This window comes from Bacillus sp. FSL K6-0042, assembly GCF_038006685.1.
In the GTDB taxonomy this organism is placed as follows: domain Bacteria; phylum Bacillota; class Bacilli; order Bacillales; family Bacillaceae_G; genus Bacillus_A; species Bacillus_A pseudomycoides.
Genome location: NZ_JBBOVS010000001.1, coordinates 4636721 through 4694391 on the forward strand (window position 1 = coordinate 4636721; position 57671 = coordinate 4694391).

Consider the following 57671-nt stretch of genomic DNA (forward strand, 5'->3'; position numbering starts at 1 on the left):
TAGAAGTATATCGATCATGACTAGATTTTAGCTCAAGTGTAGTATCAGACGTATCAAGTATTTCGTATGGAAATGCCACGCTAGTATATGCATAGCTAACTTGCACACCGGTTTGGGAAGTAATTTCTTTATAATAACGAAAAAGTTGTTTTACATCTTCTAATGAGATAGCTTGTTGTTTAGATTTAGGTACAAGTTTAATAAATGCATGTTGCATAAAGATTTTCCTCCTGACGTAATATATATATTTATTTTAACACTGTTGTAAATTTTTTGACAATTAAAAAGGGATCATTCCTCGTTTTGTTTAATATATACAAGTAGAAAGTGTTGTAAAGAAAGGAGGGAGTAAATGTTTGAAAAATTGTATGATGAGCATGAAAGTGTGAAGGTACGATTTCTAGGATTTATGACACATGAGAACCGTTATGACTTTGGGGTCATTTATACAAATATGTTTTTTGGGAAACCTCTTGTCGTGTGCATGCAAACTGGGAGAGCGACTCTACTAGGACAAGATGATGTGGATAATGTTCAACATTTACAACAGGTCTTTAAATTACAATCGGAGGAGGAGGCGGATGATTTAGCACAGTTCTTTAAGTTTCTTGTACCACCTACTTCTTTACATGCTGAATATGAAGAATAAACAAAAGGGAACAGTCGTACTTATTAAGATATGACTGTTTTTTTGTTATTGTCTCATACTAATGTAAAATAAAATTTTTAATGTGTTATACTAAAAACCTATTGACGTAAAAAGTATAACATATTAAAATAAAGACAGAAAGTTAAGCGGTTACAAAAGTTTTTGGGATTATAAACTTAGGGGGAAATAAAAAATGGGAACAATCGTATGTCAAGATTGTGAAAGTACAATTGCACACTTCGAGGATGAGAAAGTAACGGTACTTTACGGGAAATGTGAATTTTGCGGATGTGATCACAAGGAGCATACAAAAGCCCAATAATATATAGGAATCTTGCAGCTGAAAAAGTTTTTAGGACCATAAACTTAGGGGGAAATGAAAAATGGGAACAATCGTATGTCAAGTTTGTGAAGGAACAATTGCACACTTTGAAGATGAAAAAACAACAGTACTTTATGGGAAATGTGGATCTCATTGTGAATGTGATCATAAAGAACATTCAAAAGCCCAGTAATATATAGGAAGTTTATGAATATAAAGATTTGAAACTATAAATGAAACTCAGGGGGAAATAAAAAATGGGAACAATTGTATGTCAAGCTTGTGAAGGAACAATCGCACACTTTGAAGATGAAAAAACAACAGTACTTTATGGGAAATGTGGATCTTGCGGATGTGATCACAAGGAGCATACAAAAGCCCAATAATTAAAAAGGCGCCTGCATCTGCAGGCGCCTTTTTTAATAGATTGTAGTTGTATGACCAACCGTTGCAACAATTGCATCGTCCCTGATGGGAATAAATTTGAGTGTTGTTTGTAGATTATTAACAGAAGTATGTTGACTCATAAGACGGCTATCTATTCGCGTAATAAAATCTGTTAAATATGCTGAGATAAAAGCATATGGAATTCTTCGTTCATTCAATAGGTAAATAATTTGTTCTTTTGTCTTTACTCCTACACCATGACCATAAAAAAAGAAATTGCCTAAATAAATGGCATTCTCTCCTTGCCACTCAACCGAAGCTGGATTTACTTGTGGGTTTTTAAAGTAAACAAGATCGCCAGGAACGATATCCCCACCGGTTTTTGTCACCAGTTTTAAATCTTGATCATAATCCCATGTATATAGTAGAAGGTTTGCGAATAAGTGATTAAAGATTTGGTCATCATATAGAGCTAAAAGTGCTTTGTAAAAAATAATAATCATTGCTGTTGCACATTCTGTTCCGTATTTTTTCCCGTTTTTAAAAATATCTCGTATCGCGACGGAGGGTGGTACATTTGGGAGTAGTTGAAACCCTCCCAGTGGTGTCCTTTGCCAAAATTCAGGGTTACAATAGGACTCTTGGAATGTACGGAATTGAAGTCCGCTTTGAAAGAGTTCTAAGGCAGATGTAATAATATAAATTCGTAAATTTAGATCGAAAATGAGTTCATCAGCCGTTCGGAATGCATATACTTCTTGATTTCCAGCCATAATGGCTAATATTTGTTGTTTCTCAGTAGCGAACGGTTCGTTTTCACTCGTGATATAAGGATGTACAATAGAACGACCAATCACAATCATAACTGTATCCCCACCTATACGTTACATTCTTTAGTATGGTATGAGTAAAAGAAAAAATGGTGAAAAAAAAGCCTATCAAATGATAGGCTTATATTCTTTAATAACGCGTAATGTTTGTAATGTCATGTCTTCGGGACCTTGTACTGGCAGACCCGCTTCTAAATTTTTATGAATGTAATCTAAGTTTTCTTGTGTAATAATTTCACCTGGAGTAAAGATTGGAATCCCTGGTGGATAAACCATTACAAAATCAGCTATAATGCGGCCAGCAGCATTTTCAAATGGGATGACCTCTGTCTCTGAATAAAAAGCATCTCGAGGAGAGAGGGCAAGTACAGGGATTTCTGGAATTTCAACTTGTACTTGAACACCTTTGTCCGCTCTATCTTTAAATGTAGTTGCTAGTTTTTGTAAGGCCTGGATGAGAATGTTGGTTTCATCCTCTGTATCCCCTAATGTAACGAGGCATAGAATGTTATATAAGTCCGAAAGCTCGACCTCAATGTTGTAATGTTCTCTTAACCATAATTCTGCCTCATGACCTGTAATCCCTAAATTTTTGACAGATACAATCAGTTTTGTTGGATCATAACTAAATGTTGCATCCGTACCTAACATTTCTTTACCAGGGCAGTATAGGTTTTCAATCTTATTTACAGTATTGCGGACATGTTCAGCTAACTGAATTGTTTTTGTGATTAATTCTTGTCCTTCAGTCGCAAGGCGTTTTCTGGCAACATCTAAAGAAGCCAATAGAATATAAGAAGTTGATGTTGTTGTAAGCATGCTAATAATAGATTGGACATGTTTTACATTCACAAGACCTTCTTTTACATTTAAAATAGAACTTTGTGTTAAGGATCCTCCTAATTTATGGACACTTGTTGCTGCCATATCTGCACCAGCTTGCATGGCTGACATCGGTAGTTCCTCATGAAAATGAATATGAACACCGTGAGCTTCATCTACTAGTACAGGTATATCGTAGGAATGAGCTAATTTTACAATTTGTTGTAAGTCTGCAGCAAATCCGAAATACGTTGGGTTAATAACAAGTAATCCTTTTGCATCTGAATGCTCCTCAAGTGCTTTTTTTACAGATTGAATCGTAATCCCGTGTGAAATACCGAGCTTCGGATCAATTTCAGGATGAATGAAAATTGGTTTTGCACCTGAGAAAATAATGGCTGACATTACAGATTTATGAACGTTTCGTGGTACAAGAATTTTATCACCTGGGCCACAAACGCTCATCACCATTGTCATAATTGCACCGCTTGTTCCCTGGACGGAAAAGAAAGTATGATCTGCACCGAACGCAGTCGCTGCTAAGTCTTGAGCCTCTTTAATCATACCTTTTGGATGATGTAAATCATCGAGCGGCGCGATATTAATTAAATCAATTGCTAATGCATTATGCCCAATAAATTCGCGAAACATAGGATCCATTCCTTGTCCTTTTTTATGACCTGGGATATGGAATTGAATTGGATTTCGCTTACTGTGCTCTACTAAAGCGGTAAACAATGGTGTTTTGTATTGGGACAATCTATACACCCCTTCTTCTTCGTAATATTTATTATGAATTGTTTTATGTTTATCTTGTTCAATAAGAAAGTTATTTCCCCTGTATAGTTATATAACCGTCTATAAGAACTTGAATTGTTCTACTTACCATTCAAAAATTTTGTCATGGAAGCTTCACTTTATTTTCAATAAAACAAAAGCATTATATCACCAATGATTATATATGTATAGGGAAAATTATTATTTTTATTATATGCATAATTAGTAGTAAGTTTATCCCATTATGTGTGAGTAATAAACGCTCGTCCTAGGCTTTAAAGAAAGCGAGAAGATATGTGGAATTTCAATAATAGAAGTTGCACTTTATCCTGCTGGTAGTCAGTCATATCTTTACGGCGAGATTTAGCGGAAGTAAAGAAGTTAGGTGAAGGGAAATAATACGTAAGGTTACATTTTTCAGGCGAATGAAGAGCTGTTTTTTAATTACCCTGTTATTTTTAATCTGGCAGGAGACAATTCCATAATAAAAGAGAAATAGTGTATAATGCAAAGTGGTTATAGCAAAGAAGGTTGGAAGTTTTATTTTTAAGGTAGCATAATGGTAGAAAATAAAAATGGATGAGGTGTACATATGGAATATCAATATCCACTTGATTATGATTGGTCAAATGATGAGATGATTGCAATCGTGACATTCTATGAGGCAATTGAAAAGGCGTATGAAAAAGGTATCGTTAGAGAAGAATTGATGAGATTATATCGTCGTTTTAAAGAAATTGTACCGTCGAAAGCAGAAGAGAAGAAAATTGATAAAGAGTTTCAAGAGATAAGTGGTTACTCTATATATCGGGCAATTCAAAAAGCGAAAGAAGTAGAAGAACAAAAGATTGTAAAAGTGTAAAAATATTTTGAAAATTAAAATTCAAAGTGCTATAATGGGATAACAACTAAAAACGGACAATGTACATTGTCCGTTTTCTACTATCGATTACAAATTTTATATAAAGGAAGGAGTGATTGCATCGTAGCTTCAACCTTTGTAAGAAATTGTTCATCAGTAAGTGTTGGAAATTCTTCTGGTGAGATGTGAATACCTACTAGTAACTCTGCTTTTTTTATAGTGGCTAAGCGTTCAATCATTTTTTGTAATTCATTTGCTTCAAGCATGTTATGCGGTTTTACACCTGGTTTAGTATGGTCAATGGACCAAACGAAGTCATTTGGTATATTTGTTTTTAAATCATTTAAATGTCCTAAGAAGGCATGAGCCGCTTCCACTTTCTGTGGACACTCATAGATTAAACCAAAGTATATGAAAGCGTGGGTTCCCCATAAACCGATTTGAAAATGTGGTAACATTTTATAACCGCGTTTATTTGTTGAAAAAGCAACCCAAGTATCGTTTGGTGGATTGACTTTACGACGTGCGTGTTTCGCTACATGATAGAAGAAAGTTTCACCAGTTTGTTCTGATAAATAATGAGAAAATTGTTCGCCTAGAGCTTCTAATTTAGGATGAATGTTTGTTTTAATAGCATCCATTCGCTCTTCAAGGCCATCAACAGAAAAGACTGCAAAGTCCTTTTCTTTAAATGTTTGTAATGTCATGACTGTTCCTCCAACTCCTAGTTTGTTTTTAATTTTAGCATAGCTTGTACTATTCATAAAAAAAATCAGCATAAAAAATTTACGTAAAAAAATATAATTTTGTTGCATAGATGATTTATCCAACATAATATAGTATAAAACAAAAAATCAGAAAATTAAATTAATTTCAGTCCAAGGGCAGACGAATATTGGGAGGAGGCAATAAAAATGAGACAGGTGATTAATGCGTTAAAGAGAACAGATGCTGAAAAAAGAATTCCGGTGCTAAGATTGGAGTTAGATTATGAATTAGCAACGCTATACGATGCAATGATGGAAAATGATAATCAGAAAAAAGAAGAGTGCGTGCAAAAATTAGAAGTACTAAGACTTGAAATGATTCGTTTAGAAGCATAATAATAGTATATGTATAAAAATTAAGTTGGTGCGAACCTTATAAAGGGTTCGTTTTTTCTGTGAACAGTATAGATCGGAGTGTTTAAACATGCAAGAGGTATGGAAAGAAATCGATACAAATGCAAAGCAGTGGATTCGAGAAGCTGGCGAGCGTTTAATGGCATCATTGCAAAAGACACTTATTGTAGAGACAAAATCAAATGCAGCAGATTTAGTAACAAATATGGATCGAGAAACAGAACAGTTTTTGATTAGGAAAATTAAACAAACATTTCCAGATCATTATATTTTAGGAGAAGAAGGGTATGGAGATGAGGTTGCTTCTTCGGATGGAGTTGTTTGGTTAATTGATCCAATTGATGGTACGATGAATTTTGTTCATCAAAAAAGAAACTTTGCGATTTCAATTGGCATTTATGAGAACGGTATCGGAAAAATCGGTCTCGTCTATGATCCGGTTCATGAAGAACTGTATCATGCTGTAAAAGGAGAAGGAGCTTTTTGTAATGATACATCCATTCCTACTCTTGAGAAAAGTACAGTGGAGCATGGAATAATTGCGTTAAATGCAACTTGGCTCACTGATAATCCATTACTTAATATGGAGAAAATGATGCAGCTTGTGAAATTGGCAAGAGGGACACGATCATATGGATGTGCAGCGCTAGAAATGGTCTATGTTGCAACCGGAAGATTGGATGCTTACGTGACGCCACGATTATCTCCTTGGGATTTTGGCGGTGGAATGATTATTGTAGAAGAAGTCGGTGGTAAGGTGACGACATTTGCTGGCACTACTCTTTCTATCGTGGAAAAAAGCAGTGTATTAGTTGCGAAGCCGGGAGTATATGAAGAGTTACTACCATTTGTATCACAGTAACAAAAAAAGTAAGAGGCCAAGAAGTAGCTTCTTACTTTTTACTGTTACTGTGATTTACGCATTTTGCGTTTTGTTATAAATCCATATCCAACTGTAACAAATGTGCCAATGATGCAAATAATAATACCGATGGGACTATTTTCAGCAATCATAATTCCAATGCCAATTAAGAAAATAACACCGATAATAGCCGTTAATAAAAAGCGATATTGAATGTGTTCCATATCTTCACCCTCCAATTTCATTTTACTTTCACAAAAGTAAGAATACAACTATATTTTCATTCTTGATTTTATTTTGATTGCCATTGTATCACCTTCGCTCTTATAATAGAGAAGGATTAAAAAGACACTAGGAGTTGGACATGTTGAAAAAACGACAAGATTTACGCAATATAGCAATTATCGCCCACGTTGACCATGGTAAAACAACACTTGTTGACCAATTATTACGTCAAGCGGGGACGTTTCGTGCAAATGAGCACGTAGAAGAGCGTGCAATGGATTCAAATGATTTAGAAAGAGAACGCGGTATTACCATTTTAGCGAAAAATACAGCGATTCATTATGAAGATAAACGAATTAACATTTTAGATACACCTGGACACGCTGACTTCGGTGGTGAAGTAGAGCGTATTATGAAAATGGTTGATGGTGTTTTACTTGTTGTTGATGCATACGAAGGTTGTATGCCTCAAACACGATTTGTTTTAAAGAAAGCATTAGAACAAAACTTAACTCCGATCGTGGTTGTAAACAAAATTGACCGTGACTTTGCTCGTCCTGATGAAGTGGTTGACGAAGTAATTGACTTATTCATTGAGCTTGGTGCAAACGAAGATCAATTAGAGTTCCCTGTTGTATTCGCATCAGCAATGAATGGAACAGCAAGCTTAGATTCAAACCCAGCAAATCAAGAAGAGAATATGAAATCATTATTTGACACAATCATTGAACATATTCCAGCACCAATTGATAATAGCGAAGAGCCACTTCAATTCCAAGTAGCACTTCTTGATTACAATGACTATGTTGGCCGTATTGGGGTTGGCCGTGTATTCCGCGGTACAATGAAAGTAGGACAACAAGTAGCATTAATGAAGGTTGACGGAAGTGTAAAACAATTCCGTGTAACTAAATTATTTGGTTACATTGGATTAAAACGCCAAGAAATTGAAGAAGCAAAAGCTGGAGACTTAGTAGCTGTTTCAGGTATGGAAGACATCAACGTTGGTGAAACAGTATGTCCAGTTGAGCATCAAGAGGCATTACCATTACTACGTATCGATGAGCCAACATTACAAATGACATTCCTTGTAAATAACAGCCCATTTGCAGGTCGTGAAGGTAAATATATTACATCTCGTAAAATTGAAGAGCGTCTTCGTGCACAGCTAGAAACAGATGTAAGCTTACGTGTAGATAACACAGATTCTCCTGATGCATGGATTGTATCTGGACGTGGAGAGTTGCACTTATCAATCTTAATTGAGAACATGCGTCGTGAAGGATATGAATTACAAGTATCTAAACCAGAAGTAATTATTAGAGATGTTGATGGTGTAAGATGTGAGCCTGTAGAGCGCGTACAAATTGACGTGCCAGAAGAGTATACTGGTTCTATTATGGAGTCAATGGGTGCACGTAAAGGTGAAATGTTAGATATGGTGAATAACGGAAACGGTCAAGTTCGTCTGACGTTTATGGTTCCAGCACGTGGCCTAATTGGTTATACAACAGAGTTCTTAACTTTAACACGTGGTTACGGTATTTTAAACCATACATTCGATAGCTATCAGCCAGTACATGCTGGACAAGTTGGTGGACGTCGTCAAGGTGTTCTAGTTTCACTTGAAACAGGAAAAGCATCACAATACGGTATTATGCAAGTTGAAGACCGTGGTGTAATCTTCGTTGAACCAGGTACAGAAGTATATACAGGTATGATTGTTGGGGAGCATACACGTGAGAATGATTTAACAGTTAACGTTGTAAAAATGAAACAACAAACTAACATTCGTTCTGCAACAAAAGACCAAACGTCAACAATGAAAAAACCTCGTATCATGACATTAGAAGAGTCATTAGAATACTTAAATGACGATGAGTACTGTGAAGTAACACCAGAATCAATCCGTCTTCGCAAAAAGATTCTTGATAAGAGCGAGCGCGAAAGAGCTGCTAAGAAAAAGAAATCTGTAGAAGCGTAAAAGATAAAGCTGCCTTTTCATTAAAAAGGCAGCTTTTTTAATTTGCTTATTTTTCGAAAATTTAATCTTTTATCTAGACAGTATTTTTTCTACAAGGTAATCTTATAGTAGACAACATAGAATTTAAAAATTAAGAAGTAAGGTGCTGTTAGTTAGTTGAATGAATTTGGCCGATATGGATTATTTTCTATCTTTATTTTAGATAGGGGGATTTTTATTCATCTTTGCTAGATGAAGGGGAGAAGTATAATGCTAGAGAGAATGTCATTTTTTGCAAAGTTATACAATGTAGATGTGAATCCAGAAGTAGGGATGTGGCAGCTTTACGGTACAATGATTATACTAAGTGCACTCGTATATAATTTAGGATTTGCTAGGAAGTTACCGTTACTAAAAAACATTGTGATTTATGTATCCTTAGCAATTGGATGTACAGTTTTAACTTTTTTGGGAGTGTTTTTACCAGTAGGAGAAGGACTTGTTGTGACAGCGATTGTATTCGGTATTTATAGATTACGCTTACGCCAAGCAAAGCAACAAAGAGTGGGTTAAAGGGGGGGATGTTTCATGCGTTCTGTACAAGATGCGTTATATAATTGGCTAACAATTAAAACTGTCGCGGAAGCACGCCCGCATGATGCAGCTGCGCAAGAAACATATTTACTGTTTCATAACATGTTACATGAAGATCATCAATTAAGAGATGTAACGGTGGAAAAAAAAGAAGATATGTATTTGGTTACATATGAACAAGAAGGAGAAAAACATTCTACAAGATTTCCGATAGAGCTTATAGATTGTTTCTTAGATCAAATGAAACGAGAGCCGGAGAAATATAAATAAGCCCTCATCTGAATGATTAAGGACTTATTTGACAGTTTACCACTCATCTTCTATTGTTTTATCACGATATAAGTGGAAATTTCCAGTTGCATGGCGTTCCATTGTACGTTCTGCAATACGTTCTGTGCATTCCATGCACATATATGTATGAATAGGACGGTTACGAAGCCTTTTGGCCATAGGATTTTCGTCATCTAACTCTTCTTTTTTATCACAAAGCATGCATTTGACTCTCATTTCGTCACCTCAATACAAATTCTATCGATATAAGTATATCATGTAAATTTGATATTTTTGAACTATAGGGGGAAAAAATAATATTTTCGCAATTCGAAAAATAAGTTATCATTAAGATAAATAAAATTTTGGAGGTGGAAATATGGCAAATGTAGTAGAACCTACATTGACAGATTCTTTAGTTCAATCTTTACGTGAAGGACGCATTATAACAATTGCAACAATTGATTTTGAAAAGGCTGTTCCGAATGTAAGTGCTATTTCATGGGTATATGCAATAAATGAGACAAGTATTCGATTTGCGATTGATCAACGCTCTCGTATTGCGGAAAATTTGCGCCATCATGCAGGGCTTGTACTCACTGTAATGGCAAATGAATCTGTATTTTCCATTAGCGGTGAAGCAAAGATTTTAAAGGAGAGATTGGATGGCAGTCCACTCAAATTAACTGCAGTAGAAGTATCTGTTCAAGAAGTACGTGATGTTATGTTTTATGGAGCAAAGCTTGCTTCGGAACCAACATATGAAAAAACATATGATCTTCGTGCTGCTGAAAAACTTGATAATCAAGTTTTAACGGCGATGAAAGAATTGTAGAAAAGTGGATGAGCATTATGGTTGTTCATCCTTTTCTGCTATTTTAACCTGAGTGAATAAGGAATCTTTGCTACATGTTAGAATATAAATTTTGACGAATGAATACGATACCTAGTTATGAATGAGAAAAATGATTAAGAAAAGTTTTAATTTATATGAATTTCGATTCTACCTCGTTAATACATTACATATAATTATAACAATGGTTCGTCCATATGATGATCATGGATGAAACCCTTGTTCTACAAATTTAAAAGTGGAGTCAGGGGGTAACAGGTTGGATAAAATTTATGTGTTAGATACGAATGTACTTTTGCAGGATCCTTTATCTATTTTTTCTTTTGAAACAAATGAGGTAGTGATTCCAGCAGTTGTATTAGAAGAGGTTGATTCGAAAAAACGCTACATGGATGAAGTCGGACGAAATGCTCGTTATGTATCTAAATTGATAGATAAATTTCGCGAATTAGGAAAACTGCATGAGAGTATACCTCTTGAAAATGGAGGGACATTTCGTATTGAATTAAACCATCGCTCATTTGTTCAACTGCAAGATATTTTTGTTGAAAAAACAAACGATAATCGTATTTTAGCTGTTGCGAAAAATTTATTCTTAGAAGAGCAAGAGAAAGAGAATGGAAAGTCTGTCATTTTAGTAAGTAAAGATGTACTTGTGAGAGTAAAAGCAGATGCTCTTGGTTTACAAGCTGAAGATTATTTAAGTGATCGTGTAATTGAAGTGGAAAATATATATTCAGGTTTTTTAGAAGGTTACATATCAAAAGAACAGCTAAATTATTTTTATGAAAAAGGAGAACTTCCTTTATCGGAAATTGCAAATCATCCATTTTATCCAAATCAATTTATCGTGATGAAAGATGCATTAGGGGGTTCTAGCTCTGCACTTGGAATTGTTGATTATTCAGGGAAAAAAGTGAAGAAACTTATTTTTCATAATGAGCAAGTTTGGGGAATACGCCCGCGGAATGTGCAGCAAATTATGGGATTAGAATTGTTGCTTCGTGAAGATATTCCACTCGTAACGTTAACAGGGAAAGCAGGAACTGGTAAAACCTTACTCGCGTTAGCTGCTGGTCTTATGCAAACGGAGGATCTAGGATTGTACAAAAAACTCCTTGTTGCTCGGCCGATTGTTCCAGTTGGTAAGGATATCGGATATTTACCAGGAGAAAAAGAAGAAAAGTTAAGACCGTGGATGCAGCCAATTTTCGATAATCTAGAGTATTTATTTAATACAAAAAAACCAGGCGAATTAGATGCGATTTTAGCGGGTATGGGTTCAATTGAAGTAGAGGCGCTTACTTATATACGAGGACGAAGTATTCCAGATCAATTTATTATTATTGATGAGGCGCAAAATTTAACGAAACATGAAGTGAAAACAATATTAACAAGGGTTGGAGAAAAAAGTAAAATTGTATTAATGGGAGATCCGCAACAAATTGATCATCCTTACTTAGATGAATATAATAATGGTTTAACGTATGTTGTAGAGAAATTTAAAGAACAAAAAATTAGCGGACATGTAAAGTTTGTAAAAGGAGAGCGTTCTAATTTAGCACAACTAGCAGCGGACTTATTATAAAGTGAAACTTTAATCAGTGAGGGATTTCATCAGCCGAAGTCTAACTGTTTTGCTGTTGTTAAATTTTGAGGTGGGAATACTTCTGACCGCAAAGAGTGGAAAAAAAGGAGTGGCTTTTGCCTACTCCTTTTTTAAATAATTGTAAACTTACGGATATTTCGAATTGGATTGTTTATATTAGAGCCGTCACCAAAGTAAAGGTGGACAGGTCCATCTTCTCGTAATGGTTTTCCATCTTTTGAAAATCCAAGAATAACATTGTTTGCTTCTTCTAATGAAAGTGTGATTGAATCATGCAATGCATGGATTTCAACATGTGTTGCTTCAGCTGTAATTTCAGCATTTTTGAAAAATGGATGAAGTGGTATGCCAAACGTTCCTGAAATAAGCTGTTCCTTTTTAAATTTTTTTACGCTTTTTTGAATAGGTGGAAAAGCGGCACCATCACGGATTTCACGATCCCAATGTTCGGAAGTGTGCTTGAGATAGTCTTCTAATTCTGATTTTTCTTCTTTCGTTTCGGTGAAGTAAGTTGTTAAATCTACTTTTCGATCATCAAAAATCCAAACGCTTGGGTCAAGTGTGATCGGAAAGCGTACTTTTCCATTTATAAATAAAATTTCACTCATTGTTGTTCCCCCATTTGTATTATGCTCCCACTTTTCAGTATAATAGCATTAGACACGATTGTCACAAAAAATGTTTCTATTGCAATTTATTAAGACTATCGCTAATATTAATAGATAGGATAGAAGAGTAGGACGGAAACGGAGGGAATCAATTTGGCGTCTGAGACAGTAGCAAATCATCAGGAAAAGGCACTTGCCCTTCTAAAAGCGGATGCGGAAAAGATTTTAAGACTTATTAAGGTGCAAATGGACCACCTTACGATGCCGCAATGTCCATTATATGAAGAAGTGTTGGACACGCAAATGTTTGGACTATCCCGTGAAGTTGACTTTGCGGTTCGTCTTGGTCTTATTACAGAAGAGCAAGGGAAAGAAATGTTAGGAGAGCTCGAACGGGAATTATCAGCACTTCATGAAGCATTTACAAACAAACAACAATAAAGGGTTCAAATAAGGGGGCTCAAACTGACTAGGTTTGAGCTTTTTATTTGTATAATAAAGCAGGAAGAATTCTGATACATATGGAATACAACAATAATTAAATTGAAACAGAAAGAGGAAATGAAATGAAAAGAGTATGGAAATCGATGGATTATTCATTATTACTTCCTCTTATTATTTTATGTGTGTTGGGAGTTATAATGGTATATAGTTCTAGTTCCATTGTTGCGATTTCAAGGCATAACTGGCCAGCAAATTACTTTTTTAAAAGACAATTACTTGCTCTAGCTGTTGGAACCGTAGGGTTAGGAATTATCGTTGCTATTCCGTACCACGTTTGGAGAAAACGAATTGTTTTGTTATTAATGATGACAGGTAGTATTGGATTGCTAGCGTTAGCATTATTGATTGGAAAGAAAGTAAATGGTGCGCAAGCATGGGTATTCGGTATACAGCCCGCTGAATTTGTTAAAATTGCTATCATTATTGTACTCGCGCGTTTCTTTGCGAGAAGGCAAGAAACTGATACTTCAGTTTGGAAGGGATCAGCAGGTACGATTATGTTTATAGGATTAATATTGGTTTTAATTCGTAAACAAAATGATTTAGGAACAGTTTTGTTAATCATAGGTATTGTCGGAATTATGTTTCTTTGTTCAGGGGTTCCGATTAACAAGTGGATAAAGCGTCTTGCATTAAGCACAATTGTATGGATTCCGCTTTTATACTTAGTTGGTAATTATGCATTGAAACCTTATCAAAAAGCACGTTTTGCGGTGTTTTTAAATCCATTTGATGATCCACAGGGTGATGGATTTCAGCTGGTGAATTCCTTTGTTGGAATTGCTTCAGGTGGACTGAATGGTAGAGGACTTAGTAATAGTATACAAAAATTTGGGTATTTACCTGAGCCACACACGGACTTTATTATGGCAATTATATCTGAAGAACTTGGTTTTATTGGTGTAGCGATTATTTTAATTAGTTTGTTACTCATTATCATTCGTGCATTCCGAATTGCTCAAAAGTGTAAAGATCCATTTGGAAGTTTGATTGCTATAGGCATTGCTAGCCTGTTTGGGGTGCAAACGTTTGTTAACATTGGTGGTATGTCTGGGCTAATGCCTCTTACTGGTGTGCCTTTGCCATTTGTCAGTTATGGTGGTAGTTCTTTAATGGCGAATCTATTTGCAATGGGTATATTGTTGAACTTAGGGAGTTATGTGAAACGACAAGAGAAGCAACAAAAAGAAATATATGAGAAAAAACAACAAGGTGAGCCACATCTTGTTGTTGTGAAATAAAAAGGTTTTGTGTTTGATGACACAAAACCTTTTTATTATGTTGTTTTTTAATGAGTTATACTTTGTTTGGTTTAAATAACAATAGTGTGTCATAAATGTTTTAATGTGTTATACAATAAAACTGTCAGAAAAAGAAGAGTTGTGCTATACTATTTTTGTGAAACAAATTGATTAGAAAACTTATCATTTGTTAAAAAATAAGGTATGATGTATAAAAATAAGGTGAAGCTTTCCGAGTATAGTTTAGAAAAGAAAGTGAAGAACTTCACGCTTTTAGAGCGTGTACCTATTTAATCTCTAAAGTGGTAGGAAAGTAGAGGGGGAAAATCATGACAAAGCTGCAACGTATTCAAAAAGTTTTAGTAGCTAACCGTGGAGAAATTGCAATTCGTGTATTCCGAGCTTGTTCAGAACTTGGATTAAATACAGTTGCAATTTATTCAAAAGAGGATAGCGGTTCTTACCATCGCTATAAAGCAGATGAATCTTATTTAGTGGGAGAAGGCAAAAAACCAATCGATGCTTACCTTGATATTGAAGGTATTATTGAGATTGCGAAAAGCAATCACGTGGATGCAATTCACCCTGGATATGGTTTCTTGTCAGAAAATATCCAATTTGCTAGACGTTGTGAAGAAGAAGGGATTATCTTTATCGGACCAAAGAGCAAACATTTAGATATGTTTGGAGATAAAGTGAAAGCAAGAGCACAAGCGCAATTAGCAAATATTCCAGTTATTCCTGGCAGCGATGGACCTATTAATTCACTAGAAGAAGTTGAAGAGTTTGCTAAGAAGTATGATTACCCGATAATTATTAAAGCCTCCCTTGGTGGTGGTGGCCGCGGTATGCGTATTGTACGTAGCGGTGATGAATTAAAAGAATCTTATGATCGTGCAAAATCAGAAGCGAAAGCAGCTTTTGGTAATGATGAAGTGTATGTTGAAAAATTCGTTGAAAAACCTAAACATATAGAAGTTCAAATATTAGCAGATGAAGAAGGAAATGTTGTGCATTTATATGAGCGTGATTGCTCTGTACAACGTCGTCATCAAAAAGTAGTTGAAATTGCGCCAAGCGTGTCACTTTCAGATGATCTTCGTCATCGTATTTGTGAAGCAGCGGTACAGTTAACGAAAAATGTAAATTATTTAAATGCTGGTACGGTTGAGTTCCTTGTAAAAGGCGATGACTTTTATTTCATTGAAGTAAATCCACGTGTTCAAGTAGAACATACAATTACAGAGATGATTACAGGCATTGATATTGTTCAGTCACAAATTTTAATTGCAGATGGACACGCTTTACATAGCCAAATCGTAAGCATACCAAAACAAGAAGACGTTATTGTGCATGGTTATGCGATTCAATCTCGTGTAACAACAGAAGATCCGCTTAATAATTTTATGCCTGATACAGGGAAAATTATGGCGTATCGTTCTGGTGGTGGTTTTGGCGTTCGTCTTGACACAGGTAACAGTTTCCAAGGGGCTGTTATTACACCGTACTATGATTCATTACTTGTAAAAGTAACAACTTGGGCGCTTACATTTGAACAAGCGGCTGCGAAAATGGAGCGCAACTTAAAAGAGTTTCGTATTCGTGGTATTAAAACAAACATTCCATTCTTAGAGAATGTAGTAAAACATAAAAACTTCTTGTCAGGAGAATATGATACGTCATTTATTGATGCATCACCTGAACTGTTCGTGTTTCCAAAACGTAAAGACCGTGGAACAAAGATGTTAAGTTATGTTGGTACGGTAACAGTAAATGGTTTCCCAGGAGTAGGGAAGACAGAGAAGCCAATTTTCCCAGATGCACGTATACCAAATGTAAAACATTATGAATCGATTCAAGATGGAACAAAACAAATTTTAGACGAACGCGGAGCGGATGGATTAGTAAAATGGGTGCAAGATCAAAAACGTGTACTTTTAACAGATACAACATTCCGAGATGCGCACCAATCATTACTTGCAACACGTCTTCGTACAAAAGATTTAAACCAAATTGCTGAACCGACAGCTAGAATGTTACCGAATTTATTCTCAGCGGAAATGTGGGGCGGTGCAACGTTTGATGTTGCGTATCGTTTCTTAAAAGAAGATCCATGGGAACGACTATTAGAACTTCGTGAAAGAATGCCAAATGTTTTATTCCAAATGCTTCTTCGTTCATCAAATGCGGTTGGTTATAAAAACTATCCAGATAATTTAATTCAAAAATTTGTAGAATGTTCAGCACAAGCTGGTATCGATGTATTCCGTATTTTTGATAGCTTAAACTGGGTGGAAGGTATGAGAGTTGCAATTGATGCTGTAAGAGAGAGTGGTAAAATTGCAGAGGCAACTATGTGTTATACAGGGGATATCCATGACCCAATGCGCAGTAAATATGACTTAAATTATTATAAAAACTTAGCGAAAGAATTGGAAGCGTCAGGAGCACATATTCTAGGTATTAAAGATATGGCTGGATTATTAAAACCAAATGCAGCCTATGATTTAGTTTCTGCTTTAAAAGAAACGGTATCGATTCCGATTCACCTTCATACGCATGATACAAGTGGAAATGGTGTTTTAACGTATACGAAAGCAATTGAAGCAGGTGTTGATATTGTCGATGTAGCTGTAAGCTCAATGGCAGGTCTAACATCACAACCAAGTGCAAATACGTTATATTATGCGCTAGGTGGAAATGAAAGACAACCAGATGTTAATGTGGATTCATTAGAAAAACTTTCATATTACTGGGAGGATGTTCGTAAATATTATGCACCATTTGAAAGTGGTATGAATGCACCTCATACAGAGGTATATATGCATGAAATGCCAGGTGGTCAATATAGTAACCTCCAACAACAAGCGAAAGCAGTTGGTTTAGGAGACCGATTTGATGAAGTGAAAGTGATGTATCGCCGTGTAAATGATATGTTTGGTGATATTGTAAAAGTAACACCATCATCAAAAGTTGTTGGCGACATGGCGCTATTTATGGTACAAAATCACCTTACAGAACAAGACATTTTTGAGCGTGGACATTCTTTAGATTTCCCAGGTTCTGTTGTGGAAATGTTCTCTGGAGATCTTGGACAACCATATGGTGGCTTCCCGAAAGAATTACAAAAAATCATTTTAAAAGGGAAAGAGCCATTAACAGTAAGACCAGGGGAATTGTTAGAACCAGTGGACTTCGATGCTTTAAAAGAAGAGTTGTTCCATAAACTTGGACGTGAAGTAACGATTTTTGATGTTGTTGCATATGCATTATATCCAAAAGTATTTATGGATTATGAAAAAGTCGCTGGGCTTTATGGAAACGTGTCTGTACTCGATACGCCAACATTCTTCTATGGTATGAGGCTTGGTGAAGAAATTGGTGTGGAAATTGAACGTGGTAAAACATTAATGGTTAAATTAGTATCAATTGGTGAACCACAACCAGATGGGACACGTGTACTTTACTTTGAATTTAACGGGCAACCGCGTGAAATTGTTGTGAAAGATGAAAGTGTTAAATCAACAGTCGCACAGCGTGTGAAAGGGAATCGTGAGAATCCAAATCATATTAGTGCAACAATGCCGGGAACGGTTATTAAAGTTGTTGTAAATGAAGGTGATGAAGTGAAAAAAGGCGATTCCATGGCAATTACAGAAGCGATGAAGATGGAAACGACGGTTCAGGCGCCATTCAATGGAAAAGTGAAGAAAGTATATGTAAAAGATGGCGATGCGATTCAAACAGGCGATTTACTTATTGAACTAGAACAATAATAATAAAGAAAAGAGTTGCTTGAAGGCAGCTCTTTTCTTTATATAAAAATAATAACTTGCCACAGTGGCAAGTTATTAAAACGATTGTTTATTTTGCGTTGTAGTTGATGGGTGTGCCTCTTTTGCATTTGCTGTGCTTCGTGTACCTAACATGACTAAATAGCATAATACAGCAAAGAGACAAGAAATAAAGAGTGAATGTAACAATGCCATTGATAAACTTGCATTAGTATAAACGACTAAAATACCAACAATTGCTTGAAGTGTAACGAGAATAAATGAGATAATCCATCCCCAATATACAACCCGGTGCTGTTTATAGTGACGAATAGCAACAATCATTGCGTATAGGATCCAAGCAAATATTAATATTGCGGCAACCCTGTGTCCCATTTGAACCCATTCATGCAATTGAGTAGGCCATGGTCTGTTTTTACTACAAAGTGGAAAGTCTGGACAAGCTAAACTTGCACGCTCGTGACGTACTAAAGCTCCTGTATAGACGACAATATAACTGTAAATTGTTACACCGTAAATATGAAATTTCATTTTTTTGTCCATAATGAGAGAACGTGCATCGAATTTTTTGTCGATTTCAAAAATAAGGCACGTTAGTAAAATGACAGAAGCAAACGAAATTAAGGAAATACCAAAATGAATAGCTAATACAGCAGGTACTTGTCCCCAAACAACTGCGGCAGCTCCCATGAGTGCTTGTGCCACTAAAAATACGAAAGATAAAACAGCTAGCGTTTTTGTTTCACGTACATGTTTATAATATTTCCAGGATAGGATACAAAGAAGTGTAACGAGAATTCCTGCCGATCCTGATGTTAAGCGGTGACTTAGTTCAATAATCGTTTCCATTGATAGATTAGAGGGAACGAGTTCACCATTACAAAGTGGCCAAGATTTACCGCATCCTTGACCTGAACCTGTTTTTGTAACTAAAGCCCCTCCTAATAAAACCCCTAGTAAGTCGAGGCTTGTAATGACTGCTAACCATTTAATAAAGCGTTGCAATCTGTTTCACCATCTTTCTGTATGAAGTTATTGCGAAATATTTTCATTCCATCAATTTTATAGAACAAAACGCGCTACAGTCCTATGATATATAAAAAATAATAAAATAGCAAAGAAATGGAGAAGGGGGATAAAGAGTTTGAAATAAGAAAAAAACGGGGTTTAAATTACATATTTTAGGAGAAGTTATTTCTATTATAAAAAGAAATGGGAAGAATATATGCTAAATATGACAAAATAGTTTATTATAGAAGGTAACCTCATGTTATGATTAGGAAGTAATGGGAGAAACTTTTTTGTCATTCGACACAAAAAGTTCACGTTTTCTTCACAAATTGTTAGGGAAATATGATTTAATATACTCGAGTATGAGCGTAGATTAGTAGTAGAGTGAGAAAACAACATTTCTACTGTAATAATATTGCTATATAGAAGCGTAATACTTTTGTAAAGTAAAGACGCGAAAGAAGGATGAAAGTTTTAAGAGGGGGTTGAAATGATGAACCATGCAACAAGTGAGCTGCATGATGAGTCAGCTATAACAAATGTGCCGGAAACAACACGTGTACAAGATTTATTAGCGCTCGTTAAGATGGGGATTGTAAACTCGAATACACTTACGGTATTTACAGGATTTTGGTTGGCTTTACACTTTAATGGATTAAATGCTGTGAACCATTTGGATAAAATGTTCTTTACAATTGTCGGCTCGGCTTTAATTATGGCAGGATCATGTAGCTTGAATAACTATATTGATCGGGATATCGATCACTTAATGGAACGGACAAAAAATCGTCCGACAGTAACAGGAAAATATAAACCTAGTTTTGCGTTAACATTAGGTATGACTTTATTGCTTCTTGGTTTTGTATTCTTGTTATTTACAACACCAATGGCAGCAATTATAGGTTTCATCGGTGCTGTCACATACGTTGTTTTGTATTCATTATGGACAAAACGAGCATATACACTAAATACAGTAGTAGGTAGTGTATCTGGAGCAGTTCCACCTTTAATTGGTTGGGCAGCAGTTGATCCTAGTTTAGATCATCCAATTGCTTGGATGCTATTTTTAATTATGTTTATTTGGCAAATCCCACATTTCCTCGCGTTAGCGATGAAACGTGTTGATGAATATCGAAATGCAGGTATTCCCATGCTTCCTGTTGTACATGGATTTGATATTACAAAACGTCAAATCATGATTTGGACAGTATGTTTATTACCACTACCATTTTATATGAGTGGACTGGGAGTAACATTTATGGTAATTGCAACATTGCTTAACATTGGATGGATCGTATTAGGATTCTATGGATTCCGTAAGAAGGATGACATAAAATGGTCCGTACAAATGTTTGTCTACTCCTTGAATTACTTGACAATCTTATTTGTGTCAATGATTGTAGTTACATTCTTCTAAGACAACGACATGAGGGGATTTCTTTACGTTGAGATTTACTTTACTTACTATAAATAAAGTACAATCTAATTCACAAAGAAAGTGGGGGTTGTTTGTATGAAGAAACAGTGGCGACTGCTTTCATTCGTTTCACTGCTGGCTTTACTGTTAGGGGGATGCGGTAAAGCCTTTCAATCTACTTTAATTCCGCAAGGTGAAGTAGCAAAAATGCAATATGATTTACTCTTGTTAGCAAGTGCAATTATGGTAGGTGTCGTACTTGTAGTTACTATTATTTTCTTGTATGTAATTGTGCGTTTCCGACAAAAGAAGGGTCAAGAAGATTATATCCCAAAGCAAGTTGAAGGAAATCACAAACTAGAAATTATATGGACAGTCATTCCGATTATTCTTTTGCTGATATTGGCTGTTCCAACTGTTACATATACATTCAAACTTGCTGATGTAAGTGCGATGGAGAAAAAGAATATTGATAAAGACACAATCGTTGTTGATGTAACAGCGAATCTTTATTGGTGGGAATTTTCTTACAAATCAGAAAAAATAGTAACTTCACAAGACCTAGTTATCCCCACAGGTAAAAAAGTATATTTGAATTTGAAAGGTGCTGACATTAAACATTCGTTTTGGGTCCCATCTTTAGCTGGGAAAATGGATACGAATACGGATAATGTCAATAAAATGTGGTTAAAGGCAGATAAATCAGGCACTTATAATGGTTTTTGTACAGAATTTTGTGGCCCATCACATTCTTTAATGCAATTTAAAGTAAAGGCTCTTGATGAAAGCGAGTACAAAGATTGGATTGCTGATATGAAGAAACTTGATGGTAAGAAGGAAGTTTCTTCTCCAAAAGAACAAGAAGGTCAAGAAATATTCAACAAAAGCTGTATTGGTTGTCATGCAACTGGATCAAATGATAGTAGACCACCTTCTGCACGTATCGCACCAAACCTAGCAAACTTTGCTGATCGCGATATGGTTGCCGGCATTGCTGAAAATAATGAAGAAAACGTAAAAAAATGGTTAAAGGATCCTGAAAATATGAAGCCAGGAAATAAAATGACTGGTAAATATGGCAACTTAACGGATGATCAAGTAGACGCATTAAATGCATATTTGAAAACGTTAAAAGTTGAGAAGTAAAGAGGGATTATTTGCGAAGGGGAGGTTGAAAACGTGAGTTCTGTAGCAAAAAAACAGGGGATGGGTGCTGTTATATGGGATTATTTGACGACAGTAGACCATAAAAAAATTGCCATTCTCTATTTAATTGCAGGTGGATTGTTTTTTATCATTGGCGGAATAGAGGCATTATTTATCCGTCTTCAATTAGCGATTCCAAACAATGCTTTTCTTGTTGGGGATGCTTATAACCAAGTATTAACGATGCACGGTACAACAATGATTTTCCTCGCAGCTATGCCGCTCGTGTTTGCATTTATGAACGCCGCTGTACCACTTCAAATTGGGGCACGGGATGTGGCGTTTCCATTTTTAAATTCACTTGGATTTTGGTTATTTTTCTTCGGTGGAGTATTTTTAAACTTAAGTTGGTTTTTAGGAGGGGCACCTGATGCAGGGTGGACATCTTATGCATCGTTATCCCTTGCTTCTAAAGGACATGGTGTTGATTTTTATGTACTAGGGTTACAAATATCAGGTATAGGTACACTGATTGGTGGTATTAACTTCCTTGTCACAATTATTAATATGCGTGCACCTGGAATGACATATATGCGTATGCCAATGTTTACATGGACAACATTTGTAACTTCTTCACTTATTTTATTTGCTTTCCCACCATTAACAGTGGGATTAGCACTACTTATGTTAGATCGCTTATTTGGCACAAGTTTCTTTAACCCAGCTTTAGGGGGGAACACGATTATATGGGAACATTTATTCTGGATCTTCGGTCACCCAGAAGTGTATATTCTTATCCTTCCAGCTTTCGGAATATTCTCAGAAATTTTCGCTACATTCTCTAAAAAACGACTATTTGGTTACTCATCTATGGTATTTGCAACGGTGTTAATTGGATTTTTAGGATTTATGGTATGGGCGCATCATATGTTTACAGTTGGTCTTGGACCTGTTGCGAACGCTATTTTCTCAGTTGCAACAATGGCAATTGCAGTTCCGACTGGTATTAAAATATTTAACTGGCTCTTTACAATGTGGGGTGGAAGTATCAGGTTTACAACGCCAATGATGTGGGCTGTTGCTTTTATTCCATCATTTGTAATGGGTGGTGTAACAGGGGTCATGCTTGCCTCGGCTCCAGCTGACTATCAATTCCATGATAACTATTTCGTTGTGGCGCATTTTCACTACGTAATCGTTGGTGGAGTTGTATTTGGACTATTAGCAGGTGCACATTATTATTGGCCACTTATGTTTAACAAAGTATTAAATGAAACCTTGGGGAAAATAACATTTTGGTTGTTCTTTATCGGCTTCCATTTAACATTCTTTATCCAGCATTTCCTTGGTTTAATTGGTATGCCACGTCGCTACTTTACGTATTTACCAGGCCAAGGATTAGAAACGGGGAACTTAATTAGTTCGATTGGTGCTGTATTTATGGGGCTAGGAACGATTGTTCTGTTATTTAATGTTGTGAAAACATCGTTGTCTAAAGAGAAAGCTGGCCGCGATCCGTGGGATGCTCGTACATTAGAATGGACAATGCCTGCACCTACACCAGAATACAATTTTAAACAATTACCATTCGTTCGCGGATTAGATCCGTTCTGGATTGAAAAACGTGAAGGGAATAAAGAAATAACACCAGCAGAGCCTGTTAGTGATATTCATATGCCAAACTCTTCATTTTCACCATTTGTTATATCTCTTGGATTATTTATAGCAGCATTTGGTGCGATGTACATGCAAGGTGGGAAAGATAAGTTTTGGTTATTGGTTGCAATTATTGGACTTATCATTACATTTGGTGCAATGTTCTTACGTTCAGTAATTGATGATCATGGTTATCATATTCATAAAGAAGATTTAGATGACAAGGGGGGCACAGCGTAATGCATGTAGAGGAAAAATTAACAAATGAAACGTTTCCAGCAGAGCCTGAAAAAGCAACCCTTGAGGGGAAAAATAAGTTTGTTGGATTTTGGCTATTTCTTGGAGGCGAAACTGTATTGTTCGCTTCCTTATTTGGCACATATTTAGCGTTAAAAAATTCTACAAACGGTGGCCCCACTTCTCAAGAAATGTTTCAAATGCCACTTGTCTTTATTATGACGATGCTTTTGTTAACAAGTAGTTTAACAAGCGTGTATGCGATGTATCATATGAAGAACTTTAACTTTAAGCAAATGCAGCTTTGGTTACTTGTTACAGTATTATTAGGATTAGGGTTTTTAGGGTTTGAGATTTATGAATTTTATCATTATACACACGAATTCAAACATACGATGAGAAGTAGTGCATTTGGTTCAGCGTTTTATGCGCTTGTTGGAACTCATGGATTACACGTATTGTTCGGATTATTATGGATCTTAACATTAGTTTTTCGGAATGCGAAGCGCGGGCTGAATTTATATAATGCTCCAAAGTTTTACGTCGCATCTATTTACTGGCACTTTATTGATGTAGTTTGGGTGTTTATTTTCACTGTAGTATACTTGATGGGAATGGTGGGATAAACAATGGCGATAAAGCAAACAAATACAAGTAACTCAAAAGTAGATCTTGTTTATCGTAGAAAAAAAAGTGCTGAGGAAATGAGACATCAAGTGATTACATTTGGTCTAATGATTTTCTTAACGATTGTAGCTTTTGTGGCAGTCGCTTATCCGAAAACATTTAGTCCTCTTTTCTCTGTACCATTTATTTTACTATTAGCTGTTGTTCAAGTAATATTTCAATTGTATTATTTCATGCATATGAGTCATAAGGGACATGAAGCAGCAACCTTTTTCTTATATTCTGGATTATTGATAGGGTTGTTAACCATTTTAGCTTTTATGACAATTGTTTGGGTTTAAAAAGTAAAGGATAGGGAGCTTGAAGTTATCTTCGCTCCCTTTTTCCTATGAGGGTAAGGAGTTCATATTGAAAGGGTGGGTGTAAAATGGGCAACTTATGGATATTTGGTTTTCAAGCTTTATGGAGCCCGATCTTTTTACTTTTTATGGTGTCTATCCTTATCTGTTACTTTCTTATTATCGGGCCGTATAGAAATCGGCTCGAAAATGCAGAAAAGGTAAATAAAAAGCAAATGTTTTATTTTACGACTGGGATTATCCTGTTGTATCTTGTAAAAGGTGGGCCTATTGATTTACTTGGACATATTGTATTTAGTGCACATATGTTTGAAATGGCAGTGATGTACATCGCTGTACCACCATTATTGTTATTGGGGATTCCAGTTTGGTTATACACATATATTACCTCTTTCCGTTTTATCCAAGTGATATTGACTATGTTTACAAAACCGCTTATTGCTCTGTTTGTATTTAATGGATTATTTTCTATTTATCATTTGCCTGTTGTTTTTGATGCTGTAAAGCAAAATCAAGTTGCTCATCCTATTTTTCTTGCTGTTTTATTTTTTACAGCAATGATGATGTGGTGGCCTATGCTAAATCCATTACCGGAGTATCAAACATTAAGTGAAATAAAGAAAATTGGTTACATGTTTGCGAACGGTGTATTATTGACACCAGCTTGTGCGCTAATCATATTTGCTAGTGAATCGTTGTTTGCTACATATACGGATCCGAGTGCGTGGATGAAAGCGATGGAGCTCTGTGTACCTGCGGGAACATTGGGTGATTTAAACATAACCGGACCAGAATTTTTACATTGGATGCCGATTGTGCAAGATCAACAAACAGGCGGTATCATTATGAAAATTGTCCAGGAAATAGTGTATGGTACAATTATTGGCTATGTGTTTTTTAAATGGGCACGTAAAGAACGTAAAAAAGATGAGGAGCAACTACAGGAAGTGCCTCCTTATTTGCAACCAAAATAAAGAAGGTGTATCACATGGATACACCTTCTTTACTATTCTATAACTGCAAATTCCTTCAGTTTTTTTTCAATATTTTGCAAGAGTTGTTCGCTTTTTTGGATTACGTTTGTAGGGAAAACTTCATTCTCACCATATTCAACGCCATGTGGATAATAATGTTTTCCTAACAATGGTGGAAGTAATTTAACTTGTGCATGGCGTCCTCCGATTTCACCTTCTACCGCAAAGCCTTGTATCCGTAAGTAATATACATCCTTCAATATTTCAAATTTATAGTCATATGTAACTCGCTCATAATCCCACTGTCCAGCAAGTACAAAACGTTGATTTTGCATAACTTCCGTGAGCAGTGTAAAATCAATGGTCGCCCCTATAAGTTTTGAATTTGTAAATTGCATGGAATACCTCCTTATCTTTATTTGAAAACCTTTAATTTTATAATAGTATGAATAATGAGAAATCGCAATTCATATTGAGAGAAAAGGGAGAATCACGGCTTTTTTTATTAAAATATGATATAGTGAAAATAGTGCGGTACACACAAAAGGGAAGACAGGCATTTGTGTATATCTCAATTTTATGTTTGACCAGGAGGTATATTGTTTGAAGAAATTATTACGTATCGTAATGATTACGGTTTTTATTTTAGCTATTGATTTATACGGGAAATTACTCGTTTCGCAATATATATTACAGCCATCTCATTCTAAGCAGGAACATAAGATTGTTAAGAAAAAGAAACAGATAAATGAAGGATTTCCAGAGACAATCTCCCAATTAATAGGAGGCGATTCGGAAAGTTTATTAGCAAAATGGGGTGAGCCAGCTCGAATCGAACCTTCTGCGTATGGTTACGAATGGTGGATTTATAATCAAGATTTATCACAATATGTGCAGTTTGGTGTTGCAGAACATAAAATTGTAACAGCTTATGTTGCTGGTAATAAAGTGGATGTAGTTCCATTTCGTATGGATGAAAAATATGAAGATGTCTATAAAAAAAATCCATTCTCACATGAAATTTCTTTGAAAAAAGGAAGGAACAGCTATCAATTTGAATTATCTGATACTGAAATTGCAGAACAACCACTTGTTTCGATAGAAGAAGATGGTTGGGCGCAGTTATACTTTGATCGATTCACACATAAACTTGTCGGAATTCGGTATATGGATGATGAGACATTGCTTCGACAAAGGCCGTATCAGCTTGTTTATTCTGGAGAGTTAGGGGCGGAGCAGCCAATTACTCCAGAGAAAATGACACAAATAGAACATGGAAATATGCAACAAATTCTAGATTTGACGAATATTATTCGTAGTCGTCATCAACTACCGTTACTAACATGGGATCAACAAACAGCTGAAGTGGCTTTTGGGCATAGCAAGGATATGAAAGAGAATAATTATTTTTCGCATGATTCGCCGGAATTTGGGACTTTAGGAGATCGATTACAACGTGGTCAAGTCGCATTTCAACTTGCAGGTGAAAATATAGCAGCACAGCATACTGATGGGATCGCTGCAGTACAAGGTTGGTTGAATAGTGAAGGACATCGGAAAAATTTGCTAAATGAACAATTTACTGGACTAGGTGTTGGAGTCTTCGATAAATTTTATACTCAAAATTTCATTAGAAAATAGGAAAAGGTGCATGAATCGTTTAAAAATAGGCGAACCATGCGCCTTTTTTTTCTTACAATATAGTAGATACATCTGAAGAGGTGAGGATTATGACAAAAACAAAAGGACCATTACATCCTTCTGTTCAACAGTTTAAAGAGTTTGTAAACCATCACCCTAAAATGGTTCATGAAGTTCGAAATGGTGAAAAAACATGGCAACAATTTTATGAGGAATGGTATTTACTTGGAGAACAGGATGAAATGTGGAAGGTATATAAAGCAGATGGAGAAACGATTTCTTCTCCAGCTCAAGAAAACAATGATGAAAAAGCCGTCGATTTGATGGGACAAATGCTTTCTTTTTTAAAAAAATTAGATGCAGAGCAAATGCAGCAACATCTAGCTAATGTAACGAGTGCGATTGGGAGTGTGCAACAGGTTATTCAGCAATTTCAAGAGAATCGTACACAACCTGAGCAAAGAACTTCTGAAAACAACCCATTTTTCTTTCGAAAAGATTAGGAGGAAAGAGGATGAGGGCAGAGCTTATGGAATTTATAAAAGCTGATGAAGATTTAGGGCGTTATATTCGTGAACAACCCCATTGGTATCGAAAATTATCACGTAATCCGGAGGAAAAGGAGGCATTTGAATTAGCTGCTTTACAGTATTATAAAAAGACAATCCCGGACAAAGTTGCAAAATTTCAAAATCAATTGGCGGTTGCTTCTATTATGATTGACATGTTTCAATATATGAAGCAGCAAAATGCAACGTAATTGGAAGGGGAAACTATGTCCGTCATGCGAAACTTTTGTTACAATAGAAAAGAATTATTGAAAAAAGGAGTTATAGCATGACGGAAATTTGTTTAGTACGACATGGACAAACTGATTGGAATTTTCAAGAGATTATTCAAGGGCGTGAAGACATTCCACTTAATGAAGTTGGGAAAAAGCAAGCAAGTCAAAGTGCAGCTGCGTTGCAATTGGACACATGGGATGTGATTATCAGCAGTCCCTTAATTAGAGCGCAGGAAACAGCTCAGGTGATTAGCAACGCTGTTGGAATACATTCTATTCTTCTTGATGAGCGGTTTGTTGAACGGAATTTTGGCGAAGCTTCAGGGAAACCCGTTTCCACAGTTAGAGAGCTGATTGCAGAGGGAAATGTCGAAGGTATGGAGACAGATGAAGAGATTGTAAATCGTTGCTTTGCTGCATTGCAAGATGTTGCGCAAGTACATGCAGGTAAGCGCGTTATTATCGTTGCACATTCACATGCGATAAAAGCAATTTTAAATGCAATCTCCCCTGATGAAATTACATTTAAAACTCCATTGAAAAATGCCTGCATTAGTTATGTAAAAGAGGAAAATGGAAGCTGGGACGTACTACGATATAATATCGCGGAGCATATTTGCGTATAAGAAATTATGACGGATGATGGTTTTCGGTAATCGGACTTTTTACTTTATATTCAGATGGGATATTCAAATTAGTAGTTCTGTTCTAAATGTGTTATGATGGATACTCGGAGGTGTCTCTCATGATTGTAGCGACGCTTGAAAGCGTAATGATATTAGACGAGGCAGAACAGCTTGCAAAGGCGATTGTCTGTTCAGATATAGCAAAGGGTTATCGAGAATGTTATAAGGCGTTACAGGAAGATTTGGAAGCTCAAACATTAATTAGTCAATTTACAGCAATGAAAGAGCGATATGAAGAAGTGCAACGCTTTGGAAAATATCATCCTGATTATACTTTCGTTTCGAAAAATATGCGAGAATTAAAACGTTCTGTAGATTTACATGAAAAGATAGCTGCTTTTAAAAAAGCGGAAAATGCTTTGCAAAAACTATTAGATGAAGTCAGTGTAGCAATTGGTTCCGAAGTATCATCTGCTATTAAAGTTCCTACTGGAAATCCGTTTTTTGATGCAGGTGGATGCGGAGGCGGTTGTGGATCTGGTGGAAGTTGCGGTTGTAAAAAAACGGGGTGATGTGCCCCGTTTTTTAGAATATAGAAGAAAACGTATACAGAATTTGTTTAACAATGTACTATAATTTCACAAATTTCTGATTGATGTTTATAAGATACAAGAATATGAGTATATAAAAGGAGAAGATGGAGAAGATTATGTTCGGGCAACGACAAAGTATGATTGTTTATTTACATTCATTGAAACATGCCAAGATTTTAAGGAAATATGGTAATATTCATTACATATCAAAGCGTTTGAAATATGCAGTTGTATATTGTGATATGGAACAAATAGAGCATATGATACAAAAGCTAAATAAACTTCCTTTTGTGAAAAAAATTGAGCAGTCATATCGCCCATTTCTTAAAACGGAATTTGAAAATTCACGTCCGGATCGCGCGAAAGAATACGACTATAGTTAAAGAGAAAGACCCCCACTAATTTTGGTGGGGGTTTCTTTATTTTAATAAAAATACAATGAGTATAAATTGCTACTGCATTGGAGGAATGAAATGATTCATTCGTAAAATGCCGATAAGGTGATTAAAATATAATTCTTTTTCTGGGAAAATTGTAGAAGGTTTTACAGTAAAAGAAGTAACGTTTTTTTCGATTTGTTCCGCTGTTTCCTCGAATAAAACGATTCGTTTACTTTTTGTACCTTCAAGTATAGGAATTCCTTCGCGGCATATATATAGCGGTTGGAAATCACCAACCGTTGTTGGTTTAAGAACAACAACAAGTGAGCATACTTTTTTATCATTTTTTAAGGTTTCAAATTGTAACATATGTGATACACGATCTTTATTTGTCTTTGCAATCTCAAGTAATTCATATAAATCGGAGTAGCCTTCTCCTAGTTCAATAAAACGTTGAATCATATTATTTCCTCCTCTTTCTTTTACTGTATCACTTCGTTTTTAAAATGAAAAGCAGACAAAGAAAAAAACCCTGCAAAGCAGGGCCCTTCTTATACTAGTATGTACTAGTAAGAAGGCAAAGGGAGAGGAGAAACCGGAGGAAGAACTTATGGGGAAACGTAAGTCTTCTCCGCGGTTGGCAACAACATCGAAGGTGATGTTGTTATATTTATTTATGTCCAATCTAAATGAAGATATACATAATGAATTTAAAATTTATCGTAGGCTTTTTATTTTTCTTTTTTTTATTTTATGATAGGATAAAAAAGATAACGTGAAACTTGCATTAGTAGAGAGGGATCTGACTCGCCAATAGCGAGATGAATATACATATGGGATACTGGAAAGTTATCATGTAATGATGACTTTTTTAACGGAATAAATTAGTTTTTCTTTTAATAGATAGCGGATTCGTTTATCCTTTAATGGAAAAATACACAGAAAACAGTGAGGGTTGATAGCGGTTAACCGAACGAATATGCGTTTGTAATAATCGCTCGATAGATTGAAATAAAGGTAGTGACAGCAAATGAGAGTAGTTTCTGGAAAATGTAAAGGGCATCCGCTTAAGGCTGTGCCAGGTAATACAACGCGACCGACAACGGATAAGGTAAAAGAAGCCATCTTTAATATGATTGGTCCTTATTTCGAAGGAGGAATTGCCCTCGATTTGTTTGGAGGTAGCGGAGGGCTTGGGATTGAAGCGCTTAGCAGAGGGGTTGACAAAGCCATTTTTGTTGATCGGGATAATAAAGCGGTGAAGGTTATTCATCAAAATTTAGAAAGCTGCAGAGTACATGACCAAGCTGAAGTGTATAGAAATGACGCAGAGCGCGCTTTGAAGGCGTTAATTAAACGTGAACTATCATTTGATCTTATACTGCTAGATCCACCATACAAAGATCAAAAAATCATTTCATTAATTAGTGTTATGGACCAACACGGATTATTGAACGAAGATGGATTGGTTATGGCAGAACATGGGGATGATGTAGTCTTACCGGAAACAATAGGTGGACTTGTAAAGGTAAGAGCAGAAAATTATGGTATTACAGCGATTTCCATTTATAAGCATGAAGGTGAGGGGACCGAATGACAAGCATAGCAATTTCTTCAGGGAGTTTTGATCCGATAACTCTTGGGCATTTGGATATTATTAAAAGAGGCGCAAAGGTGTTTGACGAAGTATATGTTGTCGTTTTAAACAATTCTTCCAAGAAACCGTTCTTTTCAGTAGAAGAGCGCCTAGAGCTAATTCGAGAAGCAACAAAAGATATTCCAAACGTAAAAGTTGATTCGCATAGCGGACTGTTAGTTGAATATGCAAAAATGCGTAATGCAAACGCAATTTTACGTGGTTTACGTGCAGTTTCTGATTTTGAATATGAGATGCAAATTACATCGATGAATCGTAAGTTAGACGAAAATATTGAAACCTTTTTTATTATGACAAATAATCAATATTCATTTTTAAGTTCGAGCATTGTGAAGGAAGTGGCTCGTTATGGTGGAAATGTAGCTGGTCTTGTTCCTCCTGTTGTAGAGCACGCTTTAAAAGAAAAGTTTCAAACCCCGTTAAGATGAACGGGGTTTTTCTTTGTTTATTATGCGTAAGAATAATAAAATAACATATAGATATAAACAAAATAGTGTAAAAGTAGGACCATAGCGAAGCGATATTTCCCAAGTCTTTGCAAGAATAGAAGCATGGTTTGATAAAAAAACAGGGATATCTTGTTGATTTGGTGAAAAAGAATGTAATTTTTCATAAAGTGGTACCCAAAATATAAAAGTGTAAATTGGGGCGAGAATACTTTGGATAATTCTTGCAAAGAAATAGGGTTTAAAGCGAATATCAGTTTCGGCTAAAATACTTGCTACCTGAGCTTGGATAGAAAGGCCGCTAAATGCGAGGATAAAGCTCGTTACCATTGCTTGTTCAAGAGTTGTAGTCTGATTGGTTTGGCTGATCATTTGGCTACCTAGTGTCATTTCAAAAAGTCCTGATAAGATGGGAATGCTAAAGTGTGGTGATAGTTGGAAGAATGTTAAAATATGTTGCATAATAAAAGCTAGTGCTGCCGTGAGTTGGAAGACAGTAATCATTTTATTTAAAACGGAGAATAAAATAATAAATCCACCAATCATGAGTAAAGTTTGAATAGAGGAGATAATGGCATCACCAAGTAGTTTTCCAATTGGTCTGTTCTCTTGTAAACGCGTCTCGTGGAGAATTGAAAAAGCGTGTTGTAAGGGACGTTTTTGAATGGATTGTTTTTCTTGTATGTAAGTATTGTTGTTTCCATAAAAACGCATAAGTAATCCGACAGTAAGGTTGCTAACATAATGTGCAGCAGCTAGTATGAAACCTAATTTAGGATTGTTAAAAAAGCCAATAGAAACAGCTCCAAAAATAAATAATGGATTTGAAGAGTTGGTAAATGATACGAGTCGTTCCGCTTCTATTTGTGTTAGCTGATTACTTTTCCGGAGTCTTGCGCTTAATTTGGCGCCCGCAGGGAAGCCGGAGGCCATTCCCATTGCCCAAACAAATCCGCCAATACCAGGCACACGAAAGAGCGGGCGCATAAGCGGTTCTAATATAATACCGATAAACTTTACAACACCTATACTAATTAAAAGCTCCGCAACGATAAAAAAAGGTAGTAGTGAAGGAAAGACAACTTCCCACCATATATTTAATCCGCGAATAGAAGATTGCAAAGCGGCTTGGGGGTGAAGTACGAGAGAAAATGTTAGAAATATCATCGTTATGGTGAGAAAAGCTGTTTTCCATTTTTCATACATTTTAACGTAGCCCCCTTTGTCCCAAAAAACGTTCATTTCAGTATACGTGGATACATGGTGAATTTAGACCATAAGTATGAAAAAGAGGATGAAAAAATTTAAAGGGTGAGAGAAATGAATGAACCAAAAATAGGCTTAGCTCTTGGATCTGGAGGTGCGAAAGGCTTTGCGCATGTCGGGGTGATTAAAGTATTACGAGAGGCGAATATTCCTATTCATATGATTGCTGGAAGTAGTATGGGGGCGTTAATTGGGACATTTTATGCAGCGAGTTGTAACGTGGAGAGACTCTATCGAATGGCCACATTATTTAAACGAAAATACTATTTGGATTTTACTGTACCGAAAATGGGATTTATTTCTGGAAAACGGGTAAAAGATATGATTAAAATGTTTACATATAATAAAAATTTAGAAGAGTTAGATATCCCAACTGCAGTTGTGGCCACTGACATTTTAAAGGGGGAAAAAGTTGTATTTACAAGCGGTTCTATTGCTGATGCGGTGAGGGCGAGTATTTCTGTGCCAGGAGTGTTTGTACCTGAAAAAATAGATGGTCGTTTATTAGTGGATGGCGGGGTGATTGATCGCATCCCTGTATCCGTTGTTAAAGACTTAGGAGCTGATATTGTAATTGCTGTAGATGTATCTCCTATTAAGGTGAACGGAGAAGTTACATCCATTTATGATGTTATCATGCAGAGTATTGAGATTATGCAGCATGAACTTGTTGTTAATCGGCAAATTGCTTCAGACTTAATGATGCGCCCGGCAGTAGAACAGTTTAGTTCTCGTGCTTTTACCAATATCGAAGACATTATTCGAGTTGGAGAAGAAGAGGCCGAAAAACACATTCAGAAAATTTACTTATTAATTGAGCAGTGGAAGGAGAAAAATAATGTTTAAGCGTTTTCGTTTTATATATGCAATTTTAATTGGCGTTATATTGGCAATGTTGCTTGTCTATGTACGTCTACCATATTATGTAACAAAACCAGGTATGGCGGCGAAATTAGAACCATATGTACAAGTTGATGGTGGGAAGAAAGAGTCAGGTGATTTTATGCTCGTGACCGTTTCGATGGGGCCTGCGAATGTTGTAAATCTAATAGCTGCCCAATTTAATAAATATAATCACATTTCTAAAGCAGAGGAGATTTTGCAAAAAGGTGAGAGTGATGAAGAATATCAATTCCGCCAAGCGTATGCAATGAAAGATTCTCAAAACGCAGCCATTTATAATGCGTATAAGCGAGCAAATCGTTCAGTTTCCTTTCAAAACAGAGGGGTTTTAGTTGCTGGGATTGCGAAAAATATGTCCGCTGAAGGGAAATTGAAACTTGGGGATATAATTGTCGCTGTCGACGGTCAGCCTTTTGAAGCGATAGACCAATTTATTGCATATATGTCAGGTAAAAAAGAAGGGGATGTAGTAAATATTGAGTATATTCGTGGGGGGAAACGTTCTACAGAAAAACTAACGCTAAAACAAATTCCTGATGGCAAGGGACGTGTTGGTATTGGAGTTTCCATTGTTACTGAAAGGGACTTAGTAGTAGATCCAAAGGTGAAAATTGATTCACATGAAATTGGGGGACCATCAGCAGGATTAATGTTTACATTGGAAATCTATAATCAATTGACTGAAGAGGATATGACAAAAGGTCATGAGATTGCTGGAACGGGAACCATTAATGAAAAGGGAGAAGTTGGTCCGATTGGTGGTATTCAACAAAAGGTTGTAGCTGCTAGTGATGCGGGTGCAGAAATATTCTTTGCTCCAAATGAAAAAGGGGCACCGAAATCGAATTATAAAGAAGCGCTTGAAGCAGCGAAAGATATAAAAACGAAGATGAAAATTGTACCAGTAGATACATTAGATGATGCGTTAGCATATTTAGAAAAAATGTCGAAAAAAAAGTAAACCTCTCGCCCTAGAGAGGTTTTTTTATAAAAAATTATTCGTTGTTTCATCATACCGAATAGGATGTTGAGTTATATCTTTTTGTATACATTTTGTACGTAAAGGTTCTTGTAGCACTGAAAAATAAACAGCATTTGCTTTGCGCTCTATATCTAGAACGGGATGTTGAAATGTTTTCGTATGAGTAAGAAGCGGGAGCCCTAGATTTTTTTTGTGTTTCGAAATATAAGTTTGTCCTTTTTGTGACATACCAAGTAAACGGATATATGGTGCATGTTGCTCTATATGTGCCTTTTCCATTTCTTCTTTTGTTGTATTTGTTAAAATATGTGTACATACTCGTTGTAATCTAGTCCATGTATAACGTTTTGTTTTTAATGCTTCCATGAAAGTAAGAAATGAAGAAGTATTATGTATTTTTGATAAAATACGATGCTCCAATCCTTCCTCTACCTCATAAATATGTTGTAAATCCTGGGAAGACATTGTCAAAAGTCTATATTTGAAAAATGGGAAATACTCCTCCCAACAATGCAGTGTATGATACGTTTGTTTATAACTTTCTAAAAAAGATGCGGTACAATTGGGTACAAATGGATAAATGGTTGTGAGTGAATCATTTTCACTAAATAATTGTTTGCGAATGCTAGTCGCACTTGCAATATGGTTATCTTGAAAGGTTTCGTCATGGTAATGAGATGCGAATCTTTCAATGGTATGTGCATGAATAGAACTTTTCTGAGAAAGAAGCGCTTCAATGTAATGTAAGCCTAATATATTATTTGGCTGGGACATATCAACAGTATTGACGTCCGATAAGATGTGTGAGAAGGCTTGAGAAGTTGCTTTGGCATAGCTGTTTCCAGCATCCATAAATTGCTGCACAAGTTGATTGAAAGTATCTTTTTCCTTTTGGCGTAAAGAAATGGTATTATAGAAGTTTTGAACCTCTCCATCCTCACTGCCGAAGCAAATTTCAGAAACGCCAAGGGCATCTAAAATAGAAATAGCACCGTTAGCAAATGTTTCGGCTTTTTGTGTTGCGAATGTATAAGGGAGTTCAACAACAAGATCTATACCACCGGCTAGAGCCATCTTGGTTCGGAACCATTTTGATACGAGAGCTGGTTCACCACGTTGTAAAAATGATCCGCTCATGACAGCGATTGTAATGTCGGACTGTGTTAACTTTTTTGTTTGTTGCACATGATAAGCATGACCGTTATGAAAGGGGTTATATTCAACAATAATACCGCTTGCTTTTATGATAATCTCTCCTTTCGATGTAGCATCTTTTCTAAAAACATGATAATCTATATATTATTTCCTATAATGACTTCATTATAGTGTAAAGAAAAAACATTGACAAATATAAAATGGCTAGCTATAATTTTGTTTGTTGCCTTGAGGTGATATGATATGAAATGGTCCATCCATCAATTAAACAAATTGAGACATAAAGGATTGACATTGGATGAGATGGTAGATGTAAGTGAGCTAAAAGAAGTCGAGAAAGAAATTCGAGAAATTAATCCTGTCCATGTAACAGGTAGAGTTGATTTTGGCTCCAGTAAGTTTACGTTTCATCTACATATAATTGGAAGCATGGTTTTACCATGTTCTCGCTCTTTAGTAGATGTAACATTACCATTTGACATTAAAACAACTGAGGTGTTCCAAACTTCAGAAGAAGAGTATGAAACGGAAGCGGAAATCCATTACTTAGAAGGAGAAGTACTTGACTTACTCCCAATAATCAAGGAAAATATACTTTTGGAGATTCCAATGCAAATTTTCAGTGATGATGTTTCCGGTGGAGCACCAACGCAAGGTCAAGACTGGCAAGTGATTTCGGAAGAAAGCAAAGAAAAGCCTGTTGATCCAAGGTTAGCAGGACTTGCGAAGTTTTTTGACAAATAATCGGAAGACTGGTTCAGGCCTTCATATGAAAATAACTATTTCTTTTAAGGAGGTGGGAAGAATGGCTGTACCTTTTAGAAGAACTTCTAAAACAGTAAAAAGAAAGCGTCGTACGCATTTCAAATTATCAGTACCTGGTATGGTAGAGTGCCCAAGCTGTGGTGAAGCGAAATTAGCTCACCGTGTATGTAAAGCATGCGGTACTTACAAAGGTAAAGAAGTAATCAGCAAGTAATTGTGGAAATAAACGCAGAAGATATTCTTCTGCGTTTATTTTTTTGTATTATTCTTTATATGTTGGTATTCTATCTTTTCTAGTAACTGCATATGTTTAATAAAAAATGCATAAGGAGGACTAGAGGAATGGCGACAACAAGACAAGATGCATGGACTGATGATGAAGATTTACTTCTGGCAGAAGTGGTACTCCGGCATATCCGTGAAGGAGGAACCCAGCTTTCCGCATTTAAAGAGGTAGGTAGACATTTATCTCGTACACCTGCAGCATGCGGATTTAGGTGGAATTCTTACGTTAGAAAGCAGTATAAAGAACGTATTGAAGAGGCAAAACAAATTCGTAAGGTAGAGAATTATGTAGTAAGGCAACCAAAAGTGGTGGAGTTTTCTCCTACATCAATTACATTAGACGATGTCATTAACTTTTTACAAAAATATAAAGATGAAAAAGAATTAAAAGAATTACACCAAAAAATTGAATTGTTACAAAAGGAAAAGGAATGGCTTCTTCAGCGTGTATCTGTATATGAAGAAGAGTATCGTACTTTGCTTGATTATATTGATCGAAAAAGAAGTGTGATGGTACTAGAAACAAAAGAAAGAGATACCATTTATGAGCATGAAACATTAGAAAAGGTGAAAAAATAAAAACAGCTGAATAACAGCTGTTTTTATTTTATGCGGATTCTTCATTTGTAACCGCATTCAAATTAGCTTCTGGATGCCAAATGTAAAATTCGCCATCAGTGGTTGATATTTGCCCGAAGTTTAGTTTCTCCCAAAATGCAGCGGATTGAATACGAGCTGTTGTTTTGATTGGAAATTGTAGTTGTTTTGCATAATTAACAAGCATTTGACCAAAACCTTGTTTTTGAAAGTTTGGTAACACTTCAAGTTTAGAGAGTTCTACGTAAGATCCAGTAATCTCAAGATTTGATTCACCATGTCTCCTCATGTACAAGCTCATACGTGCGATAAGGGATCCGCCGTAATAAATGCCGTAAAATGGGGATTCACTATCATTTTCAATAATATTTGCTTGTAACTCTTCAAACATGGAGAGTTCTTGAGCGCCACATCCCTTAAATTTTTTAAATTCGTCTAACGTTTTATAATTGATGAGCAAGCGCTCAACTTTTGGGAATGTCATTACATCACATCCTTTTCTCGTTTTGTAAAATAAAGAAAAGTATAAATATTTTCAATAATATTATAACTCATTTTTTCATTTTTATGAAGGAAATAGAATATTTCTTTCAGTATTTTTTTTGAGGATTTGCTACACTAGTCGTATGAAGGGAATTTATATATATTTATGAAATGTACTTTTAGTTGTTGAAATATAAATAAGATATACTCAATGTTAGGATGAGTTATAGAGGGGAGGTAATCAGAAGGCTTCTAATTGATTACAGGATATCTTTCTTCTTTGTATTCGTTAGGAGATTCTGAGGGGATAGAGATGAAGATTGGGATTGTTGGTCCGGGAGCTATTGGTCTTCTTTTTGCATTTTATTTAAAAAAGAACAAACAGGATGTTACATTATTTACAAGAACGGTAGAACAAACTGAAAAGTTAATGCAGGAGGGGATAAGCTGTATTCGTAAGGGAAGAAAGGAAACGGTATTTCCGAATGTTACGCCATTAGAGAGTATTGTAGGTGAACAAATGGACTATACGTTTATTGCTGTAAAACAATATCATTTAGCGAATATACTTCCTTTCATAAAAGGACAAAGGCAGATTATCTTTTTGCAAAATGGAATGTCTCATCTGGATATATTACACGAAATAAAGTGTGAAAATGTAGCGGTGGGGATTGTGGAGCATGGGGCAAAAAAAGAAAATGAATACACAGTGCACCATACAGGAGTAGGGGTTACGAAATTTGGAGTAGTAAATGGTGATTGGTCTCAATTTGAGTCACTATTGGATTGTTTTTCCTCAAAGTATTTTTCGGTGCAAGTAGAAGAAGATTGGAAACAAACAATGAGTTATAAACTTGTAATAAATGCCTGCATTAATCCACTAACAGCTTTATTTGGTATACAAAACGGAGAATTACTATCGAATCCTTTTTTTTATAAAGTGATGGAGCAAATATTTCAGGAGGTCATGTTCCTTGTAGGGGAGAAAAAAAAAGAAGAGATGTGGCAATTAGTTTGTCATGTATGTGAAACAACATCCAGTAATACATCCTCTATGTTAGCTGACGTAAAAGAGAATCGGGAAACGGAAATTGATGCTATTATTGGCTATGCGATAGAAGAAGCGAGGAAACAGCGAAAGCAAGTTCCCACACTGCAATTTTTATATAATTCAATAAAGGGATTAGAGGTATAAGAGATATTCTTTGCTTTTACATCAAACATTGACTACAATTTGGATTGGTGAGAGAACAGGATAGGAAAGGAAGAATTATATGGAGATAAAAGAAATCTCTGTTCCACTACAAGGTGTTGTGGCGGACTATATGAAGGGTAGAAAAGAAGTGCAGGCATTCTTCGATTATCCGTTGACAGAAGATGGATTCGGGCGGCGTCTGTATGATTTGCGTGATAAGAAGTTTTTCCGTCAAGACTTAGTGGCACATTTATTGGAATATAATACTAATTTACATGCTGGAGAGCATACTCTTCGGAATATAGAGGCGCTAGCGGATGAAAATACATATGTTGTTGTTGGAGGACAACAAGCAGGACTATTAACAGGACCTCTTTATACTGTGCATAAAATTATTTCGATTTTACAGCTTGCAAAAGAAAAAGAAGCAAATTTAGGAGTTCGTGTAGTTCCTGTTTTTTGGATTGCTGGTGAAGATCACGATATCGATGAAATTAATCATGTGTTTGTAACGAAAAATAAAAAAATAAAAAAGACGATTTTCCATGATCGTCATCCAAAAAAGGCAAGTGCATCTGAATCTGATCTTTCAATAGAAGACTGTAGAAAGTGGATTGAAGAAATTTTCAAAACATATCCGGAAACGAATTTTACAAAGGATGTATTACAGTTTGTTGAAGATGCTTTGCAGAATTCTCTTACATATGTAGATTTCTTTGCGCATCTTATTATGAAATTATTTGTAGATTCAGGATTGATTCTCGTTGATTCCCATCATCCAGCGTTAAGAAAGTTAGAAGTTTCTTTTTTAAAACAAATACTAAGTCGATATAAAGAAGTGCAAATGAGTCTTCAAAAACAACAGCAATTAGTAAAGGAACAAGGATATAAACCGATTATTGAAACAAAATCAAATGCAGTGCACATATTTATGCAAATTGATGAAGAGCGTGTGTTGTTAGAAGAAGAGAATGGGAAATTTGTTGGAAAAGATGGTATTTATTCATTTTCGTATGAAGAGTTGATAGCGGAAATGGAAAAAAGTCCGGAACGATTTAGTAATAATGTTGTAACAAGACCACTTATGCAAGAATATATATTTCCGACATTAGCGTTTATTGGAGGGCCTGGTGAAATTGCTTACTGGAGTGAATTGCAGCAAGTATTTCATGTGTTTGGTTTTCAGATGCCTCCGGTTGTTCCGAGACTCACAATTAGTTATATGGAACGCGATATTATAACAGATTTACATGATTTACAATTACAAGAGAGTGATCCATTTGTAAATGACATAGATATGCTACGTGAAGAGTGGCTTTCTAACCAAATAGAAGAACCAATTGACAATCAGTTTATAGAAGCGACAGAGAAAATGATGGATGTTCATACTTCTTTACAACAGTTTGTAAAAAAAATAGACCCAGGATTGCAGCAATTCGCTGAGAAAAATGAGCGGAAAATTAAAGAGCAAATTGAGTTGCTAGAAAGAATGTTAAAGCGAAATGTTGAGAAAAAACATGAAGTAGAGCTGAATAAATTTCGCCGTTTACAATACGCGCTCCGTCCGCTAGGTGCGCCGCAAGAACGGGTATGGAATATATGTTATTATTTAAATCAGTTTGGATTAGATTTTGTTGAACGAGTAATGAAGCAATCGTACTCTTGGAACGGGAACCATCATATTATAAAACTATAAAATCTTGCTCTTAGGAGCAGGATTTTATTTTTCGCACGTGGAATTAACTGTAAAGTGATTTTTTCTGAATTATCTAACGGAATGTTCGGGAGTATGATATTTATAATAAAGCACATGTACATGACAAAATAGAACAAAATGTAAACGTATTATTGTGTTTTTCGACATGTTTTTATTTAATTTCCCGCAAAAAATGATAAAATTTAGTATATAATAAAGTGAAACTGCGATTTGTGGATATTAGATTTCCACTGACGCCAAGTTGGATGTGACATATTTTCGTAGCATTAATTTCCCGACATATTGGGTGGTTTATTAGGAAGAAAAAGAGACATTCAACGTAATTATTTTGCAAAAAGTAGGTGCAACAATGTTTAAACACGTAACAGTTCTTTTAAAAGAAACAGTAGATGGTTTGGATATAAAACCAGGTGGTACATATGTCGATTGTACGCTAGGTGGTGGAGGACATAGTTCCTATTTATTATCCCAGCTAACGGAAGGGGGAAAATTAATTGCATTTGATCAAGATGAAATTGCGATTCAAAATGCAAAAGAAAGATTTTCTTCTTATGGTGATCAATTTATAACAGTGAAGAGTAATTTTCGCTATTTGTCAGAAAAGCTACATGAATTAGGAATAACAGAAGTAGACGGAATTTTATTTGATTTAGGTGTTTCATCCCCACAATTAGATACACCAGAACGTGGTTTTAGTTATCATCATGATGCGCCCTTAGATATGCGGATGGATCAAGATGCCCCATTAACGGCATATGATGTTGTAAACAACTGGTCATATGAACAACTCGTAAGAATCTTTTTCCAATATGGTGAAGAGAAGTTTTCAAAGCAAATTGCAAGGAAAATCGAAGCGTACCGCGAGAATAAGGCGATTGAAACGACAGGAGAGTTAGTAGAGCTAATTAAAGAAGGAATTCCTGCTCCAGCTCGTAGAACGGGTGGACATCCTGCAAAACGAGTGTTCCAAGCGATTCGAATTGCTGTAAATGATGAGTTGAAAGTATTCGAGGAGGCACTGGAATCTGCGATTGAAATGGTTAAGCCAGGTGGAAGAATTAGTGTTATTACGTTCCATTCATTAGAAGATCGTATTTGTAAAACAACATTTAAACGAAATAGTACAACACCACAGCTTCCTCCAGGATTACCAATTATCCCTGATGAGTTTAAGCCGAAACTAAAGCTCATTACAAGAAAACCGATTTTACCTTCTGATGAAGAGTTAGAAGAAAATAATCGAGCGCGTTCTGCGAAGTTACGAATCGCTGAAAAACGATAAAAAGGAGAGAGAGGTATGACAAATTTAGCTGTAAAGTATAAACAACAACAAGTGCAAGAACAAGTGCAAGTACAATCTCAAGCTCCGCAGCAAAACGTACAACCAAAAGCGAAAACAAAAATTACAAGAATTGAAAAATTGTTGTATGTGGCTTTTATTGGCTTTTTATTATATGCTTGCGTGGCTTTTATTGGAAATAAAGCAGGCCTGTACCAAGTTGATGCGGAAGCAGCAAAAATAGAGAATAAAATTGTGGAAAAACAAAAAGCAAACCAAGAATTACAAGCTGAAGTGGAAAAGTTAAGTCGCTATGAGCGTATCGCAGAAATCGCAAAAAAACACGGTCTGGAAATTAATGCGAATAATGTGAAAGGTTTACATTAATATAGTAGGTGTGAAGAAAATATGAAGACGAATATGAACAAAATTCATACCAATAAAGGAGCAGGTTACTTTATGATATTTTTCCTCCTGCTCTTTTTGCTGTTGTTAGCCCGATTCTTTTATATTCAAGCGACAGGAACAGTACATGGTCAAGACTTAAAGAAACTTGCACAAGACAAGCATAATAAAAATGGCGTACTTGAAGCGAATCGTGGAACGATTTATGATCAAAATGGACATGTGTTAGCGCAAGATGCGAACTCATACAAGATTGTTGCGAAACTAAAAGGTGAAAAACCTGTAAAAGATAAAGAGGATGCTGCAAAGAAAATTGCAGGTGTACTTGGGACAGGTGAAGATGAAATTTTAGCCACTTTAAACAAAGATAAGAGTCAGGTAGAGTTCGGAGCGCTGGGAAAGAACTTGACGAAAGAGAAGAAAGAGCAACTAGAAAGTCTTAAAATACCAGGTATTTCATTTGTTACAGAAAAAGCTAGAGTGTATCCAAATGGGGATTTCGCATCTTACGTGTTAGGTTTTGCAAAACCTGATGATAAAGGAATTGCGGGGGGGAAATTTGGATTAGAAGAGAGCTTAGATAAGTATTTACGTGCTTCTAATGGAAGTGTAGCATATACAGGAGATCGTAATGGTGTTTCTCTCGATGGTGGAAAGCAAAATGTAAAGCCACCGGAAAATGGAGAAAATGTGTATTTAACAATTGATCAACGTATTCAAGGGTTTTTAGAAGATGCGATGAAAGCAGCTGATCAGCACTATGAACCTTCTATGCTAATTGGATTGGTTGCAGATCCGAAAACAGGAAAAATACTAGGAATGTCTAGTCGACCTAGCTATGACCCAAATAAGGGTGATATTCAATACTATATTAATGATCCAATCGCAAATGCGTATGAGCCGGGGTCTACGATGAAAATTTTCACATTAGCTGCGGCGATTAATGAAGGTGTATATAATGGTCAAGAATATTACCAGTCAGGTACGTATCCAGTTGGAAACCGTAAAATAAAAGATCATAACGGTGGTGCAGGTTGGGGATCTATTACATTTGATGAAGGGGTTGAGCGTTCTTCTAACGTTGCATTTGCAATTTTAGGAGATCAAAAACTTGGTCCAGATCGTTTCCGTCAATATATTCATAAATTTGGATTGGATGAAAAGACTGGTATTGATTTACCTAATGAAGGAAAAAATACAATTGTATTTGACCAGCAGATTCAACAGGTAACAACAGCATTCGGACAAGGCTCTACTGTAACACCGATGCAACTTGTACAAGCTGCAACCGCAATCGCAAATGATGGGAAAATGATGAAACCTTATACCATCGATCGAATTGTAGATCCACTAACGAATAAAGTGGAATTAGAGCATAAACCAGAAGAAGTGGGGCAACCAGTTACAAAAGAAACAGCAGAACAAGTAAGACAATTATTAGAACGCGTTGTTACCTCACCAAAAGGAACAGGGAATGCGTATAAAATCGATGGATACTCTGTTGGTGGTAAAACAGGAACAGCACAAATTCCGGATGGAAAAGGTGGATATATGACCGGAAGAGAAAACTATATTTTCTCATTCCTTGGTATGGCACCAATGGACGATCCGCAATTAATTGTTTACTTTGCAATTAAGCAGCCGAAATTAAAAGATAATGAATACGGGGCACAACCTCTCGCGGAAATGTTTAAATCTGTAACGAAAAATAGTTTAGAGTATTTGAAAATTAAACCGAATGAAGTAAAAGATTCGAAGAAATATGTGAAAGAGCAACAGGCGGTTGTTCCAGAGGTAACCGGAAAAACAATGGAAGAGGCAAAAGCAACATTAGAAAAAGCTAAATTCCGTCCGATTATAGTAGGTGAAGGAAAAGTAAAACAACAGGTACCAAAAGCGACTGAAAAAACATTGAAGGGCGATCGAGTCTTCTTAGTAGGAGATAAACCGTTGATGCCAAATATACAAGGATGGGCACTTCGGGATGTAATGAATTTAGCGAAAATGTTAAATCTTAATTTGAAGCCATCTGGTACAGGATATGTGACAGAACAAAGTGTGGCGGAAGGAACGCCGTTACAAGCAGGTACGGAATTAGCTGTAACACTTGTACCACCGCTTGAGCCACAGCAAGAGGCAGAAAAGCCATAGAATGTTCTAGGTGCATAATATAAGAAGTCCAAGAGGTTCTATTCGAATAGGTACAAGCATATATTGGAACAAGCTAGGCGTAAAGGAGGCTTGTTCCAATATGCGTGTATCGAATGTAACAGTTAGAAAGCGACTTATTTTTATACTTATATCAGGTATACTCATTTTTACAATTATTGATATTCGTCTTGGATACGTACAGTTTTTTCTTGGGAATATGTTAACAGATCGTGCAAAGGATTCGTGGAGTCGTAATATTACTTTCGAACCTGAACGAGGAAAAATTTTAGATCGAAATGGTGTGGAGCTTGCAACGAATAAAAGTGCACCAACTGTCTTTGTTGTACCAAGGCAAATTGAAAAACCAGCAGAGACTGCAGAGAAGTTAGCTGCAGTTTTAGGTGTGGAAAAAGAGGGAATTTATAAACGGATTACAAAAAAAGAGTCCATTGTAAGATTGGATAAAGGCGGAAGGAAAATTTCTCATGATAAAGCAAAGGAAGTACGTGCTTTAAGTTTAAAAGGTGTTTATATTGCTGAAGATTCCATTCGGTATTATCCGTTCGGAAAATATTTATCGCATGTACTAGGGTTTGCTGGTAGTGACAATCAGGGACTTATGGGACTTGAGTCGTATTATGATAAAGAGCTAAATGGTGATAAAGGGCATGTGCGCTTTTTTGCAGATGCGAAAGGACAAAGGATGCCGAATGTTGGAGATGATTTCAAAAAACCAGAGGCCGGCTTAGATTTAAAATTAACAATCGATTCTCGAATCAATACGATTATAGAGAGAGAAATGAATATCGCAGATTCTACGTATAATCCAGATGGTATGATCGCAATCGCGATGAACCCGAAAAATGGTGAAATTTTAGGAATGTCAAGTCGCCCAAGTTTCGATCCCACGGATTTTCAGAGTGTTTCACCAGAAGTGTTTAATCGAAACCTGCCTGTATGGAGTACATATGAGCCGGGATCGACTTTTAAAATCATTACACTTGCGGCTGCTTTAAATGAAAAATTAGTAGACTTGGAGAAAGATACGTTTTATGATGATGGAGCAGCTGAAGTTGGAGGCGCTAGGCTACGTTGTTGGAAAGCTGGTGGCCACGGTAGTCAAACGTTTTTAGAAGTTGTTCAAAATTCTTGTAACCCAGGTTTTATTGAGCTTGGGGACCGCCTTGGAAAAGAAAAGTTATTCCAATACATTCGTGATTTTGGTTTTGGACAGAAGACAGGGATTGACTTGCAAGGAGAAGGAAAAGGGATTTTATTCAACTTAGATAAGGTTGGTCCGGTTGAACAGGCGACGACTTCTTTCGGGCAAGGGGTTTCTGTTACACCGATCCAACAAGTTGCTGCGGTAGCGGCAGCTGTAAATGGTGGGACATTATACCAGCCGTATATTGCGAAAGAATTTGTTGATCCATCGAATAATCAAGTTGTAAGAAAGAAAACACCGGTCGAGAAAAGAAAAGTTATTTCCAAGGAAACATCGGAAAAAGTTCGTTATGCGTTAGAAAATGTTGTAGCGAAAGGTTCTGGTAAAGGTGCATATATTGATGGTTATCGTGTTGGTGGAAAAACGGGAACTGCCCAAAAAGTAAAAGACGGAAAATATTTAGATAATAACTATATTGTATCTTTTATTGGATTTGCTCCAGCAGATGACCCACAAATCGTTGTGTATGTTGCAGTTGATAATCCAAAAGGGGTTACTCAATTTGGTGGTGTTGTTGCTGCGCCAATTGTAGGGAATATTCTTCGTGATGTGCTTCCTGTTATGGGAGTAGAGCCACGCAAGGAGCAGGTTGAAAGGGAATATAAATGGGGCGATACCCCTACAATAGAAGTTCCGGATTTAATCGGGATGAAGAAAAAAGATTTGCAAACGCAGCTTGTAGACTTGCAGCTCGATGTAAGTGGTGAGGGAGACAAAGTAATTAAACAATCACCAGAAGCTGGTGCCAAAGTAAAGGAAGGATCAAAAATTAGGATTTACTTTGGTAATTAAAGGTCAGAGATTGTGTTTTGTGATACAATTGGTGGAAGTTGAGTTAATATATAATCTCTGTTTTCATAGAAATTTATTTTCTATGAAAACAGATTATATTGCTCTTGAACATAAAAAATAAAGAATTTATCAGCTAAGGTATTATATGATGCACTGATAAACGAGTCTGATTTTTCGGGCTCTCAGCAAATGCTTCCTTCTTCAATTTTTAGCGAATGAAGGATAGGAAGAATTACTTATTAAGTAAGAGATAAATAAACAATGTAGAGAGGGTTTAGTGAAATGAAGTTGCACACACTTGTATCATGTTTGCATGATTTTCCAGTTGTTCCAAAAGAAAATCCAGAAATTACATCCATTGAAGCAGATTCACGTAAAGTGACAAATGGAAGCTTATTTGTATGTATGAAAGGGTATACGGTTGATAGCCATGATTTTGCTAAGCAAGCAGCCGCGCAAGGTGCGGCTGCTATTGTTGCGGAAAGACCGATTGATGTTGACGTTCCAGTTGTACTTGTGAAAAATACCTATCGTTCTTTAGCGGTTTTAGCTGATTATTTTTACGGACAGCCAACGCATAAATTACACTTGATTGGGATTACAGGTACAAATGGAAAGACAACAACATCGCATATTATGGATGAAATTATGCGGGCACACGGTCATAAAACAGGGCTAATTGGAACAATTAATATGAAAATCGGTGATGAAACATTCGAGGTGAAAAATACAACGCCAGATGCACTGACACTTCAGCAAACGTTTCGCCGTATGGTTGAGCAAAATGTAAATAGCGCAGTAATGGAAGTTTCTTCACATGCATTAGATCTTGGCCGTGTACACGGTTGTGATTATGATGTAGCTGTATTTACAAATTTAACACAAGATCATTTAGATTATCATAAAACGATGGAAGAATATAAGCATGCAAAAGGCTTGCTTTTTGCTCAGCTTGGTAATAGCTATCATCATAACCGTGAAAAGTACGCTGTGTTAAACAGTGATGATCCAGCAGCAGAAGAGTATATGAGAAGTACTGCGGCTACGGTTATTACGTATGGAATTGATACACATAGTGATATTATGGCAAAAGATATTGTGATGACGAGCGGTGGAACAACATTTACCCTTGTTACGCCAAGTGAAAGTGTAAATATTACGATGAAGTTAATTGGAAAGTTTAATGTATACAATGTTTTAGCAGCAATAGCCGCTACTCTTGTGTCTGGTGTAACTTTGCAAACGATTATTCATGTTGTGACGAATTTAACTGGAGTTCCAGGCCGCTTTGAAGTTGTGGACGGGGGACAAGATTATACAGTTATTGTCGATTATGCACATACTCCAGATAGTTTAGAAAATGTGTTAACAACAGCGAAACAATTTGCAAAAGGGAATGTGTATTGTATTGTTGGTTGCGGCGGTGATCGTGATCGGACGAAAAGGCCAATTATGGCTAGTGTCGCTACAGAATATGCAACACACGCAATCTTGACTTCAGATAACCCAAGAAGTGAAGATCCACAAGCGATTTTGGATGATATGTTAGCAGGTGCAAAAGGAAATAATTATGAAGTCATTGTTGATCGAAAAGAAGCGATTTTCCATGCGGTTTCAGAAGCGAAGGCAGAAGATATTATTATCATTGCTGGAAAAGGGCATGAAACGTATCAAATTATTGGCAAAGAAGTACATCATTTTGACGATCGTGAAATTGCGAAAGAGGCAATCACTGAGTGTTTAAACAACAAAGAGTAACAACATGAGAGGGGGACTACATGTGCTTGAACAAGGTTTATTAGTAACGGCTGGGGTAGCTTTCTTAATTTCTGTTGCCCTTTCGCCATTGTTTATTCCATTTTTACGTAGGTTAAAGTTTGGGCAAAGTATTCGTGATGAAGGGCCAAAATCACATCAAAAGAAATCGGGAACACCAACGATGGGTGGTATTGTCATTTATGTGTCTATGATGGTGACAACACTTATCATGGCAATTAAATTTAAACATTTAAATGCGGAAGTATCATTATTATTATTAGTTACATTTGGTTATGGATTGATTGGTTTTTTAGATGACTATATAAAAGTTGTTAAAAAAAGAAATCTTGGTTTAACATCAAAACAAAAATTAATCGGTCAGCTTGTAATTGCAATTGCATTCTTTTTAATTGGAAAAGGAAGTGCGTTACAAACATATATCATGATCCCAGGAACTGAGGTTAAATTTGATTTACACTGGGCATATTTTATCCTTGTGCTATTTATGCTTATTGGTGGATCAAATGCAGTCAATTTAACAGACGGTTTAGATGGATTGTTATCAGGAACAGCCGCAATTGCATTTGGAGCATTTGGCATTATTGCAGTTGCTCAAAATCAATATGCCGTAGCTATTTTCTGTATGGCAGTTGTAGGAGCGGTACTTGGATTCTTAGTGTTTAATGCAAATCCAGCTAAAGTGTTTATGGGAGATACGGGTTCCCTTGCTTTAGGTGGTGCAATAGCTGCCGTAGCTATTTTATTAAAGCAAGAATTATTACTTGTTGTAATTGGCGGCGTATTTGTAATGGAAACTTTGTCTGTTATTATTCAAGTTATTTCATTTAAAACGACAGGAAAACGTGTTTTTAAAATGAGTCCACTGCATCATCATTACGAATTATGTGGCTGGTCAGAATGGCGTGTTGTTGTAACATTCTGGTCTGTAGGATTTTTATTGGCAGTATTAGGAATTTATATCGGGGTGTGGATGTAATTGAAAACTGTAACTGAATATCAAAATAAAAATATTCTTGTATTAGGTATTGCAAAAAGTGGCTATGCAGCAGCAACTTTATTAAAAAGCTTAGGTGCAAATGTTATTGTAAATGACGGAAAACCGTTAGCAAATAATGTATTAGCTGCAGAATTGCAAGCAAAAGGAATGGACGTTGTATGCGGTGGTCATCCGCTAGAGTTGTTAGAAAGAAATATTTCACTTGTTGTAAAAAATCCAGGGATTCCATATTCCAATCCACTACTGGTTGCAGCGAAAGAAAAACAGATTCCAATTGTGACAGAAGTGGAGCTTGCATATCGTATTTCAGCAGCACCGTTTGTTGGAATTACGGGGTCAAATGGAAAAACAACAACGACAACACTAACGTTTGAAATGTTAAAAGAAGGCAAGAAGCACCCTGTCATTGCGGGAAATATTGGGACTGTAGCTTGTGAAGTAGCACAGCAAGCAAAAGAAAATGAAATTATTGTAACGGAACTTTCTTCGTTCCAATTAATGGGAGTGGAAACATTCCAGCCTAAAATTGCAGCATTTTTAAATCTGTTCGAGGCTCACTTAGATTATCATGGTACAAAAAAAGAGTATGGTTTAGCAAAAGCGAATATTTTTAAAAGCCAAACTGAAGCTGATTATAGTGTAATTAATGCTGATGATGTAGATGTAATGGCGTTATCAGCAAATAGTAAAGGACAAAAAGTATTATTTTCGGCTACTAAGGTAATTGAAGATGGTGCATGTATTAAAGACGGTGCTCTTTATTTTAAAGGTGAGAAAATCGTTGAAGTTCAAGATATCGTTTTACCGGGTAAACATAATTTAGAAAACATTCTAGCTGCTATGAGTATTGCTAAATTGCTAGGGGTAGAAAATGAGGCAATTATTGCCGTATTAAAACGCTTTACAGGTGTAAAACATCGTTTAGAATATGTAACAACAATTAATAATCGTAAGTTTTATAATGATTCAAAAGCAACAAACATGTTAGCAACAGAAAAGGCGCTATCAGCATTTACGCAACCTGTTATTTTGTTAGCAGGTGGGCTTGATCGAGGAAATGAATTCGATGATTTAATTCCATATTTTGAACATGTAAAAGCGATATTAACATTTGGACAAACAGCACCTAAGTTAGTAAGGGCAGCTGAAAAAGCAGGGATAGATATTATTGAAAGTGTCGATAATTTAGAAGAGGCTGTAGAAAGAGCGTATTCTCATTCTACAGATGGAGATGTAATTCTTCTTTCGCCAGCTTGTGCAAGTTGGGATCAATTTAAAACATTTGAAGAAAGAGGAGACATTTTTATACAAGCTGTGCATAAACTTATATAAAGTAAACAAAACATCAGTAGGCTAACACCTACTGATGTTTTGTTACATAGAAGAAAAAAGCTTCTTCAAAAAAGGTGGTGCTCATTGCCAATGAAGAAAACGCCTGATTTTATTTTAATTATCATTACACTTTTGTTGTTAACAATTGGAATGATTATGGTCTACAGTGCAAGTGCTGTCTGGGCTTCCTATAAGATGGGGGATTCATTCTTTTTTGCAAAACGACAGCTGTTATTTGCGGTACTTGGTGTAGCTGCCATGTTTTTTATTATGAAAATTGACTACTGGACATGGCGTACTTATTCGAAAGTGATTTTGCTCATTTGTTTTATCCTTCTCATTCTTGTCTTAATCCCTGGAGTTGGACTTGTTCGAGGGGGAGCGCGAAGCTGGATTGGGATTGGAGCATTTTCGATTCAACCGTCAGAATTTATGAAATTTGCGATGATTATTTTTTTAGCTAAATTTTTAGCGGAAAGACAAAAATTGATTACATCTTTTAAAAAGGGGCTACTTCCAGCACTTGGTTTTGTATTTGTTGCATTTGGCATGATTATGTTACAACCAGATCTTGGAACAGGAACAGTAATGGTTGGGACATGTATCATAATGATTTTTGTTTCAGGAGCACGCATTTTTCATTTTGCAATGCTAGGGCTAATAGGAGTAGCGGGATTTGTTGGATTAATTGCATCGGCACCATATCGAATGAAACGTATTACGTCTTATTTGGATCCGTGGTCAGACCCACTTGGGAGTGGATTTCAGATTATTCAATCGTTACTTGCGATTGGCCCCGGTGGTTTGTTTGGGCTAGGACTTGGACAAAGTAGACAAAAATTTCTTTATTTACCCGAGCCGCAAACAGATTTTATTTTTGCGATTTTATCCGAAGAATTAGGTTTTATTGGTGGGTCGTTTGTGTTATTATTATTTAGTCTGTTATTATGGCGTGGGATTCGTATAGCATTAGGAGCGCCTGATTTATATGGTACGTTTTTGGCAGTAGGTATTGTGGCGATGATTGCGATTCAAGTGATGATTAATGTTGGTGTTGTAACAGGACTAATGCCTGTTACAGGAATTACTTTGCCATTTTTAAGTTATGGTGGGTCGAGTTTGACCTTAATGCTAATGGCAGTTGGTGTATTATTGAATATAAGTCGTCATTCTCGCTACTAAACCCTGTTTATAAGACAGGGTTTTTCGTGTGTAGAAAACGGAAAATATATTATAGATATATGAATATATAAATTGAATTTAGAACAGAGAAGCGGAGGAATTTGTAGTGCGAGTATTAGTTAGTGGTGGTGGCACGGGAGGTCATATATATCCAGCTCTTGCGTTAATTAGAGAAATAAAAAAACTACATCCGGAAGCAAGATTTCTATACATTGGTACGGAAAATGGATTAGAAAGTACAATTGTTCCAAAAGCAGGGATACCATTTCAATCGATTGTCATTAGTGGATTTAAACGGAAAATATCCCTTGATAATGTAAAAACAGTGATGCGTTTTCTAAAAGGTGTACAAGATAGTAAACGATATATTCGTCGCTTCAATCCAGATGTTGTAATTGGTACAGGAGGCTATGTATGTGGTCCAGTCGTTTATGCGGCGGCGAAATTAGGAATTCCTACAATTGTACATGAACAAAATAGTGTACCTGGTGTAACCAATAAATTTTTAAGTCGCTATGTGGATAAGGTAGCTGTTTGTTTTGAAGCGGCATCTGAACATTTTCCAAAGTCGAAAGTTGTCATGACAGGAAATCCGCGTGCATCAGAAGTAATGAACCAAAATGGCATGAAAGGGAAGCGTTCTGTTGGATTATCTCTTTCTAAAAAATCTGTGCTTATTTTTGGTGGAAGTCGCGGGGCAAGACCGATTAATGATGCGTTTGTGGCAGCAATTGAACAATTTGGTAACAAAAATTATGAAGTATTGTATATCACAGGTGAAGTGCATTATGATAAAGTCATGGAGGCCGTAAAACAAAAAGGGAATCCGGATAATGTAATCATTAAACCGTTTATTCATAATATGCCAGAGGTACTTACTGGTGTGGATCTTGTCGTTTCACGTGCTGGTGCTACAACATTAGCAGAGTTAACAGCGTTAGGAAAACCAAGTGTTTTAATTCCGAGTCCTTATGTGACAAATAATCATCAAGAGAAAAACGCGAGATCTGTTGTCGATAAGGGAGCAGCAAAAATGCTTCTTGAAAAAGATTTAACTGCTGAAGCTCTTCTTCATGATATTGATGAAATTCTATTAAATACACAAACATTACAAAATATGAAACTAGCTGCTACGCAGTTAGGAATTCCGGATGCAGCAAATAAGTTATTTGAAGTGATGAAAAAACTTGTACAAAATAACGTTAGGTGAATGCCCTGCATACTACTGTAATACGGAGATTTAATATGGGGGAGATCATCATGAAACAATTAGCAAAGGAACTTATCAAAGCAGAAGTTGGTAAAGTGTTAGAAAATGAAGCGTTAGCTCGTTATACAACTATGAAAATAGGTGGGCCAGCTGATATTCTAATCGTGCCAAGTAGTGTTGCTGGTGTGGAGAAGACTTTAGATTTAGTAAAGAAATATAACACAAAATGGACAGCAATTGGACGTGGATCTAATCTTCTAGTATCTGATAAAGGTATTGAAGGTGTTGTAATTCGTTTAGGAGAAGGATTAGATCACTTAGAAGTAGAAGGAACTACTGTACGAGTTGGAGGAGGATATCCTCTTATTAAGTTGTCAACACTACTTAGTCGCCAAGGTCTAGCTGGATTAGAGTTTGCTAGTGGTATCCCAGGAAGTGTCGGCGGGGCAGTATATATGAATGCCGGTGCACATAAATCAGATATGTCAGAAATTTTGATGAGAGCGCGTATTATGTTTGAAGATGGTACAATGAAGTGGTTAACAAAAGAAGAGATGGAATTTTCTTATCGTACTTCTGTTTTACAAACAAAGCGTCCTGGCATTGTAGTAGAAGCAGAATTGCAGTTGAAAGAAGGAAATCGTGAAGAAATAGTGGGTGTAATGCAAAAGAATAAAGACTATCGTCGTGAAACTCAGCCATGGAATCATCCTTGTGCCGGTAGTATATTTAGAAATCCACTACCAAATTCCGCTGGAGATTTAGTCGAAAAGGCAGGTCTACGTGGTCATCAAATTGGCGGTGCGAAAATTTCCGAAATGCATGGAAACTTTATTATCAATGCAGGATCTGCATCAGCACAAGATGTGCTGGATTTAATTGCATTTGTCAAAAAAACAATTAAAGAAAAATTTGGTGTAGATATGCATACAGAAGTGGAAACCATTGGAAGATAGCTGTTATTTGTTCCGCTCATTATCATTTATGGTATAATAAGAAGATAAGAACGGCATGCGTAACATGCCGTTCTTTATGTTACATAGGGGGATCGTACATGAAAAATAGTAAAGTGATTAAACTACAAGATCGTGTACCAAAACTAAAGAATCAAAAAAAGAAGAATAAAAAACCTGTCAATCAGAGATTAATTTTATATGTATCGATTTTATTTTTATTAGTACTTTTTTTAATTTATTTTCGGTCTCCACTTAGTAATATAAAAAAGATAAGTGTTCTAGGAAATCATTATATGACAGATGAACAAGTCATGAAGGAATCTGGAGTTACATATGACACGAGTTATTTTCGAGTGACAGCACATAAGGCTGAAGAGAATTTAACAAAACGAAATGAAATTAAGAAAGTAAATGTCAAAAAACGTTTTCCGAATAAAATTGACATTCACATTGAAGAGTATGTAACGATAGGTTATATAAACAAAGGTGGAAAGTTACAGCCGCTTCTAGAAAATGGTAAAACACTTGACGTGCTTCCGAACGGGAAATTACCTGTCGCAGCTCCGATTTTTGAACCATTTAAAGAAGAGAAAATGAAAGAGTTAATTGAAGAGCTAGAAAAATTAACTCCGACTATTCTCAGATCTATTTCTGAAATTCATTATGCTCCAACGAATTCAAATGAAGACCATCTTACTTTATATATGAATGAAGGTTATGAAGTGAGTACAACTATACAAGATTTTGCGAAGCGTATGGAAACATATCCACTTATTATAAAAAATATAGAGTCGGGTAGAAAAGCCCTAATTGATTTAGAAGTTGGCGCATACTTTAAATATTTAGATAATGAAGAAAAAAAGCAGTAGAGTAGTAGTTTTATTTCTTTTTAAATACAATAACAACAAGTGTGTTTTTCTATGTGTAAATTTCATTACAATTATAATTAATTTGGTGAAAAATAACTAGATTTTCTTCGATTCATGCTAGGATTGGTACAAGTTTAGCTTTTCTATGAGTACATCTTAGTGTAGACTTATATTTGGCGATAATCTTTGCATTTGGAATCGAGTTATTTCAAAGATAAAGCAGTCATTCACAGATTACTGTGATTGCAATAAGTGAATGTTAAATAAAAATAAGAAAAATATAGGGTTAAAAAAGGGAAACGCATAAAGACGTTGAATATTTTTCTTATAAATAGTAAAGCTGCGATTGTTGTTCCATATATTGACTTGTATGGTATAAATAAAGAAGGAGGTGCCAAAGAATGAACAGCAATGAAATATATGTTAGTCTTGACATCGGTACATCCAATGTTAAAGTCATCATTGGTGAAATGGTTAATGATGGTTTAAACATTATTGGTGTTGGAAACGTAAAATCAAATGGTTTGAAAAAGGGCTCCATAGTTGACATAGACGAAACTGTTCGATCAATCAAAAAAGCAATTGAACAAGCTGAGCGTATGGTAGGAATTCACATTGAACAAGTTGTTGTAGGTGTGAATGCAAATCAGGTGCAGCTTCTTCCTTGTCATGGAGTTGTCGCTGTTTCAAATGAAGATCGTGAAATTGGAAATGAAGATGTCTTACGCGTTCTGGATGCAGCACAAGTTGTATCAATTGCTCCTGAACGTGAATTTATTGATGTGGTGCCTCGACAATTCATAGTAGACGGTCTTGATGAGATTAACGATCCACGCGGGATGATTGGTGTAAGATTAGAAATGGAAGGCACGTTAATTACAGGCTCAAGAACGTTATTACATAATTTACTACGTTGTGTGGAAAAAGCGGGCCTTGAAATTGTTGATATTTGTCTGCAACCTTTAGCAGCTGCAACGGTTGCTTTATCTTCTGATGAGAAAAATAGAGGTGTAGCCCTTGTTGATATTGGCGGAGGATCTACAACCTTATCGATTTTTCAAGATGGAGAGTTACAAGCAACAAGTGTATTGCCTTTAGGTGGAGATCATATAACGAAGGATATCGCTATAGGACTTAAAACTTCAACTGAAAGTGCGGATCAAATTAAGCTAAAATATGGACATGCTTTTTATGATACTGCATCTGAAGAAGAAGTGTTTACGGTTCCTATTATGGGAAGCGATCAAACAGAACAATATTCACAACTAGAGTTATCTGATATTATTGAGGCACGTGTAGAGGAAATCTTGATGTTTGTTCAAGAAGAGGTCCGGAAGCTAGGAGTAAAACAAGTAGCGTCTGGTTATGTACTTACTGGTGGGATTGCTTCTATGCCGGGTGTTCTTGATCTTGCATATGATATTTTACATGAAAATGTTCGTATAGCCACTCCAGATTATATTGGCGTTCGTGAACCACAGTATACAATTGGAGTCGGATTAATTAAACATTCTTATCAAAAAGCGAAATTGCGCGGAAAAAATGTTCAGGAAAAGGAAGAGCATTTTGAGCCAGTACCAGCACCAATGCCGGTACAGCAGCAACCTGTAAAACAAACAACGCGTAAGCAAAGCAAAAATAATGAAGACAATGAGCGTATGATGTCAAAAGTAAAACGTGTATTCCGCTATTTATGGGATTAAAATTGCACACGAAAAATGAGGTTCTAGGGGGATTTCGACATGTTAGAGTTTGATACTACTCAAGATCAATTAGCGAGCATAAAAGTTATCGGTGTCGGCGGTGGCGGAAATAACGCTGTAAACCGTATGATTGAGCACGGTGTACAAGGTGTGGATTTCATTGCTGTGAACACTGATGCGCAAGCATTAAATTTATCAAAAGCTGAAACGAAAATGCAAATTGGCGGAAAATTAACGCGTGGACTTGGTGCCGGCGCAAATCCTGAAGTAGGGAAAAAAGCCGCTGAAGAAAGTAAAGAACAAATCCAAGAAGCACTTCGTGGTGCAGATATGGTCTTTGTAACAGCTGGTATGGGCGGAGGAACTGGTACGGGTGCAGCTCCAGTTATTGCACAAATCGCAAAAGAACTAGGCGCGTTAACAGTTGGTGTTGTAACACGTCCATTTACATTCGAAGGTCGTAAACGTGCGACGCAAGCTATATCTGGGATTACAGCATTTAAAGATAATGTAGATACAATCATTGTTATACCGAATGATCGTATTTTAGAAATTGTAGATAAAAATACACCAATGCTTGAAGCGTTCCGCGAAGC

Annotated in this window: 62 protein-coding genes and 1 pseudogene (2 of these 63 running past the window's edge); 50 read left to right on the top strand and 13 right to left on the bottom strand. The window is 36.1% G+C overall.

Annotated elements, in window-relative coordinates:
* On the bottom strand, window positions 1-217 hold the 5' portion of the coding sequence (locus tag MHH45_RS23970) for a DUF1885 family protein (protein ID WP_016116074.1). The gene continues 176 nt to the left of window position 1, outside the view; only the first 217 of its 393 coding nucleotides appear in the window; the start codon lies at window positions 215-217; the stop codon falls past the left edge of the window.
* A 135-nt stretch (window positions 218-352) separates the two neighbouring features.
* Between MHH45_RS23970 and MHH45_RS23975 the strand changes: the two genes are divergently transcribed.
* The 4 genes from MHH45_RS23975 (at window position 353) to MHH45_RS23990 (ending at window position 1357) form a co-directional block, all read left to right on the top strand.
* Entirely contained in the window at window positions 353-649 is a 297-nt protein-coding gene (locus MHH45_RS23975; RefSeq protein ID WP_003199960.1) for a DUF3055 domain-containing protein, read from the top strand.
* 193 nt (window positions 650-842) lie between these two features.
* On the top strand, window positions 843-971 hold the full coding sequence (locus MHH45_RS23980) for a GapA-binding peptide SR1P (protein ID WP_003199961.1): 129 nt from the start codon (window positions 843-845) through the stop codon (window positions 969-971).
* A gap of 61 nt (window positions 972-1032) precedes the next feature.
* Window positions 1033-1164: a GapA-binding peptide SR1P gene (locus MHH45_RS23985; RefSeq protein ID WP_016116073.1), complete on the top strand. Its 132-nt coding sequence runs from the start codon at window positions 1033-1035 to the stop codon at window positions 1162-1164.
* A gap of 64 nt (window positions 1165-1228) precedes the next feature.
* Window positions 1229-1357 (top strand): GapA-binding peptide SR1P, encoded by a 129-nt coding sequence (locus tag MHH45_RS23990; RefSeq protein ID WP_006095810.1) that lies wholly within the window; start codon window positions 1229-1231, stop codon window positions 1355-1357.
* A 33-nt stretch (window positions 1358-1390) separates the two neighbouring features.
* Here MHH45_RS23990 and MHH45_RS23995 read toward each other — a convergent pair whose 3' ends face one another.
* Both MHH45_RS23995 and MHH45_RS24000 read right to left on the bottom strand, forming a co-directional pair.
* Entirely contained in the window at window positions 1391-2221 is an 831-nt protein-coding gene (locus MHH45_RS23995; RefSeq protein ID WP_016116072.1) for a protein-glutamine gamma-glutamyltransferase, read from the bottom strand.
* A 75-nt stretch (window positions 2222-2296) separates the two neighbouring features.
* The gene (locus tag MHH45_RS24000; protein WP_016116071.1) at window positions 2297-3769 is read right to left on the bottom strand and encodes an aminotransferase class I/II-fold pyridoxal phosphate-dependent enzyme; all 1473 of its coding nucleotides are present in this window, start codon (window positions 3767-3769) and stop codon (window positions 2297-2299) included.
* Window positions 3770-4379: 610 nt separating this feature from the next.
* On the opposite strand from MHH45_RS24000, the gene MHH45_RS24005 reads away from it, so the two are divergent.
* Entirely contained in the window at window positions 4380-4649 is a 270-nt protein-coding gene (locus tag MHH45_RS24005) for a UPF0223 family protein (protein ID WP_016116070.1), read from the top strand.
* Window positions 4650-4729: 80 nt separating this feature from the next.
* On the opposite strand, the gene MHH45_RS24010 is transcribed toward MHH45_RS24005, so the two are convergent.
* Window positions 4730-5356, bottom strand: coding sequence for a YktB family protein (locus MHH45_RS24010; RefSeq protein WP_033671485.1), 627 nt, complete (start codon window positions 5354-5356; stop codon window positions 4730-4732).
* A 207-nt stretch (window positions 5357-5563) separates the two neighbouring features.
* Between MHH45_RS24010 and MHH45_RS24015 the strand changes: the two genes are divergently transcribed.
* Together MHH45_RS24015 and MHH45_RS24020 are read left to right on the top strand one after the other, a co-directional pair.
* Window positions 5564-5752, top strand: coding sequence for a hypothetical protein (locus tag MHH45_RS24015; protein ID WP_001250169.1), 189 nt, complete (start codon window positions 5564-5566; stop codon window positions 5750-5752).
* Between the two features lie 88 nt (window positions 5753-5840).
* The gene (locus MHH45_RS24020) at window positions 5841-6632 is read left to right on the top strand and encodes an inositol monophosphatase family protein (RefSeq protein ID WP_016116068.1); all 792 of its coding nucleotides are present in this window, start codon (window positions 5841-5843) and stop codon (window positions 6630-6632) included.
* Window positions 6633-6676: 44 nt separating this feature from the next.
* Here MHH45_RS24020 and MHH45_RS24025 read toward each other — a convergent pair whose 3' ends face one another.
* A complete protein-coding gene (locus MHH45_RS24025; protein WP_000400124.1) occupies window positions 6677-6856 on the bottom strand; it encodes a DUF5325 family protein in 180 nt (59 codons plus the stop codon).
* Between the two features lie 140 nt (window positions 6857-6996).
* Here MHH45_RS24025 and typA point away from each other — a divergent pair, with 140 nt between their 5' ends.
* The 3 genes from typA (at window position 6997) to MHH45_RS24040 (ending at window position 9684) form a co-directional block, all read left to right on the top strand.
* Window positions 6997-8841, top strand: a complete 1845-nt coding sequence (gene typA / locus MHH45_RS24030; RefSeq protein ID WP_003199689.1) for a translational GTPase TypA — start codon at window positions 6997-6999, stop codon at window positions 8839-8841.
* A gap of 249 nt (window positions 8842-9090) precedes the next feature.
* Entirely contained in the window at window positions 9091-9393 is a 303-nt protein-coding gene (locus tag MHH45_RS24035; RefSeq protein WP_016116067.1) for a YlaH-like family protein, read from the top strand.
* Between the two features lie 15 nt (window positions 9394-9408).
* Window positions 9409-9684: a hypothetical protein gene (locus MHH45_RS24040; RefSeq protein ID WP_003199693.1), complete on the top strand. Its 276-nt coding sequence runs from the start codon at window positions 9409-9411 to the stop codon at window positions 9682-9684.
* A 36-nt stretch (window positions 9685-9720) separates the two neighbouring features.
* On the opposite strand, the gene MHH45_RS24045 is transcribed toward MHH45_RS24040, so the two are convergent.
* A complete protein-coding gene (locus tag MHH45_RS24045; protein WP_016116066.1) occupies window positions 9721-9921 on the bottom strand; it encodes a YlaI family protein in 201 nt (66 codons plus the stop codon).
* 142 nt (window positions 9922-10063) lie between these two features.
* Between MHH45_RS24045 and MHH45_RS24050 the strand changes: the two genes are divergently transcribed.
* Window positions 10064-10519 carry a pyridoxamine 5'-phosphate oxidase family protein gene (locus MHH45_RS24050; protein ID WP_088093643.1) on the top strand — a complete coding sequence of 152 codons (456 nt, stop codon included), beginning with the start codon at window positions 10064-10066 and terminating at the stop codon, window positions 10517-10519.
* A gap of 277 nt (window positions 10520-10796) precedes the next feature.
* Window positions 10797-12125 (top strand): PhoH family protein, encoded by a 1329-nt coding sequence (locus tag MHH45_RS24055; RefSeq protein WP_016116064.1) that lies wholly within the window; start codon window positions 10797-10799, stop codon window positions 12123-12125.
* Between the two features lie 131 nt (window positions 12126-12256).
* On the opposite strand, the gene MHH45_RS24060 is transcribed toward MHH45_RS24055, so the two are convergent.
* Complete coding sequence (locus MHH45_RS24060) at window positions 12257-12754, bottom strand: hypothetical protein (RefSeq protein WP_016116063.1); 498 nt, start codon at window positions 12752-12754, stop codon at window positions 12257-12259.
* 153 nt (window positions 12755-12907) lie between these two features.
* On the opposite strand from MHH45_RS24060, the gene MHH45_RS24065 reads away from it, so the two are divergent.
* The 3 genes from MHH45_RS24065 to pyc all read left to right on the top strand — a co-directional run bounded on the left by MHH45_RS24065 (window position 12908) and on the right by pyc (window position 18275).
* Window positions 12908-13195: a YlaN family protein gene (locus tag MHH45_RS24065; RefSeq protein WP_003199704.1), complete on the top strand. Its 288-nt coding sequence runs from the start codon at window positions 12908-12910 to the stop codon at window positions 13193-13195.
* A 125-nt stretch (window positions 13196-13320) separates the two neighbouring features.
* The gene (locus MHH45_RS24070) at window positions 13321-14499 is read left to right on the top strand and encodes an FtsW/RodA/SpoVE family cell cycle protein (RefSeq protein WP_016116062.1); all 1179 of its coding nucleotides are present in this window, start codon (window positions 13321-13323) and stop codon (window positions 14497-14499) included.
* Window positions 14500-14828: 329 nt separating this feature from the next.
* The gene (gene pyc, locus MHH45_RS24075; protein ID WP_016116061.1) at window positions 14829-18275 is read left to right on the top strand and encodes a pyruvate carboxylase; all 3447 of its coding nucleotides are present in this window, start codon (window positions 14829-14831) and stop codon (window positions 18273-18275) included.
* 75 nt (window positions 18276-18350) lie between these two features.
* Here pyc and MHH45_RS24080 read toward each other — a convergent pair whose 3' ends face one another.
* Complete coding sequence (locus MHH45_RS24080) at window positions 18351-19298, bottom strand: COX15/CtaA family protein (protein ID WP_016116060.1); 948 nt, start codon at window positions 19296-19298, stop codon at window positions 18351-18353.
* Between the two features lie 499 nt (window positions 19299-19797).
* Between MHH45_RS24080 and cyoE the strand changes: the two genes are divergently transcribed.
* The 6 genes from cyoE (at window position 19798) to ctaG (ending at window position 25720) form a co-directional block, all read left to right on the top strand.
* Window positions 19798-20721, top strand: coding sequence for a heme o synthase (cyoE, locus tag MHH45_RS24085; RefSeq protein ID WP_016116059.1), 924 nt, complete (start codon window positions 19798-19800; stop codon window positions 20719-20721).
* 96 nt (window positions 20722-20817) lie between these two features.
* Entirely contained in the window at window positions 20818-21867 is a 1050-nt protein-coding gene (gene coxB / locus MHH45_RS24090) for a cytochrome c oxidase subunit II (RefSeq protein ID WP_016116058.1), read from the top strand.
* A gap of 60 nt (window positions 21868-21927) precedes the next feature.
* Complete coding sequence (gene ctaD, locus MHH45_RS24095; protein WP_170927914.1) at window positions 21928-23763, top strand: cytochrome c oxidase subunit I; 1836 nt, start codon at window positions 21928-21930, stop codon at window positions 23761-23763.
* Window positions 23763-24386: a cytochrome c oxidase subunit III gene (gene ctaE / locus MHH45_RS24100; RefSeq protein ID WP_003199716.1), complete on the top strand. Its 624-nt coding sequence runs from the start codon at window positions 23763-23765 to the stop codon at window positions 24384-24386. The genes ctaD and ctaE overlap by 1 nt, the downstream gene beginning before the upstream one ends.
* A 3-nt stretch (window positions 24387-24389) precedes the next feature.
* Window positions 24390-24728 (top strand): cytochrome c oxidase subunit IVB, encoded by a 339-nt coding sequence (ctaF, locus tag MHH45_RS24105; protein ID WP_003199718.1) that lies wholly within the window; start codon window positions 24390-24392, stop codon window positions 24726-24728.
* Between the two features lie 86 nt (window positions 24729-24814).
* Entirely contained in the window at window positions 24815-25720 is a 906-nt protein-coding gene (gene ctaG, locus MHH45_RS24110) for a cytochrome c oxidase assembly factor CtaG (RefSeq protein WP_016116056.1), read from the top strand.
* 32 nt (window positions 25721-25752) lie between these two features.
* Here ctaG and MHH45_RS24115 read toward each other — a convergent pair whose 3' ends face one another.
* Window positions 25753-26118, bottom strand: a complete 366-nt coding sequence (locus MHH45_RS24115) for a YugN family protein (RefSeq protein WP_003199722.1) — start codon at window positions 26116-26118, stop codon at window positions 25753-25755.
* Between the two features lie 205 nt (window positions 26119-26323).
* Here MHH45_RS24115 and MHH45_RS24120 point away from each other — a divergent pair, with 205 nt between their 5' ends.
* From MHH45_RS24120 to MHH45_RS24145, 6 genes are all read left to right on the top strand, one after another.
* Window positions 26324-27361, top strand: a complete 1038-nt coding sequence (locus MHH45_RS24120) for a CAP domain-containing protein (protein WP_016116055.1) — start codon at window positions 26324-26326, stop codon at window positions 27359-27361.
* An 89-nt stretch (window positions 27362-27450) separates the two neighbouring features.
* Window positions 27451-27864 (top strand): YlbD family protein, encoded by a 414-nt coding sequence (locus MHH45_RS24125; protein ID WP_016131895.1) that lies wholly within the window; start codon window positions 27451-27453, stop codon window positions 27862-27864.
* A gap of 11 nt (window positions 27865-27875) precedes the next feature.
* Window positions 27876-28121 carry a YlbE-like family protein gene (locus tag MHH45_RS24130; RefSeq protein ID WP_006095792.1) on the top strand — a complete coding sequence of 82 codons (246 nt, stop codon included), beginning with the start codon at window positions 27876-27878 and terminating at the stop codon, window positions 28119-28121.
* A 77-nt stretch (window positions 28122-28198) separates the two neighbouring features.
* The gene (locus MHH45_RS24135; RefSeq protein ID WP_016116053.1) at window positions 28199-28771 is read left to right on the top strand and encodes a histidine phosphatase family protein; all 573 of its coding nucleotides are present in this window, start codon (window positions 28199-28201) and stop codon (window positions 28769-28771) included.
* A 119-nt stretch (window positions 28772-28890) separates the two neighbouring features.
* On the top strand, window positions 28891-29343 hold the full coding sequence (locus MHH45_RS24140; protein WP_003199733.1) for a YlbF family regulator: 453 nt from the start codon (window positions 28891-28893) through the stop codon (window positions 29341-29343).
* A gap of 137 nt (window positions 29344-29480) precedes the next feature.
* A complete protein-coding gene (locus tag MHH45_RS24145) occupies window positions 29481-29747 on the top strand; it encodes a YlbG family protein (RefSeq protein WP_016116052.1) in 267 nt (88 codons plus the stop codon).
* Window positions 29748-29816: 69 nt separating this feature from the next.
* Here MHH45_RS24145 and MHH45_RS24150 read toward each other — a convergent pair whose 3' ends face one another.
* Window positions 29817-30206: a DUF7147 family protein gene (locus tag MHH45_RS24150; protein WP_003199736.1), complete on the bottom strand. Its 390-nt coding sequence runs from the start codon at window positions 30204-30206 to the stop codon at window positions 29817-29819.
* A 568-nt stretch (window positions 30207-30774) separates the two neighbouring features.
* Here MHH45_RS24150 and rsmD point away from each other — a divergent pair.
* Together rsmD and coaD are read left to right on the top strand one after the other, a co-directional pair.
* Entirely contained in the window at window positions 30775-31341 is a 567-nt protein-coding gene (gene rsmD / locus MHH45_RS24155; RefSeq protein WP_016116050.1) for a 16S rRNA (guanine(966)-N(2))-methyltransferase RsmD, read from the top strand.
* Window positions 31338-31829 carry a pantetheine-phosphate adenylyltransferase gene (gene coaD / locus MHH45_RS24160; protein ID WP_016116049.1) on the top strand — a complete coding sequence of 164 codons (492 nt, stop codon included), beginning with the start codon at window positions 31338-31340 and terminating at the stop codon, window positions 31827-31829. Before rsmD ends, coaD begins: the two co-directional genes overlap by 4 nt.
* Here the strand turns inward: coaD and ylbJ are convergent.
* A complete protein-coding gene (gene ylbJ, locus MHH45_RS24165) occupies window positions 31821-33053 on the bottom strand; it encodes a sporulation integral membrane protein YlbJ (protein WP_016116048.1) in 1233 nt (410 codons plus the stop codon). The genes coaD and ylbJ overlap by 9 nt on opposite strands.
* 114 nt (window positions 33054-33167) lie before the next feature.
* Here ylbJ and MHH45_RS24170 point away from each other — a divergent pair, with 114 nt between their 5' ends.
* The gene (locus tag MHH45_RS24170; RefSeq protein ID WP_016116047.1) at window positions 33168-33959 is read left to right on the top strand and encodes a patatin-like phospholipase family protein; all 792 of its coding nucleotides are present in this window, start codon (window positions 33168-33170) and stop codon (window positions 33957-33959) included.
* Window positions 33952-34977 carry a SepM family pheromone-processing serine protease gene (locus MHH45_RS24175; RefSeq protein WP_016116046.1) on the top strand — a complete coding sequence of 342 codons (1026 nt, stop codon included), beginning with the start codon at window positions 33952-33954 and terminating at the stop codon, window positions 34975-34977. The genes MHH45_RS24170 and MHH45_RS24175 overlap by 8 nt, the downstream gene beginning before the upstream one ends.
* Window positions 34978-35001: 24 nt before the next feature.
* Here MHH45_RS24175 and MHH45_RS24180 read toward each other — a convergent pair whose 3' ends face one another.
* Window positions 35002-36243, bottom strand: a complete 1242-nt coding sequence (locus MHH45_RS24180; RefSeq protein ID WP_139350015.1) for a nucleotidyltransferase — start codon at window positions 36241-36243, stop codon at window positions 35002-35004.
* A 153-nt stretch (window positions 36244-36396) separates the two neighbouring features.
* Between MHH45_RS24180 and MHH45_RS24185 the strand changes: the two genes are divergently transcribed.
* The 3 genes from MHH45_RS24185 (at window position 36397) to MHH45_RS24195 (ending at window position 37782) form a co-directional block, all read left to right on the top strand.
* Window positions 36397-36897 (top strand): YceD family protein, encoded by a 501-nt coding sequence (locus MHH45_RS24185; protein ID WP_016131894.1) that lies wholly within the window; start codon window positions 36397-36399, stop codon window positions 36895-36897.
* Between the two features lie 61 nt (window positions 36898-36958).
* On the top strand, window positions 36959-37132 hold the full coding sequence (rpmF, locus tag MHH45_RS24190; RefSeq protein ID WP_001984764.1) for a 50S ribosomal protein L32: 174 nt from the start codon (window positions 36959-36961) through the stop codon (window positions 37130-37132).
* Window positions 37133-37260: 128 nt separating this feature from the next.
* Entirely contained in the window at window positions 37261-37782 is a 522-nt protein-coding gene (locus MHH45_RS24195) for an RsfA family transcriptional regulator (RefSeq protein ID WP_016116043.1), read from the top strand.
* A 28-nt stretch (window positions 37783-37810) separates the two neighbouring features.
* Here MHH45_RS24195 and MHH45_RS24200 read toward each other — a convergent pair whose 3' ends face one another.
* Window positions 37811-38284: an N-acetyltransferase gene (locus MHH45_RS24200; protein WP_003199752.1), complete on the bottom strand. Its 474-nt coding sequence runs from the start codon at window positions 38282-38284 to the stop codon at window positions 37811-37813.
* Between the two features lie 306 nt (window positions 38285-38590).
* On the opposite strand from MHH45_RS24200, the gene MHH45_RS24205 reads away from it, so the two are divergent.
* From MHH45_RS24205 to ftsZ, 16 genes and pseudogenes are all read left to right on the top strand, one after another.
* The gene (locus tag MHH45_RS24205) at window positions 38591-39478 is read left to right on the top strand and encodes a 2-dehydropantoate 2-reductase (protein ID WP_033671484.1); all 888 of its coding nucleotides are present in this window, start codon (window positions 38591-38593) and stop codon (window positions 39476-39478) included.
* A gap of 79 nt (window positions 39479-39557) precedes the next feature.
* Window positions 39558-41174, top strand: a complete 1617-nt coding sequence (gene bshC, locus MHH45_RS24210; protein WP_016116041.1) for a bacillithiol biosynthesis cysteine-adding enzyme BshC — start codon at window positions 39558-39560, stop codon at window positions 41172-41174.
* A gap of 370 nt (window positions 41175-41544) precedes the next feature.
* On the top strand, window positions 41545-42477 hold the full coding sequence (gene rsmH / locus MHH45_RS24215; RefSeq protein ID WP_016116040.1) for a 16S rRNA (cytosine(1402)-N(4))-methyltransferase RsmH: 933 nt from the start codon (window positions 41545-41547) through the stop codon (window positions 42475-42477).
* A gap of 15 nt (window positions 42478-42492) precedes the next feature.
* Window positions 42493-42861 carry a cell division protein FtsL gene (ftsL, locus tag MHH45_RS24220; RefSeq protein ID WP_016116039.1) on the top strand — a complete coding sequence of 123 codons (369 nt, stop codon included), beginning with the start codon at window positions 42493-42495 and terminating at the stop codon, window positions 42859-42861.
* A 21-nt stretch (window positions 42862-42882) separates the two neighbouring features.
* Window positions 42883-45030, top strand: a complete 2148-nt coding sequence (locus MHH45_RS24225) for a penicillin-binding protein (protein ID WP_016116038.1) — start codon at window positions 42883-42885, stop codon at window positions 45028-45030.
* Window positions 45031-45130: 100 nt separating this feature from the next.
* Complete coding sequence (locus tag MHH45_RS24230; protein WP_016116037.1) at window positions 45131-47047, top strand: stage V sporulation protein D; 1917 nt, start codon at window positions 45131-45133, stop codon at window positions 47045-47047.
* 282 nt (window positions 47048-47329) lie between these two features.
* Window positions 47330-48805, top strand: coding sequence for a UDP-N-acetylmuramoyl-L-alanyl-D-glutamate--2,6-diaminopimelate ligase (locus MHH45_RS24235; RefSeq protein ID WP_016116036.1), 1476 nt, complete (start codon window positions 47330-47332; stop codon window positions 48803-48805).
* A 22-nt stretch (window positions 48806-48827) separates the two neighbouring features.
* Window positions 48828-49802 carry a phospho-N-acetylmuramoyl-pentapeptide-transferase gene (mraY, locus tag MHH45_RS24240; RefSeq protein ID WP_016116035.1) on the top strand — a complete coding sequence of 325 codons (975 nt, stop codon included), beginning with the start codon at window positions 48828-48830 and terminating at the stop codon, window positions 49800-49802.
* Window positions 49803-51155, top strand: a complete 1353-nt coding sequence (gene murD / locus MHH45_RS24245; RefSeq protein WP_016116034.1) for a UDP-N-acetylmuramoyl-L-alanine--D-glutamate ligase — start codon at window positions 49803-49805, stop codon at window positions 51153-51155.
* A gap of 84 nt (window positions 51156-51239) precedes the next feature.
* The gene (gene spoVE / locus MHH45_RS24250) at window positions 51240-52337 is read left to right on the top strand and encodes a stage V sporulation protein E (RefSeq protein ID WP_170927912.1); all 1098 of its coding nucleotides are present in this window, start codon (window positions 51240-51242) and stop codon (window positions 52335-52337) included.
* 106 nt (window positions 52338-52443) lie between these two features.
* A complete protein-coding gene (murG, locus tag MHH45_RS24255; protein WP_016116032.1) occupies window positions 52444-53547 on the top strand; it encodes an undecaprenyldiphospho-muramoylpentapeptide beta-N-acetylglucosaminyltransferase in 1104 nt (367 codons plus the stop codon).
* 50 nt (window positions 53548-53597) lie between these two features.
* A complete protein-coding gene (gene murB, locus MHH45_RS24260; protein WP_033671439.1) occupies window positions 53598-54503 on the top strand; it encodes a UDP-N-acetylmuramate dehydrogenase in 906 nt (301 codons plus the stop codon).
* Between the two features lie 98 nt (window positions 54504-54601).
* On the top strand, window positions 54602-55372 hold the full coding sequence (locus tag MHH45_RS24265) for a cell division protein FtsQ/DivIB (RefSeq protein WP_016116030.1): 771 nt from the start codon (window positions 54602-54604) through the stop codon (window positions 55370-55372).
* 122 nt (window positions 55373-55494) lie between these two features.
* Window positions 55495-55590, top strand: a pseudogene (locus MHH45_RS24270) (small basic protein); the annotation flags it as partial.
* Window positions 55591-55773: 183 nt separating this feature from the next.
* Complete coding sequence (gene ftsA / locus MHH45_RS24275) at window positions 55774-57075, top strand: cell division protein FtsA (RefSeq protein WP_003199785.1); 1302 nt, start codon at window positions 55774-55776, stop codon at window positions 57073-57075.
* Window positions 57076-57114: 39 nt separating this feature from the next.
* Window positions 57115-57671: the beginning of a cell division protein FtsZ gene (ftsZ, locus tag MHH45_RS24280; protein ID WP_016116029.1), read on the top strand. The gene runs 601 nt beyond the window's last position; only the first 557 of its 1158 coding nucleotides appear in the window; the start codon lies at window positions 57115-57117; its stop codon lies off the right edge, out of view.

Excerpts from the sequence above, each read along its gene's own strand:
- MHH45_RS23975 (WP_003199960.1), top strand. The coding sequence starts at position 353 with ATGTTTGAAAAATTGTATGATGAGCATGAAAGTGTGAAGGTACGATTT.
- MHH45_RS23980 (WP_003199961.1), top strand. The coding sequence starts at position 843 with ATGGGAACAATCGTATGTCAAGATTGTGAAAGTACAATTGCACACTTC.
- MHH45_RS23985 (WP_016116073.1), top strand. The coding sequence starts at position 1,033 with ATGGGAACAATCGTATGTCAAGTTTGTGAAGGAACAATTGCACACTTT.
- MHH45_RS23990 (WP_006095810.1), top strand. The coding sequence starts at position 1,229 with ATGGGAACAATTGTATGTCAAGCTTGTGAAGGAACAATCGCACACTTT.
- MHH45_RS23995 (WP_016116072.1), bottom strand. The coding sequence starts at position 2,221 with ATGATTGTGATTGGTCGTTCTATTGTACATCCTTATATCACGAGTGAA.
- MHH45_RS24005 (WP_016116070.1), top strand. The coding sequence starts at position 4,380 with ATGGAATATCAATATCCACTTGATTATGATTGGTCAAATGATGAGATG.
- MHH45_RS24010 (WP_033671485.1), bottom strand. The coding sequence starts at position 5,356 with ATGACATTACAAACATTTAAAGAAAAGGACTTTGCAGTCTTTTCTGTT.
- MHH45_RS24015 (WP_001250169.1), top strand. The coding sequence starts at position 5,564 with ATGAGACAGGTGATTAATGCGTTAAAGAGAACAGATGCTGAAAAAAGA.
- MHH45_RS24020 (WP_016116068.1), top strand. The coding sequence starts at position 5,841 with ATGCAAGAGGTATGGAAAGAAATCGATACAAATGCAAAGCAGTGGATT.
- MHH45_RS24025 (WP_000400124.1), bottom strand. The coding sequence starts at position 6,856 with ATGGAACACATTCAATATCGCTTTTTATTAACGGCTATTATCGGTGTT.
- typA (WP_003199689.1), top strand. The coding sequence starts at position 6,997 with ATGTTGAAAAAACGACAAGATTTACGCAATATAGCAATTATCGCCCAC.
- MHH45_RS24035 (WP_016116067.1), top strand. The coding sequence starts at position 9,091 with ATGCTAGAGAGAATGTCATTTTTTGCAAAGTTATACAATGTAGATGTG.
- MHH45_RS24040 (WP_003199693.1), top strand. The coding sequence starts at position 9,409 with ATGCGTTCTGTACAAGATGCGTTATATAATTGGCTAACAATTAAAACT.
- MHH45_RS24045 (WP_016116066.1), bottom strand. The coding sequence starts at position 9,921 with ATGAGAGTCAAATGCATGCTTTGTGATAAAAAAGAAGAGTTAGATGAC.
- MHH45_RS24050 (WP_088093643.1), top strand. The coding sequence starts at position 10,064 with ATGGCAAATGTAGTAGAACCTACATTGACAGATTCTTTAGTTCAATCT.
- MHH45_RS24060 (WP_016116063.1), bottom strand. The coding sequence starts at position 12,754 with ATGAGTGAAATTTTATTTATAAATGGAAAAGTACGCTTTCCGATCACA.
- MHH45_RS24070 (WP_016116062.1), top strand. The coding sequence starts at position 13,321 with ATGAAAAGAGTATGGAAATCGATGGATTATTCATTATTACTTCCTCTT.
- pyc (WP_016116061.1), top strand. The coding sequence starts at position 14,829 with ATGACAAAGCTGCAACGTATTCAAAAAGTTTTAGTAGCTAACCGTGGA.
- cyoE (WP_016116059.1), top strand. The coding sequence starts at position 19,798 with ATGAACCATGCAACAAGTGAGCTGCATGATGAGTCAGCTATAACAAAT.
- coxB (WP_016116058.1), top strand. The coding sequence starts at position 20,818 with ATGAAGAAACAGTGGCGACTGCTTTCATTCGTTTCACTGCTGGCTTTA.
- ctaD (WP_170927914.1), top strand. The coding sequence starts at position 21,928 with ATGGGTGCTGTTATATGGGATTATTTGACGACAGTAGACCATAAAAAA.
- ctaE (WP_003199716.1), top strand. The coding sequence starts at position 23,763 with ATGCATGTAGAGGAAAAATTAACAAATGAAACGTTTCCAGCAGAGCCT.
- ctaF (WP_003199718.1), top strand. The coding sequence starts at position 24,390 with ATGGCGATAAAGCAAACAAATACAAGTAACTCAAAAGTAGATCTTGTT.
- ctaG (WP_016116056.1), top strand. The coding sequence starts at position 24,815 with ATGGGCAACTTATGGATATTTGGTTTTCAAGCTTTATGGAGCCCGATC.
- MHH45_RS24115 (WP_003199722.1), bottom strand. The coding sequence starts at position 26,118 with ATGCAATTTACAAATTCAAAACTTATAGGGGCGACCATTGATTTTACA.
- MHH45_RS24125 (WP_016131895.1), top strand. The coding sequence starts at position 27,451 with ATGACAAAAACAAAAGGACCATTACATCCTTCTGTTCAACAGTTTAAA.
- MHH45_RS24130 (WP_006095792.1), top strand. The coding sequence starts at position 27,876 with ATGAGGGCAGAGCTTATGGAATTTATAAAAGCTGATGAAGATTTAGGG.
- MHH45_RS24135 (WP_016116053.1), top strand. The coding sequence starts at position 28,199 with ATGACGGAAATTTGTTTAGTACGACATGGACAAACTGATTGGAATTTT.
- MHH45_RS24140 (WP_003199733.1), top strand. The coding sequence starts at position 28,891 with ATGATTGTAGCGACGCTTGAAAGCGTAATGATATTAGACGAGGCAGAA.
- MHH45_RS24145 (WP_016116052.1), top strand. The coding sequence starts at position 29,481 with ATGTTCGGGCAACGACAAAGTATGATTGTTTATTTACATTCATTGAAA.
- MHH45_RS24150 (WP_003199736.1), bottom strand. The coding sequence starts at position 30,206 with ATGATTCAACGTTTTATTGAACTAGGAGAAGGCTACTCCGATTTATAT.
- rsmD (WP_016116050.1), top strand. The coding sequence starts at position 30,775 with ATGAGAGTAGTTTCTGGAAAATGTAAAGGGCATCCGCTTAAGGCTGTG.
- coaD (WP_016116049.1), top strand. The coding sequence starts at position 31,338 with ATGACAAGCATAGCAATTTCTTCAGGGAGTTTTGATCCGATAACTCTT.
- ylbJ (WP_016116048.1), bottom strand. The coding sequence starts at position 33,053 with ATGTATGAAAAATGGAAAACAGCTTTTCTCACCATAACGATGATATTT.
- MHH45_RS24170 (WP_016116047.1), top strand. The coding sequence starts at position 33,168 with ATGAATGAACCAAAAATAGGCTTAGCTCTTGGATCTGGAGGTGCGAAA.
- MHH45_RS24175 (WP_016116046.1), top strand. The coding sequence starts at position 33,952 with ATGTTTAAGCGTTTTCGTTTTATATATGCAATTTTAATTGGCGTTATA.
- MHH45_RS24185 (WP_016131894.1), top strand. The coding sequence starts at position 36,397 with ATGAAATGGTCCATCCATCAATTAAACAAATTGAGACATAAAGGATTG.
- rpmF (WP_001984764.1), top strand. The coding sequence starts at position 36,959 with ATGGCTGTACCTTTTAGAAGAACTTCTAAAACAGTAAAAAGAAAGCGT.
- MHH45_RS24195 (WP_016116043.1), top strand. The coding sequence starts at position 37,261 with ATGGCGACAACAAGACAAGATGCATGGACTGATGATGAAGATTTACTT.
- MHH45_RS24200 (WP_003199752.1), bottom strand. The coding sequence starts at position 38,284 with ATGACATTCCCAAAAGTTGAGCGCTTGCTCATCAATTATAAAACGTTA.
- bshC (WP_016116041.1), top strand. The coding sequence starts at position 39,558 with ATGGAGATAAAAGAAATCTCTGTTCCACTACAAGGTGTTGTGGCGGAC.
- rsmH (WP_016116040.1), top strand. The coding sequence starts at position 41,545 with ATGTTTAAACACGTAACAGTTCTTTTAAAAGAAACAGTAGATGGTTTG.
- ftsL (WP_016116039.1), top strand. The coding sequence starts at position 42,493 with ATGACAAATTTAGCTGTAAAGTATAAACAACAACAAGTGCAAGAACAA.
- MHH45_RS24225 (WP_016116038.1), top strand. The coding sequence starts at position 42,883 with ATGAAGACGAATATGAACAAAATTCATACCAATAAAGGAGCAGGTTAC.
- MHH45_RS24230 (WP_016116037.1), top strand. The coding sequence starts at position 45,131 with ATGCGTGTATCGAATGTAACAGTTAGAAAGCGACTTATTTTTATACTT.
- MHH45_RS24235 (WP_016116036.1), top strand. The coding sequence starts at position 47,330 with ATGAAGTTGCACACACTTGTATCATGTTTGCATGATTTTCCAGTTGTT.
- murB (WP_033671439.1), top strand. The coding sequence starts at position 53,598 with ATGAAACAATTAGCAAAGGAACTTATCAAAGCAGAAGTTGGTAAAGTG.
- MHH45_RS24265 (WP_016116030.1), top strand. The coding sequence starts at position 54,602 with ATGAAAAATAGTAAAGTGATTAAACTACAAGATCGTGTACCAAAACTA.
- ftsA (WP_003199785.1), top strand. The coding sequence starts at position 55,774 with ATGAACAGCAATGAAATATATGTTAGTCTTGACATCGGTACATCCAAT.